Here is a 55,979-nt window from a genome sequence, read left to right as displayed (position 1 = left end):
TCATGACCACCGGCTACCACGCCAGCCAGGCCGCGCTGGCGCCCAAGGGCTACCTCACGGGCGCGGAGTGGAACTGGGCCACGCCCTACACCGAGATCGTCAAGGCCACGCTGGAGGGCAAGCCCATGATCAACTTCCTGCGCGGCGGCCTGAAGGATGACTTCGTCAAGATGTCGCCCTATGGCGCGGCCGTGAGTGCCCCGGCCAAGAAGAAGGCCGATGAGATCAAGGCCCAGATGCTGGCCGGCAAGTTCCAGATCTTCAAGGGACCGATCAAGGACAACAAGGGCAATACCGTGATCCCGGCCGGCACTACCCAGGTCCAGACCGACGTGGCGCTGGAGAAGATGAATTACCTGGTGGCCGGCGTGGTCGGCCAGGTCTGATCCCCACTTGCAGGACGGTGCCATGACTTCCATCACTGCTCCCGCCGAGGCAGGTCCGGCGCGCTGGACGCCCCGCAGGCTGCGCTCGGCCCTGTTCAACGGCGCCGCTCCGACGCTGCCGACCCTGTGCGCGCTGGCCGGCACGCTGCTGCTGTTCGTGCTGTTCCTGCTGGTGCAGGGCAAACCGGCGGGCGAGGCCTGCCTGCTGATCTTCCAGGGAGCCTTCGGCACCCTGTTCGCCTGGCAGAACACGCTGCAACGCGCCGCGCCCCTGTTGTTGACGGCGCTGTGCGTGGCGCTGCCGGCGCGGGTGGGCCTGATCGTCATCGGTGGCGAAGGCGCGCTGGCGCTGGGCGGGCTGGCCGCGGCGGTGATGCCGCAACTGCTGCCGGCCCTGCCCTCGATCCCGATGCTGGTGCTCATGGCACTGGCGGCGATGCTGGCCGGTGGCCTGTGGATCGCGCTGTGCGGCGCGCTGCGCCAGTGGCGCGGTGTCAACGAGACCATCTCCAGCCTCTTGCTGTCCTATCTGGCCGTGGCGCTGTTCAAGCATCTGGTGGAGGGGCCGCTGCGCGATCCGGCCAGCCTCAACAAACCCTCGACCCTGCCATTGCCCGATCCCTACCTGGTGGGTTCGCTGCCCGGCCTGGAAGTGCACTGGGGCCTGGCCTGGGGCGCCATCGCCTGCGTCGCGGCCTGGGTATTGCTGCGCCATAGCGTCACCGGCTTTGCCATGGGCGTGGTCGGCGGCAATGTCCGCACGGCGCGACTGGTCGGGCTGCCGGTCAATCGCCTGGTCCTGACGGCCTGCGCCCTCGGTGGCGCAGCCGCCGGGCTGGCGGGCCTCTTCGAGGTCAGTGCCGTGCAGGGCAGCGCCACCAGCGCGCTGCTGGCCGGCTACGGCTTCTCGGGCATCCTGGTGGCGTTCGCGGCGCGCCAGAACCCGCTGGCCATCATCGTCTGCGCGATCGTCATCGGCGGCGTCGAGGCCAGCGGCAGCCTGCTGCAGCGCCGGCTCGACCTGCCCGACGCCACCACCCTGGTGCTGCAGGGCCTGCTGTTCTGCAACCTGCTGACCTGGGAAGCGATCACCGGACGCCTGGCCGCGCTGAAGCTGCGCTGGCAGGCACAGGCGCAGGCCATCCCGGCCAAGGAGCTGCCCCATGCATGACATCGACTACGCAACCCTGTTGCTGGCCCTGTTTGCCGGCGCGATCCGGGTCGGCACGCCCTTCCTCTTCGTCAGCCTGGGAGAATGCCTGACCGAGAAAGGCGGCCGCGTGAACCTGGGCCTGGAAGGCATCCTGGTGGCCGGCGCCATGACCGGCTATGCCGCCTCCTTCTACACCGGATCAGCCTGGCTGGGCGTACTGGCGGCGGGCTGTTCGGGCCTGTTGCTGGGCACGCTGCACGGCGTGGTGTGCTCGCTGCCACGGGTCAATGACATCGCCTTCGGCATTGCGCTCATGCTGCTGGGGACCGGCCTGGCCTTCTTCCTGGGCAAGCCCTTCATCCAGCCCCAGGCAGCGATGCTGCCCTCGCTCGACCTGGGCGCCTGGAGCAGCAACGCGCGCCTGCACCACGCGCTGCAGATCAATGCCCTGTTCTTCGTCGGCGTGGTGCTGGCGCTGCTGCTGCAATGGGGCCTGTCAGCCACGCGCTGGGGACTGGCCTTGCGACTGGTCGGCGACCATGCCGAGACGGCCCGCGCGCTGGGCTATCGCATCGTCGGCACGCGTATCGCCGCCACCGCAGCCGGCGGCTTCCTGGCCGCCGTCGGTGGCGCCTACCTGTCGCTGTACTACCCCGGCAGCTGGAACGAGGGACTCTCCAGCGGCCAGGGCCTGATGGCCGTCGCCCTGGTGATCTTCGCGCGCTGGCAACCGTGGCGCTGCCTGCTGGCGGCGCTGCTGTTCGGCGCCGCCGGCGCGCTCGGCCCGGCGCTGCAGGCAGTGGGCGTGACCTCCGGTTACTACCTCTTCAATGCCGCGCCCTATGCGCTCACGCTCTTGATCATGATCCTCACCTGCCGCCCCGATCGCACGCTCTCCAGCGCCCCGGGCGAACTGAGCCTGACCCGATAATTCACCAAGGAGCCACCATGTCCGAACTCTTCATCCAGGCCGAACCCTATCCCTGGCCCTACGATGGCGCGCTCACCCCGGCCAATACCGCGCTGATCGTCATCGACATGCAAACCGACTTCTGCGGCATCGGCGGCTACGTCGACAAGATGGGTTATGACCTCTCGCTCACGCGCGCGCCCATCGCGCCGATCAAGCGCGTGCTGGCCGCCATGCGTGCCGGTGGCTACACCATCATCCACACGCGCGAAGGCCATCGCCCCGACCTCTCCGACCTGCCCGCCAACAAGCGCTGGCGCTCACGCCAGATCGGCAGCAACGGCGTGGGCATCGGCGACCCCGGTCCCTGTGGACGCATCCTGGTGCGCGGCGAACCGGGCTGGGAGATCATCCCGGAACTGGCCCCCATCGCGGGCGAAATCATCATCGACAAACCCGGCAAGGGTTCCTTCTGCGCCACCGACCTGGAGCTGGTCCTGCACACGCGCGGCATCCGCAACATCGTGCTGACCGGCATCACCACCGATGTCTGCGTGCATACCACCATGCGTGAAGCCAACGACCGTGGCTTCGAGTGCGTGATGCTGGCCGACTGCTGCGGCGCGACCGACCACGGCAACCACCTGGCGGCGCTGTCGATGATCAAAATGCAGGGTGGCGTGTTTGGCGCGGTGTCGAACTCGGCCGCGCTGATCGATGTGATCGGGCAGTGATCATGCACGCGCTTGAGCTGGAGATCCTCGGGGCCGGCAAGTCCTTCGGCGCGTTCCGGGCGCTGGACGAGGTGTCGCTGAAGATCCGCGCCGGCACCATCCATGCGCTGCTGGGCGAGAACGGCGCCGGCAAGAGCACCCTGGTCAAGGGACTGGTGGGCTATAGCCCGCTGGACCAGGGCAGCATCGTGGCCGATCGCCGCGAAGTCGAGATCCGTGGTCCACGGGTTCCCCATCAACTCGGCATCGGCATGGTCTACCAGCACTTCACGCTGGCGCCCAGCCTGACGGTGGCCGAAAACCTGCTGCTGGCGCGGGGCGACCTGCCTTGGCGCATCCGCTGGCGCGGCGAGCGCGCAGCGCTGGACGAATTCATGGCGGCCATGCCCTTCCGGCTGGCGCTGGATCGTGTGGTCAGCAGCCTGTCCGCCGGCGAGAAGCAGAAGCTGGAAATCCTCAAGCAACTCTACCTGCGCCGTCGCCTGCTGATCCTGGATGAACCGACCTCGGTCCTGACACCCCAGGAAGCCGATGAAGTGCTGGGCCTGATGCACGCACTGACGCGCCAGCAGGAACTGACGGTCCTGATGATCACGCACAAGTTCCATGAAGTCACCGCCTACGCCGACGATGTGACCGTGCTGCGCAAGGGGCGTCTGGTATCCAGTGCCAGCGTGGCCGAGACCAGTCCCGATGAACTGGCGCACTGGATGATGGGCCATGCGCGCGAAGAAAAGACGGCGGTGGCGCGCGCCCCCGTCCCCGGCGACGCCACCATCGGCCTGGCGGTCAGCCAGCTCACCGTGAACAATGATCGTGGCGTGGCGGCGGTCCGTGCGCTGTCGCTGCAGGCCCGGCGCGGCGAGATCGTCGGCCTGGCCGGCATCTCCGGCAATGGCCAGAAGGAACTGGTGGAAGCCCTGCTGGGCCAGCGTCGCTACCTGCAGGGTGAGATCCACATCGATGGCGCACCCTATGCCGCCACCCGCGGCGAGATGCGCCGCCTGCGCGTGTTCGCGCTACCCGAGGAACCGCTGCGCAATGCCTGCATCCCCGGCCTGAGCGTGGCCGAGAACATGGCCTTGCGCAATTTCGATGTCGCCCCCTTCAAGCGCGGGGGCTGGCGCATCGACCGTGGCGCCATGAAACGCCAGGCACAGTCGCTGATCGCCGCCTTCAACGTCAAGCCGCCGGTCCCGGAACGGGCCATCGGCACGCTCTCCGGGGGCAACGTGCAGCGCGCCGTGCTGGCCCGGGAACTGGGCGAGCATGCCGATGCGGGCGCGGCCAATGTATTGATCGTCGCCAATCCGGTCTTCGGGCTGGACTTCGCCTCGGTCGCCGACATCCACGCCCGCCTGCTGCAAGCCCGCGCGCGCGGCGCGGCGGTGCTGCTGGTGAGCGAGGACCTGGACGAATTGCTGGAATTGTCCGATCGCATCCTGGTGATGACCGAAGGGCGCATTGTCCACGAGGTGCGCGATGTCGCCACGCAAGGCGCCGACCGCGCCGCCCTGGGCCGCTGGATGGCCGGGCAGCATGAGCAACCTGAACACTGCGAGGCCGCATGATCCGTATCGACGCCATCCCCTATCCCTATCGTTTCCATCCCGGCAGCACGGCCCTGCTGGTGATCGACATGCAGCGCGACTTCGTCGAGGAAGGCGGTTTCGGCAGCGCCCTGGGCAATGACGTGCGTCCGCTGATGGCCATCGTGCCTGCCGTCGCGGCGCTGCTGCGACTGGCGCGTGAGGCCGGCATGCTGGTGGTGCACACGCGCGAATCGCACCTGCCCGATCTCTCCGATTGTCCGCGTGCCAAGCGCCTGCGCGGCAACCCCACGCTGGGCATCGGCGATGTCGGGCCGATGGGACGCATCCTGGTGCGCGGGGAGCCGGGCAACCAGATCCTGCCGCAACTGGCCCCCGTCGCCGGCGAGATCGTCATCGACAAGCCCGGCAAGGGCGCCTTCTACGCCACCGAGCTGCAGGCGCAATTGCAGCAACAGGGCATCACCCACCTGCTGGTGGCGGGCGTGACCACCGAGGTCTGCGTGCAGACCTCGATGCGTGAAGCCAATGACCGGGGCTACGAATGCCTGGTGATCGAGGATGCCTGCGCCAGCTACTTCCCCGCCTTCCATCAGGCCACGCTGGAGATGCTGACCGCCCAGGGCGGCATCGTCGGCTGGCGTGCCACGCTGGCGCAACTACAGGCGGCGGTCGCGGCCTATACCGGAGAACATCCATGATGCAAGTGAACCTGGCCCATGTGGTGGCCGAGGTCGAACAGGCCTTTGCCGACTACGAGTACGCCTTGCTGGTCAACGACATTGCCAGCCTGGACCGCTGGTTCTGGTATGCCCCGGCCACCGTCCGCTACGGTGTGGCCGAAGTGCTGCTGGGCGGCGAGGCCATCCGCCAGTACCGCAAGACCTGCACGCCCGTGCCGGCCTCGCGCAAGCTGCAGCGCACCGTTGTCACCACCTTCGGCACCGACTATGCTACGGTCTCCACCGAATTCACCGACCATACCTCCGACAGGATAGGCCGCCAGATGCAGACCTGGGTGCGCATGGACGAAGGCTGGCGCATCGTCGCCGCCCATGTCAGCCTGATGGCATGAGATCGCACTCCGAGAACACCAGAATGCCCGCACCATGACCGTCACCGTCGCCAACCCGCTCGCCGAACAGGTCTATCACCGGATCAAGGACGACATCTTCAGCTTCCGCCTGCTGCCGGGCGACAATTTCACCGAGACCGAGATGGCCGGCCGGCAAGGCGTCTCGCGCACGCCGCTGCGCGACGCGCTGTTCCGGTTGCAGCGCGAGGGCTACCTGGAGGTCGGCTTCCGGCGCGGCTGGAAGGTCTGCCCCATCGATTTCGACCGGCTCGACAATCTCTACGACCTGCGCATCGTGCTGGAGATGGCGGCGCTGGAAAAGCTGTGCAGCCTGCAGGAGCCTACCGCCGAGCTGGAGCAGCTCAATGCGATCTGGCTGGCCGCGCCCGAAGCCCGCGAATCCGACGCCGTCAGGGTGGCCGAACTGGACGAAGCCTTCCATACCAACCTGGTGGCCGCCGCCGGCAACCAGGAAATGACCCGGGTCCATACCGAGGTCACCGAAAAGATCCGCATCGTGCGCCGCCTGGACTTCCTCAAGAAGAAGCGCGTCGACGCTACCTACGAGGAACACGGCAAGATCCTGCAGCTGGTGGCCAAGCGGCGCGCCACCGAAGCCCAGATCCTGCTGCGCGCCCACATCACCCAGAGCAAGCTGGAAGTACGCAAGATCACCATCTGGATGCTGGCCGAAGCGCGCCAGCTACAGCAACCGGATAGCGCCGTGGCCCAGCGCTGAGCTCATTTATTGCAAAAATACAAATATTTCAGCTTGGAAATATGAAAACTGGCGCCTGATCCCGCGCCGGGCCGCTTGATGATGGCGATCCCGCCACCAATTAAAAGAAAGCCTCCGAAACCATTTATAATGGAAGGCTTTTGCAACAGCGCATCTTTCCAGCGGCTCAATGAAGGTATTTCGCGGACTTCCCACTGCCGAATCGCGCGCCCCGTGCGCGCTGACCATCGGCAACTTCGACGGCGTGCATCTCGGCCACCAGGCCTTGCTGGCGCGCGTGCGCGAGGCCGCCGGCAGCCTGGGCCTGGACGCGGCGGTGATGACCTTCGAGCCACATCCGCGTGAATTCTTTGCCCAGCTGGCCGGCACTCCCGAGCGCGCCCCGGCGCGTATCGCCAACCTGCGCGACAAGCTGCAGTCGCTGGCCGACTCCGGCATCGATCGCGTCGTGGTGGAACATTTCAGCAGCCATTTCGCGGCCCTCTCGCCGCAGGACTTCATCGAGAAGATCCTGGTGCAGGGCCTGCACGTGCGCTGGCTGATGGTGGGTGACGACTTCTGCTTTGGCGCCCGTCGCGCCGGCACGCTCGCCACCCTCATCGAAGCCGGCCGCCAGCATGGCTTTGAAGTGCATTCCCTGCCCACGGTGACCAATGCCGGTGTACGCATCTCTTCCTCGGCCGTGCGCGCGGCGCTGGCCGAAGGCGATTTCGATCTGTCGCGCCAGTTGCTGGGCCACGCCTACGCCATCAGCGGTCGCGTGGTGCACGGCAAGAAGCTGGGCCGCACCATCGGCTTCCCCACCCTGAACATGCGGGTCGGCCACAAGCGCCCCGCCCTCTCCGGCATCTTCGTGGTGCAGGTGCATGGCCTGGGTGAGCAGCCCTTGCCGGCCGTGGCCAGCCTGGGCGTGCGCCCGACCGTGGATGACAGCGGCCGCGTCCTGCTGGAAACCCATCTGCTGGACTTCCAGGGCGATTGCTACGGCAAGCTGGTGCGCGTGGAATTCCTCAAGAAGCTGCGCGACGAGGAAAAGTACGTGGACCTGCCCACGCTGACCGCCGCCATCGCCCGCGACGTCGACCACGCGCGTGCCTGGTTCCGCGAAAGCGCCGGCTTCGCCGTCTCGGCCACCGACCGAATTTGAACGCTGGGCGGCTGCCGGAGCCCTGCTCCCGCAGCTGTCCAGCCGCCCCATCCTTGCATCTTGCCGGCCCGCCTTGCGCTGTGCCTGGCGCCAGAATCAGCCAGAATCAACCAGCATCCAACGAAAGCTTTGTCATGTCCAATCAAGAATCTTCCGCCAAGCCCGGCAAACCGGAAAAAGCCGGCAAGGCGCCCTCCAAGTACCCGGTCAACATGACCGAGACCGCCTTCCCCATGCGCGGCGACCTGGCCAAGCGCGAGCCGCAATGGGTCAAGCAGTGGCAGGAGAAGAAGGTCTACGAGCGCATCCGCAAGGCTTCGGCCGGCCGCCCCAAGTTCATCCTGCATGACGGCCCGCCGTATGCCAACGGCGAGATCCACCTGGGCCACGCCGTCAACAAGATCTTGAAGGACATGATCGTCAAGGCCCGCAACATGGCCGGCTTCGACGCGCAATACGTGCCGGGCTGGGATTGCCACGGCATGCCCATCGAGATCCAGATCGAAAAGAAGTACGGCAAGAACCTGCCGGTGGCCGAAGTGCAAGCCAAGGCACGCGCCTATGCCAATGAACAGATCGCCTTGCAGAAGAAGGATTTCATCCGCCTGGGCGTGCTGGGTGAATGGGACAACCCCTACAAGACCATGAACTTCTCCAACGAAGCCGATGAGCTGCGCGCGCTCGGCACGATCCTGGAGAAGGGCTATGTCTACCGTGGCTTGAAGCCCGTGAACTGGTGCTTCGACTGCGGCTCGGCCCTGGCCGAAGCGGAAGTCGAATACCAGGACAAGCGCGACCCCGCCATCGACGTCGGCTTCCCCTTCGCCGAACACGACAAGCTGGCCACCGCCTTCGGCCTAGCCGAACTGCCCACCCGCAACGGCTACATCGTCATCTGGACCACCACGCCCTGGACCATCCCGTCCAACCAGGCACTGAACGTCCACCCCGAATTCGACTACGCACTGGTCGAGACCACCCGCAACGGCGAGCCGCTGCTGCTGATCCTGGCCAAGGATCTGGTCGAGTCCTGCCTGCAGCGCTTCGGCCTGGAAGGCAAGATCATCGCCACCACCACCGGCGAGAAACTCTCGCTGATCCGCTTCCATCACCCGCTGGCCAAGGCCGACGCCGGCTACGACCGTCTCTCGCCGATCTACCTGGGCGACTACGTGACCGCCGACAGCGGTACCGGCATCGTGCACTCGGCACCGGCCTACGGTATCGAAGACTTCGTCTCCTGCAAGGCGCACGGGATGAAGGATGACGACATCCTCAACCCGGTCATGGGCGATGGCCGCTATGCCTCCTGGCTGCCGCTGTTTGCCGGCCTGACCATCTGGGAAGCCTCCAAGCCCATCTGCGCCAAGCTGGAAGAAGTAGGTTCGCTGTTCAAGCTGGTCATGTTCGACCACAGCTACATGCACTGCTGGCGCCACAAGACCCCCATCGTCTACCGCGCCACCTCGCAGTGGTTCGCCAGCATGGACAACACGCCCAAGGATGGCGGCCCCAGCCTGCGCCAGACCGCGCTGCAAGGCATCGAGGACACCGCCTTCTTCCCCGGCTGGGGCAAGGCGCGCCTGCACGGCATGATCGCCAACCGTCCGGACTGGACGCTGTCGCGCCAGCGCCAGTGGGGCGTGCCGATGGCCTTCTTCGTGCACAAGGAAACCGGCCAGCTGCACCCGCGCACGCCCGAGCTGCTGGAACAGATCGCCCAGCGCATCGAGCAAGGCGGCATCGAAGCCTGGCAGGCACTCGACCCCAAGGAATTGCTGGGCGACGAGGCCGACCAGTACCAGAAGAACAAGGACACGCTGGACGTCTGGTTCGACTCCGGTTCGACCCATCAGACCGTGCTGCGCGGCTCGCACAAGCAGGAGTTGCAGTTCCCGGCCGATCTCTACCTGGAAGGCTCGGACCAGCACCGTGGCTGGTTCCACTCCTCGCTCTTGACCTCGGCGATGTTGAACGGCCGGGCGCCCTACAAGGCCCTGCTCACGCACGGCTTCGTGGTCGACGGCGAAGGCCGCAAGATGTCCAAGTCGCTCAAGAACGGCGTGGAACCGCAAAAGGTGGCCGACTCGCTGGGCGCGGAAATCCTGCGCCTGTGGGTCGCCTCCAGCGACTACTCCGGCGAGATCTCGATCTCGGACGAAATCCTGAAGCGCGTCACCGAGGCCTATCGCCGCATCCGCAACACCCTGCGCTTCCTGCTGGCCAACACCTCCGACTTCGACCCGGCGCAACACGCGGTGCCGATGGCCGAGCTGCTGGAGATCGACCGCTACGCCATCGCCAACATGGCGCGCCTGCAGGGCGAGGTGCTGGCGCACTTCGAGACCTACGAATTCCACCCGGTGGTGGCCAAGCTGCAGATGTACTGCTCGGAAGACCTGGGTGGCTTCTACCTGGACATCCTCAAGGACCGCCTCTACACCAGCGGTGTGGATTCGGCGGCCCGCCGTTCGGCACAGACCGCGATCTGGCATATCAGCCAGTCGCTGCTGCGCCTGATGGCGCCGATCCTGTCCTTCACCGCCGAGGAAGCCTGGAGCTTCTTCGCCGACCAGGAAGCCTTCGCCCAGAGCGGCGAGACCATCTTCTCGCAGACCTACTACGCCCTGCCCGAGGTGGGCGATGCCGAGGCCCTGCTGGCCAAGTTCGCCGTGCTGCACGAAGTGCGTGCGACTGTGACCAAGCAGCTGGAAGAAGTGCGTATTGCCGGCAGCATCGGCTCCTCCCTGCAAGCCGAGGTGGAACTGAAGGTGTCGGACGAAAAGGCTGCCCTGCTGGAAAGCCTGGGGGACGACCTGAAGTTCGTGCTCATCACCTCCGCCGCGCAAGTCACCCGCGTGGCGTCGGTGGAAGAAGAAGCCGTGGTCGTCACTCCGTCGACCCATCAGAAATGTGAACGTTGCTGGCACTATCGCGCCGATGTCGGGTCTCATGCCGAGCACCCCGGCCTGTGCGGTCGCTGCCACGCCAACCTGTTCGGCCAGGGCGAGCAGCGTCGCTTCGCCTGATCCGTCCGGTCTGGCCTGAAAGCCACCCGCAGCGCCAACGCGCCGCGGGCGGCCCACTCAAAGAACAACACCCATGGCAACCAAAAAGCGCTCCTCCTCTTCCAGTTCCGTGTCGTCCGCCCAGGGGCTCCTGCCCTGGCTGGGCATCGCCACCATCGTGCTGCTGCTGGACCAGCTCAGCAAGATCACCATCCTGAAACTGTTCCACTACGGCGAATCGCTGCCCGTGACGGGGTTCTTCAACCTCGTCCTGGTGTACAACAAGGGCGCAGCCTTCAGCTTCCTGGCGGCCAGCGGTGGCTGGCAACGCTATCTCTTCACCGCCATCGGCATCGGTGCGGCCGTGTTCATCATCCACCTGCTGCGCAAGCATCCCGGCCAGCGCATGTTCTGCTGGGCGCTGGCACTGATCCTGGGCGGCGCCATCGGCAACGTGATCGACCGCGTGGTCTATGGGCATGTGATCGATTTCCTCGACGTCTTTGTCGGCAACTGGCACTGGCCGGCCTTCAACCTGGCCGATAGTGCGATTTGCGTAGGTGCGGTATTGTTCGTGGTTGACGAACTGCGCCGGGTGTCAAAGAAGTAAGCAAGCAAGAAGTAAGAAGCCGTCGCAAGGCTGGGTGCACGCGGGCAAGTCGCCGCGGCGCCACATTCCGGGAGCAAGAGATGGATCTGGCTGGCAAGAAAATCGTACTGGGCCTCACCGGCGGCGTCGCCTGCTACAAGGCCGCCATGCTGGCGCGCGAACTCGGCCGCGCCGGCGCGTCGGTGCAGGTGGTGATGACCGAGGCGGCGACCCGCTTCATCACCGCCGTCACCATGCAGGCGCTGACCGGCAACACGGTCTACACAGACCAGTGGGATGCGCGCATGGACAACAACATGCCGCACATCAACCTCACCCGTGAGGCCGATGCGGTGGTGATCGTGCCCTGCTCCACCGACTTCATCTCCAAGCTGGCCCATGGCGCCTGCGACGACCTGCTCTCCACCCTCTGCGTGGCACGACCGGCGCATGTGCCGCTGATGGTGGCACCGGCCATGAACGTGGAGATGTGGCAGAACCCGGCCACGCAACGCAATGTGCGCCAGCTGCGGGCGGACGGCATCGTGCTGCTCGGCCCCGATGCCGGGGCGCAAGCCTGTGGCGAGGTCGGCGAAGGCCGCATGCTGGAACCGGCACAGCTGCTGGAAGACATCGTCGCCGCCTTCCAGCCCAAGCTGCTGGCGGGACGTCGCGTGCTGCTGACGGCCGGGCCGACCTTCGAACCCATCGACCCGGTGCGCGGCATCACCAACCTGTCCTCCGGCAAGATGGGCTATGCCATCGCCCGCGCGGCCCGCGAAGCCGGTGCCGAGGTGGTGCTGGTCTCCGGCCCGACGGCGCTGGAGTCACCCTATGGCGTGGCCCGCATCGACGTGCAGACGGCACAGCAGATGCACGACGCCGTCATGGCCAATGTCGCTGGCCAGGACCTGTTCGTGGCGGTGGCGGCAGTGGCCGACTGGCGCGTGGCCAATGCCAGCACGCAAAAGCTCAAGAAGCAGCACGAACACGACACTCCGCACCTGGAATTCATCCAGAACCCCGACATCCTGGCGGCGGTCGCCGCCCTGCCGCAACGCCCGTATTGCGTGGGCTTTGCTGCCGAATCGGAGAACCTGGAACAATACGGCGCGGCCAAGCGGATCAAGAAGAACATTCCGCTACTGGTGGGCAATATCGGCCACCAGACCTTTGGCCGCGACGACAACGCCCTGATGCTCTTCGACGCCCAGGGCCACAGCGCCCTGCCACGCGCCGACAAGCAGACCCTGGCACGCCAGCTGGTGCGCGAGATCGCGCGCCGCCTGGCCTCCTGAACCACCACGGCCCGCGCCTTGCGGGCCGTGTCTTTTGATCTCTACCACGCATCCATGAAGACTATCGATATCAAGATCCTCGACCCCCGCATGAAAGACCAGCTGCCGGCCTACGCCACTCCGGGCAGCGCCGGCCTGGACCTGCGCGCCTGCATCGATGCGCCACTGACCCTGGCCCCGGGTTCGACCCACCTGGTCCCGACGGGCCTGGCGATCCACCTGGCAGACCCGAACTACGCCGCCGTGATCCTGCCGCGCAGTGGCATGGGCCACAAGCATGGCATCGTGCTGGGCAATCTGGTGGGCCTGATCGATTCTGACTATCAGGGACAATTGATGATCTCCACATGGAACCGCGGCAGCACCGAGTTTGTCCTAAACCCCATGGAACGCCTGGCGCAGCTGGTGATCGTGCCGGTACTGCAGGTCGGCTTCAATGTGGTGGAAGAATTCGACAGCAGCGAACGCGGCGCCGGTGGTTTTGGCAGCACAGGCAAACACTGATGGAGAATCGCATGCTCGTATCCGCCCTGCCGGCATGGCAGAAGTTGAGGAATCTCGCCACCCTGGCGCCGCTGGCCATCCTGGCCGCCTGCGCCACCCAGGAACCGACGGTCAGCAGCCCGCCGTCGGCCACCTGGCCCTCCCCGGCCACGCAGGCCGCCGCACCGACGGCCCAGGCCACCAATCCGCTGCAAAAGCCCCTGCGTGATCTCATCTCGCAACAAGACCGCCTCTATCGCGTGGCCGCGCCCTTGCTGACCAGCAACGCCCAACTGTGCCGCGGCAATGCCCGCAACCTGCTGGGCTTCACGGCCAAGAACCGCTACTCCTTCCCCATCGAATACGTCGAGACCGCGCGCAGCCTGGGCTATGACGACCGCCTGCAAGTGACCGGCGTGCTGCCCGGCAGTGGCGCCGAACAGGCCGGCATCAAGCGTGGCGACCTGCTGGTCTCGGTGGCCGGCAAGCCCATGCCGCAAGGCACTGACGCCGAACGCCAGGCCGCCGTGCTGCTGAGCCCGCTGGTCATCAAGAAGGCCCCCATCGCACTGGGCGTGCAACGCGGCGGCCAGACCAGCACCGTCAACGTCCCGCTGACTTTCGCCTGTGCCTTCAGCATCGAGCTGGGCAATGCGGACAACGTCAACACCTATGCCGACGGCCGCCGCGTGCTCATCACCCGTGGCATGCTCAACTTCACACAATCGGACGATGAACTGGCCTACCTGATCGCCAAGGACATGGCCCACAACATCCTGGGCCACGCGATCCGCCAGCGCATGGTCTCCACCATCGCCGAAGTGATCGACAACCTGCTGCTGCCGCATCCGGACCCGACCACCACGGCCGGCACCGCTGGTATCCGCGTCTATCCGCAGGACCTCGATGCCGCCGCTGACACGCTCTCGCTGTACCTGCTGGCCCGCGCCGGCTACAACATCGACAACGTACCGGCCTTCTGGAAGCGCCTGGCGGACCAGTATCCGGCCAGCGTACCCAACGGCTACACGGCGCTGCATCCGGCCACCGCCTATCGCCTCTCGATGATCGACAAGGTCACGCAGATCGTGAAGGCCAAGCAGGAGGCGGGCAAGCCGCTGGTACCGTAAATGTGGTGAGATGAAGCAATTGATGTGAAGACGGCGCGGTGAAGACCGCGCCGTTTTTCTTTTATGGATCGTTTGCTTGGGCGCGCCTTCGATACGCCGCTGCGCGGCTACTCAGGTCGAACGGGAGTCAGTGTGCAATGCCAACGAATTTGCGGCCTAGTGACCGTTCGACCTGAGTAGCGGCAACGCCGCGTATCGAAGCCTGTCCTGAGCCCAGCCGAAGGGGCACTCTGAGCTGTCCAACAAAAAAGCCACGCCGGTTTCCCGACGTGGCCTTGTTGGTCTGGCTGATACGGCTTATTCGACTTCGAGCTTCTCTTGCGGCTCTTCCGGCGGGGACGAATCGTCGCCCTCGGGGAACTCCAGCTTGATCTGGTCCTTGTCGTCCATCTCCACCGTGACACGACCACCACTGACCAGCTTGCCGAACAGCAGCTCGTCGGCCAGCGCCTTGCGGATCAGGTCCTGGATCAGGCGCGACATCGGGCGTGCACCCATCAGTGGATCGAAGCCCTTCTTGCCCAGGAACTTGCGCAGGCTGTCAGTGAAGACGGCTTCCACCTTCTTCTCGTGCAGTTGCTCTTCCAGCTGCATGAGGAACTTGTCGACCACGCGCAGGATGATTTCTTCGTCCAGCGGGCGGAAGCTGATGATGGCATCCAGACGGTTGCGGAACTCCGGGGTGAACATGCGCTTGATGTCCGCCATCTCGTCGCCGGCTTCCTTCTTCTCGGTGAAGCCGATGGTGCGCTTCTGCAGGCTCTCGGCACCTGCATTGGTGGTCATGATGATGATCACGTTGCGGAAGTCGGTCTTGCGTCCGTTGTTGTCGGTCAGCGTGCCATGGTCCATCACCTGCAACAGGATGTTGAAGATGTCCGGATGCGCCTTCTCGATTTCATCAAGCAGCAGCACGGCGTGCGGCTTCTTGTTGATGGCCTCGGTCAAGAGACCACCCTGGTCGAAGCCGACATAGCCCGGCGGCGCGCCGATCAGGCGGCTCACTGCATGGCGTTCCATGTACTCGGACATGTCGAAGCGCACCAGCTCGATGCCCAGGATGAAGGCCAGCTGCTTGGCCACCTCGGTCTTGCCCACACCGGTCGGACCGGAGAACAGGAAGGAGCCGATCGGCTTGTCGGTCTTGCCCAGGCCGGCGCGGGCCATCTTGATGGCCGACGACAGTGCCTCGATGGCGGGATCCTGGCCGAACACGACATTCTTCAGGTCGCGGTCGATGGTCTGCAGCTTGGCGCGGTCGTCCTGGTTGACCGATTGCGGCGGGATGCGGGCGATCTTGGAAATGATTTCCTCGATTTCCGGCTTGCCGATGGTCTTCTTCTGCTTGGACTTGGGCAGGATGCGCTGGGCCGCACCGGCTTCGTCGATGACGTCGATCGCCTTGTCGGGCAGGTGACGGTCATTGATGAAGCGGGCCGCCAGTTCAGCCGCCGAGGTCAGCGCGGAAGCGGAATACTTCACGCCATGGTGTTCCTCGAACTTGGACTTCAGGCCACGCAGGATCTGCACGGTCTGTTCCACGGTCGGTTCGTTCACGTCGATCTTCTGGAAGCGACGCGACAGCGCGTGATCCTTCTCGAAGACGCCACGGAATTCGGTGTAGGTGGTCGCACCGATGCACTTCAGCTGGCCGCTGGAGAGCGCCGGCTTGAGCAGGTTGGACGCATCCAGGGTGCCACCCGAGGCCGAACCGGCACCGATGATGGTGTGAATTTCGTCGATGAAGAGGATGCCGTTGGGGCTGTCCTTCAGTTGCTTCAACACCGCCTTGAGACGTTGCTCGAAGTCACCGCGATACTTGGTGCCGGCCAGCAGCGCGCCCATGTCCAGCGAGTAGACGACGGCGTTCTTGAGGATCTCGGGCACGTCGCCTTGCGTGACGCGCCAGGCCAGGCCTTCGGCGATGGCAGTCTTGCCCACGCCGGCTTCGCCCACCAGCAGCGGGTTGTTCTTGCGGCGACGGCACAGGGTCTGGATCACGCGCTCGACCTCGGAGTCGCGGCCGATCAGCGGATCGATCTTGCCTTCGGCAGCGGCCTTGTTCAGGTTCTGGGTGAACTGGTCGAGCGGGCTTTCCTTCTGCTGACCTTCGGCCTGCACGTCCTCGGCACCTTCCGGCGCCTTCTGCGGATCGGCCTGCTGGTCCTTGCGCACGCCATGCGAGATGAAATTGACCACGTCCAGGCGCGTCACTCCCTGCTGGTGCAGGTAGTACACCGCGTGCGAATCCTTCTCGCCGAAGATGGCCACCAGCACGTTGGCGCCGGTGACTTCCTTCTTGCCATTGGACGCCGACTGCACGTGCATGATGGCGCGCTGGATGACACGCTGGAAGCCCAGCGTGGGCTGGGTATCCACCTCGTTGGTGCCGGGCACCGTGGGGGTATTGTCGGTGATGAAATTGGTCAGCGTCTTGCGCAAGTCGTCAATATTCACCGAGCAGGCACGCAGCACTTCGGCGGCCGACGGGTTGTCCAGCAACGCCAGCAGCAAGTGCTCCACGGTAATGAATTCATGACGCGATTGTCTGGCTTCGACAAAGGCCATATGCAAACTGACTTCAAGTTCCTGCGCAATCATGCTTCCTCCATCACGCATTGCAGGGGGTGCCCTGCTTTTCGAGCGTGGGTTAAAACGAGTTCAACTTTTGTGGATGCAATATCCTTGGGATATACACCGCACATTCCCTTCCCATCGCGGTGAACCTTGAGCATGATCTGCGTCGCGGTTTCACGGTCCTTGTTGAAATACTGCTGGATGACGGCGACGACGAATTCCATCGGCGTGTAGTCATCGTTCAACAATAGTACCTGGTACATCGGGGGAGGCTTGAGCTTGGACTCTTGCCGCTCCAACACTGTACCGCTGTCATTTTCGTGCTTGGTTGCCATGCGTTTATTCGACCATCAAAGCTGTGCAACGCACAATGATCACGTAACCTCTAGATGAGATAGATATTACGCGTTTTCCCGACCTTGCGCAGATGACGATGATTTATCCTAAATCAAGGGCTCACTGGCCCATCGTGCAAACAAGACCACAAACTCAAATCTAAAAACTGCTTGACTTTTCGATTTCCAGCGAGAAGAATGGAATTTCGTTGATTAGTAGTTACTAAATGTAACCGCTGATTGAGAGAAGGGGGCACGGTATAAGGGGGGCTGCGTGACGCGCGATGCTTCTTGCTTTGACGGCTCGTGTGATAGTTTTTATTTGAAAGATGCTTTTATGGCAACAGGTACTGTCAAGTGGTTCAATGATTCCAAAGGCTTTGGCTTTATCACTCCGGATGACGGCGGCGAAGATTTGTTCGCACACTTCTCCGCAATCCAGATGAACGGCTTCAAGACCCTGAAAGAAGGTCAAAAAGTCCAGTTTGACGTTACGCAAGGCCCCAAAGGCAAGCAGGCATCGAACATCCAGAACGCCGCCTAATCCCCGGCTTTCTCTGAAAAGCCCCGCTCTGCGGGGCTTTTTTCGTTTCTGCGCCCTGCACCGTCGGCGATGCTGCCCCAAAAAGCAGAACAGCCGGGTCACCCCGGCTGCTGTTGCCTGCTTGCCCTGGCAAATCGCCTGGACGTCACATGTTCTCGATCATGGCCTCGCCGAATCCCGAGCAGGACACCTGGGTCGCGCCCTCCAGCAGGCGCGCGAAGTCATAGGTGACGCGCTTGGAGGAGACCGATTTCTGCATCGCGGAAATGATCAGGTCAGCTGCTTCGAGCCAGCCCATGTGGCGCAGCATCATTTCGGCCGACAGGATGCTGGACCCCGGATTGACGTAGTCCTTGCCGGCATACTTGGGTGCGGTGCCGTGGGTGGCTTCGAACACCGCCACCGAATCCGACATGTTGGCGCCCGGCGCGATACCGATGCCGCCGACCTGGGCCGCCACCGCATCCGAGATGTAGTCACCGTTCAGGTTCATCGTCGCAATCACGCTGTATTCGGCCGGACGCATCAGCACCTGCTGGAAGAAGGCATCGGTGATGGCATCCTTGATCACGATCTGGCGACCGGTCCTGGGGTTCTTCAGACGCATCCACGGGCCGTCGTCGATCAGCTCGGCGCCGAATTCGCTACCCGCCAGGGCATAACCCCAGTCACGGAAGGCGCCTTCGGTGAACTTCATGATATTACCCTTGTGCACGAGCGTGACCGACGGCTTGTCGTGGTCGATGGCGTACTGGATGGCCTTGCGCACCAGACGCTCGGTACCCTCGCGCGACACCGGCTTGATGCCCAGCGCGGAGGTCTCGGGGAAGCGCAGCTTCTTGACGCCCATCTCGCGGGTCAGGAAGTCGATGACCTGCTTCACCTCTGGGGTGCCCGCCTGCCATTCGATACCGGCATAGATGTCCTCGGAGTTCTCGCGGAAGACCACCATGTCGGTCTTCTCCGGCTCGCGCAGCGGCGAGGGCACGCCCTTGAAGTAGCGCACCGGGCGCAGGCAGACATACAGGTCCAGCTGCTGGCGCATGGTGACGTTGAGCGAACGGATGCCGCCACCCACCGGCGTGGACAAGGGTCCCTTGATCGACACCAGGTAATCCTTGAGCACCGACAGCGTCTCTTCGGGCAGCCAGACATCCGGGCCATACAGCTTGGTGGACTTTTCACCGGCGTAGATTTCCATCCAGTGGATCTTGCGCGCACCGCCATAGGCCTTTTCCACGGCAGCGTTGACCACCTTGAGCATCACCGGCGTGACGTCCACGCCCACGCCATCGCCCACGATGTAGGGAATGATGGGATTGTTGGGCACATTGAGGGTGTCATCAGCGTTGGCCGTGATCTTGCTACCTTCGGCTGGCACTTGGATATGTTGGTACGACATCGAGTTCTCCGGCGGTTGAGGCGGTGGGGCAATGGAAAGCATCAGTGACAATCATGAGCAAGAGGCCACCATGGCGGGCTCTTGCATGAATTGCCATGCAAGCGGGGAATTTTAAGAGATTTCCGGCATTCCAGTCGGAAAATTCCCCGCAGCAGCATGAAAAGTCTTATATAAGACAGAGGACATACCAATCGATTATGCATCAGGATTTTACGCAAAGCCATGTTTTTGCGACACTAGCGTATGCCCCTGATCTTATTGAACAAACCCTTCCAGGTGATGAGCCAGTTCTCGGCTCATCCCGACCGCCAGACCCTGGCCGATTTCATCACCCTGCCCGACGTCTACCCGGCGGGTCGGCTCGATGCCGACAGCGAGGGCCTGCTGCTGCTCACCGACGATGGCAAGCTGCAGCACGCCATCAGCCACCCGCGCCGCAAGCAACCCAAGACCTACCTGGCCCAGGTCGAAGGCCTGGCCAGCCCGCAGGCGCTGGAACAGCTACGCAACCCGCTGGACCTGGGCGACTTCGTGACCCAGAAATCGGACGCCAAACTGATCCAGGAACCCGCCTGGCTGTGGCCACGCAATCCACCCATCCGCCAGCGCCTGAACCAGCCCACCAGCTGGATCGCCCTCACCATCAGCGAAGGCAAGAACCGCCAGGTGCGCCGGATGACGGCGGCGGTCGGTTTGCCGACCTTGCGCCTGGTACGCATTGCCATCGGGCCGTTTTCGCTGGCGACCCATCCGCTGCTGCCGGGCGAATGGAAAGAAGTGGATGCGCAGGCGCTGGACAACTAAGAGGGCGACAAGTTGTGAACTTTTGACAACATCTTGACCATTGAGATACCTGGTTCTTCTTAAATACTCATAAAAAAGATGAAAGTTAGTGTCAACCTTCGCACCGCCCCATCGTTATTGGCAGTGATTCGCACGAATCATCGTTTGCCTCACATCCCTAACATGTTGAATTGAAGGACGCAAAATGAAAAAACTGATCGCCGCTCTGATCGCTTCCCTGTTCGCTAGCGCCGCTTTCGCTCAAGCTGCTGCTCCGGCCGCTCCGGCTGCTGACGCTGCCAAGACCGAAGCTGCTGCTCCGAAGGCAAAGAAGGCAAAGAAGGCCAAGAAGTCGAAGAAGGCAAAGAAGGCCGCTCCGGCAGCTGACGCCGCCGCTAAGTAATTCGCGTTTGGCAATTCAAAAAGGCAGGCTAGTCCTGCCTTTTTTCATGCCCGCTCGCCGCGCAATACCCACCCCGGGACGATTCCCCTGGCGACGCCCTGCTGTTATCCTGCCTGTCCCTGTGCCTGCCCCAATACGATTATTGACCATGCGCCAAACCCGCCTGCCCCAGCTGTCCCGCTTCATCCTCCGCACCACTGCCGCCCTGCTCACCCTGGGCTGTATCGCCAGCGCCAGCGCCCAGACGCCTGCGGTGCGCAAATTTCCCACCACGCAACTCAATATCGGCATCCACCTGATCAAGGCAGAAGTTGCCCAGACCGAGGCCGAGCGCGAACAAGGCCTGATGTTCCGCGAAAAGATGGCGGACAACGAAGGCATGCTCTTCCTCTTCGGCGCGCCCGCCGGCGTCTGCATGTGGATGAAAAATACCCTGATCCCGCTGTCGGTGGCCTTCATGGATGAAAAAGGCGTCATCATCAACATCGAGGAAATGAAGGAACAGACCCTGGATTCGCACTGTGCCAAGCGCGGGGCGGTCTATGCGCTGGAAATGAACAAGGGCTGGTTCAAGCAGAAGAACATCAAGCCCGGCACCAAGATCGACGGCTTGCCGCAATAAGGCAACCGCCCGCGCATGGCGCTACGGCGCCATGCCTGCCGCGGCAACATCAGCAACATCAGCAACATCGGCAACAAAAGAAAGCGTCGCACAAATGCAAAAACCGCTTACGAATAAGCGGTTTTCTTGTACTGCGTGCCGAAGCGGGATGACCCGCATCAGCATCAAGCCAGGTGCAAATTAAGCAGCCAGGGCCTTCAGGGCAGCAGCCAGACGGCTCTTGTGGCGAGCAGCCTTGTTCTTGTGGATGATCTTCTTGTCGGCGATGCTGTCGATGGTCGACACGGAAGATTGGAACACGCTGGTTGCAGCAGCCTTGTCGCCGGCAGCGATTGCCTTGCGAACAGCCTTGATTGCGGTGCGCAGGGTCGAACGCTGGCTCGAGTTGTGAGCGTTTTGCTTGACTGCTTGACGAGCACGCTTACGTGCCTGTGCGGTATTTGCCATGAAATTATCCTAAATCGAGAGTCGTTTGCGCCGCAAACCCCTAGGACTCGCGATGCCAAATTCTGTAAAGCATCGGATTATAACCAGATTTCCCTGGCAAGGCAATCAAGTTGTCAGTATCTCCGGTAAACACGCGCCATCCGTTGCGAAGCGGCCCACAATGGCCGTCCTCGCCCTTCCACGGCAGATTGCCTGAAAGAAATTACCGACAGGCAGCGAACCAGCCGCCCCTGCCGCCACTCTACTGCGACCCGCCACCCTCAGGCGCCCCGCTATAATGCCGCTCCATGAACTTGCATAAAACGCTAGCCGCCATCTCCGGCATGACGATGCTCTCGCGCATCACCGGACTGGTCCGGGAAATCCTATTTGCCCGCGCCTTCGGCGCCTCCGCCTACACCGACGCCTTCAACATCGCCTTCCGCATCCCCAACCTGCTGCGCCGGTTGTTTGCCGAGGGCGCATTTTCGCAGGCCTTCGTCCCCATCCTGGCCGAATACAAGAACCAGCGCGGCGTGGAGGAAACCAAGCACCTGGTGGACCACGTCGCCACGGTGCTGATGTGGGTCATGCTGCTGACCTGCGTGGCCGGCATCATCGCCACGCCCTTCGTGGTCTACTTCATCGCCACCGGGCTGCAATACAACCAGGATGCCTTCCACGCCTCGGTGCTGATGACGCGCATCATGTTCCCCTACATCGGCTTCATGGCCTTCGTGGCGCTGGCCGGCGGCATCCTCAATACCTGGAAGGAATTCCGCATCCCGGCCTTCACTTCTGTCTTGCTCAACGTGGCCTTCATTGTCGCCTCGCTGTTCGTGGCGCCCTTCATGGCGCAGCCCATCTATGCGATGGCCTTCGCGGTGCTGGTGGGCGGCATCCTGCAGGTGGCCATCCAGGTGCCGGCACTGATGAAGATCGGCATGCTGCCGCACCTCTACCTCAATCCGCTGCTGGGCCTGCACGACAAGGGCGTCAAACGGGTGCTGCAAAAGATGGGGCCGGCCGTCTTTGCCGTCTCGGCCGCGCAGATCAGCCTGATGATCAATACCAACATCGCCTCGCGCCTGGAACATGGCAGTGTGTCCTGGCTGTCCTATGCGGACCGGCTCATGGAGTTTCCGACCGCCCTGCTGGGCGTGGCGCTGGGGACCATCCTGCTGCCCAGTCTCTCCAATGCCCACGCCGCCCAGGACAAGGAAGAATATTCCTCGCTGCTGGACTGGGGCCTGCGCATGACCTTCATGCTGGCCATGCCGGCCGCCGTGGCGCTGGCCACGCTGTCCGAGCCGCTGACGGCCACGCTGTTCCACTACGGCCGCTTCGACGCCCTCTCCGTGACCATGACCAGCCATGCACTGGTGGCCTATGGCGTCGGTCTGATCGGCCTGATCCTGGTGAAGATCCTGGCCCCCGGCTTCTACGCCAAGCAGGATATCCGCACCCCGGTGATGATCGCCGTAGGCGTACTCATCGCTACCCAGCTGATGAACAGCATCTTCGTGCCCATGTTCGCCCACGCCGGCCTGGCGCTGTCGATCGGCCTGGGCGCCTGCCTGAACGCCATCTGCCTCTTCATCGGCCTGCGCCGTCGCCAGATCTACGTACCGCGTCCGGGTTGGGGATTGTTCCTGGCACGCCTGACTGGCGCCCTGCTGGTACTGGCAGGCGTGGCATTGTGGATCGCCGGCCATTTCGACTGGATCGCCCTGCGCGCCCATCCGGTGGAGCGCATCGGCGCGCTGGCGCTGGTCATCGTGGTCTGCGGGGCGGCCTACTTCGGCCCCCTGTTCGCGATGGGATTCCGGCTGCGCGAATTCAAGCGCATCGCGCGCCGTTGAAGCCGGCCCTCAACCGCTCAGGATAAAGGTGGGGATGCATGCTTCAGCGCCAGTCGCCGCGGCTGAAACAAAAGAATTCGTTAGGCGCTGCACAGACCTGACACAGCGCGAAATATTTTGATAGGATGAACGTCATGACGCTCACCTCCCTCGATTATTTCGCTTCGCTGGTGCGCCAGGACGATTCGATCCCGTTGTTCGAATCCGCCCTGACGTTGGGACAGGACTTTTATCCCGAAATGGATTTCGCCGAGGAAGAGATGGCGCTCGACACGCTGGCCGCCAAGCTCAAGCAACGCCTGCCCTCGGACGCCTCGCAGATCCAGAAGCTGCGCATGCTGAACCATTTCTTCTTCCAGGAAATGGCCTTCGCCGGCAACGTCAACAACTATTACGATCCCGACAACAGCTACATCCACCGGGTCATCTCGACCCGGCGTGGCATTCCGATCTCGCTGGCGGTGGTCTATATCGAGCTGGCCCAGCATATCGGTCTGGATATGAAGGGTGTGTCATTCCCCGGTCATTTCCTGATGAAGCTGTCGGTGCAATCCGGCGAGATCGTGCTCGATCCCATGAATGGCTCCAGCCTCTCCCGGGAAGAGCTGGAAGAGCGCCTGGAACCCTTCCTGGCGCATCCCCCCGAAGACGATTTCGGCGACGAACTGCCGCTGGCCGCCTACCTGCGCGCGGCGCATCCGCGCGAGATCCTGGCGCGCATGTTGCGCAACCTCAAGGCCATCTTCATGGAGAGCCAGCGCTGGCAACAGGTGCTGGATGTGCAGGAGCGCCTGGTGATCCTGCTGCCCGAGGAAATCACCGAAAAGCGCGACCGCGGCCTGGCCTATGCCAACCTGGGCCTGGCCCAGGCGGCGCTGGAGGATCTGGAAGCCTACCTGGCCATGCGTCCCCATGCCGAGGACGCGCCCAACCTGCGCGAGATGCTGCCCGACCTGCGCGAAGCACTGCGCAAGCCGAACTGATCCCGCCACAGCGGCGGCTTACTTCTTCCCCTCGATCTCTTCCCAGCGTTCCAGGCTGACCAGCAGCTCTTCGTCGATCTCGGCGAAGCGCTGGTTCAGCTTGACGGCTTCATCGGCGCCCTTCTTGTACAGGTCAGGGTCGGCCAGCTTGGCGGACACTTCCTTCTGTTCCGCCTCCAGGGCAGCGATGCGCTGGGGCAGTTCTTCCAGCTCGCGCTGCTCCTTGTAGCTCAGCTTCTTCTTGGCCGGCTGGGGTGCCGATGCAGGCGCAGGCGCGGCCATGGTGGACTCGGCCTTCACTTCATTCTTGTCGGCAGCCTTGGCCGTACCCTTGGCGGGGGCTGCCTGGGCGGCCGGACGCTGACGCTCCCAGTCGGAATAACCACCCACGTATTCGCGCCACACGCCATTGCCCTCGGCGGCAATCACCTGGGTCACCACGTTGTCCAGGAACATGCGGTCGTGGCTGACCAGGAACACCGTGCCAGGATATTCTTCCAGCAGTTCTTCCAGCAGTTCCAGGGTATCGATGTCGAGGTCGTTGGTCGGTTCGTCCAGCACCAGCACGTTGGCCGGCTTGGCGAACAGGCGCGCCAGCAGCAGGCGGTTGCGCTCGCCACCGGAGAGCGTGCGCACCGGCGAACGGGCACGCTCGGGGGCAAACAGGAAGTCGCTCAGGTAGGTCATCACGTGCTTGCGCTGGCCGTTGATCTCGACCCAGTCGCTGCCCGGCGCGATGGTGTCGGCCAGCGAGGTTTCTTCGTTCAGTTGCGCGCGCATTTGGTCGAAGTACGCCACCTGCATCTTGGTACCCTGCTTGACGGTGCCGCTGTCGGGATTTTCCTCGCCCAGGATCAGCTTCAGCAAGGTGGTCTTGCCGGCACCGTTCTGGCCGATCAGGCCGACCTTGTCGCCACGCATGAGGATGGTGCTGAAGTCGCGCACGATGGTCTTGGGGCCGTAGGCCTTGCTGACGTTTTCCAGTTCCGCCACGATCTTGCCGGAGCGCTCGCCAGTGCCCACTTCCAGCTTGACCTGACCTTGCCGGTCGCGGCGCTCGCTGCGCTGCACCCGCAGCGCTTCCAGGCGGCGCACGCGGCCTTCGTCGCGGGTACGACGGGCTTGCACACCCTTGCGGATCCAGACTTCTTCCTGCGCCAGGAACTTGTCGAACTTCGCATTTTCCACTTCCTCGTTGGCCAGCAGCTCGGCCTTGCGGGCCTGGTAGGTGCTGAAGTTGCCGGGGAAGGACAGGATCTTGCCGCGATCGAGTTCGATGATGCGGGTCGAGACGTTATCCAGGAAGCTACGATCGTGGGTGATGAAGAGCAGGCTGCCCTTGAAGTCGCGCAGCAGGCCTTCCAGCCACAGGATGGAGCCGAAGTCGAGGTGGTTGGTCGGCTCATCCAGCAGCAGCACGTCGGGGTTGCCCACCAGGCCGCAGGCCAGCGCCACGCGCTTCTTCATGCCGCCGGAAAGCTCGCCGATACGGGCATCGCGGTTCAGGTTCAGCTTGTCCAGGGTGGTCTCGACCTTGTTGCCGATGGACCAGGCGTCAGCCGCATCGAGCACGGTCTGGATCTGGTGCATGCGCTCCAGCAGGGCGTCGTCGTTGTCGCCGCCGAACTGGCCGGTGATGGCTTCATATTCGGCCAGCAGGGCCGGCAGCTCACCGAGGCCGGAGGCCACGGCGTCGAAGACCGTCATCTCTTCCGGGAAATGCGGTTCCTGATCGACATAGGCGATCTTGAGGCCCTGCTGCATCACCAGGAGGCCATCATCCAGCTTGGAGCGGCCGGCGATGATCTTCAGCAGCGAGGACTTGCCGGTGCCGTTGCGGCCGATCAGGCCGATGCGTTCGCCGGTCTCCAGCGAGAATTCGGCGTGATCGAGAAGCGCGACGTGGCCGAAGGCCAGTTGTGCGTCGCTGAGGGAAATGACTGCCATAGCGTGCTCTGCGTGAAACTACGTGAATGCGACGGCCGCGGCCGCGCAGGAAGGATGCATCGATGCACCAGGGGCGCCTGAAAAAGACGCGAGAGCGGCATTGTACCGACTGCGCCAGGGAAATGCTCCCAAATGCTGCCGGAAACACGTGCCGCCGGCCCGGTTTGCCACATGACAATTGAAAAAATCACAAAACAGGCGAAAAAGACCGGAAAACCGCCGATTTGCCCCGTCAAACGGGAACGCTGTTACATCTGCTTAAGCATTGCCCACGCCCGCCGCGCCGGGCCCGGGGTCCGATGCTGTAAGATAGCGCATCCCGATTCCTGCACATCCCATGCCTCTTCCATCTTCTACGGCGTCGTTACGCCGCCAGCGCGGTTTCCTCAATCCCAACATCGCCAAGTTCATCGGACTGTCCATCGTCGGCCTGGGCATTGCCGGCGCCCTGCTGGTGGTCTATGCGCTGATCTTCATCAATCCGCGCCTGCCTTCGCTGGACCTGATCACCGACTACCGCCCCAAGGTGCCGCTGCGCATCTGGTCGCAGGACAAGGTGCTGCTGGGTGAATTCGGCGAGGAAAAGCGCAGCCTGGTCAAGCTCGACGATATCCCGGCCGACATGAAGAATGCCGTGCTGGCCATCGAAGACTACCGTTTCTATGAACACGGCGGCATCGACTGGATCGGCATCGCCCGCGCGCTGGCCACCGACGTACTGCGCGGCAAGGCCTCCCAGGGCGCCAGCACGATCACCATGCAGGTGGCGCGCAATGTCTTCCTGACCAAGGAAAAGACCTTCTCCCGCAAGCTCTATGAAGTACTGCTGGCCAACAAGATCGAGCAGACCCTGACCAAGGACCAGATCCTGGAGGTCTACATGAACCAGATCTACCTGGGCCAGCGCGCCTTCGGCTTCGCCGCCGCCGCCCGCACCTATTTCGGCAAGGACCTCAAGGATGTCACCCTGGCCGAAGCGGCCATGCTGGCCGGCCTGCCCAAGGCGCCCTCGGCCTACAACCCCATCGTCAATCCCAAGCGCGCCCACATCCGCCAGCAGTACATCCTGCAGCGCATGCTGGACGTGGGCTTCATCACCCAGGCCCAGTACGACAAGGCCGCCAAGGAAGAGCTGAAGGTCCGAGCCCCCGGCAGCCAGTACACGGTGCATGCCGAGTACGTCAATGAAATGGTGCGCCAGATGGTCTACGCCCAGTACAAGGAAGATACCTATACCCAGGGCTACAACGTCTACACCACCATCAATGCCGCCGACCAGCAGGCCGCCTACGTGGCCGTGCGCAAGGGCGTGATGGACTACGACCGCCGCCATGGCTATCGCGGCCCGGAAGAGACCATCGAGCTGCCCGCCAATGCCGACGATCGCGCCTCCGCCATCGACGACGTGATGGATGACCACCCCGACAACGACGACATCCTCGCCGCCGTGGTAGTGGCCGCCAGCCCCAAGCAGATCGATGCGGTGCTGCGCAGTGGCGACAAGATCAGCATCAAGGGCGATGCCCTGCGCTTCGTGGCCTCTGCCCTGTCGGACAAGGCGAAGAAGGAAGTGCGCATCGCCCCGGGCGCGCTGATCCGCGTGATGCAGGACGCCAAGCAGAACTGGCAGGTGGTGCAGTTGCCGCAGGTGGAAGCGGCGCTGGTGTCGGTGGTGCCGCAGGATGGCTCCATCCGTTCGCTGGTGGGCGGTTTCGACTTCACCCAGAACAACTTCAACCACGTGACCCAGGCCTGGCGCCAACCGGGCTCGACCTTCAAGCCCTTCATCTATTCGGCGGCGCTGGAGAAGGGTTATGCGCCCTCCTCCATCGTCAACGATGCGCCGGTATCGTATCCGGCCGGCCCTGGCCAGCCGAACTGGGAACCCAAGGATGACGAAACCCCGGCCGGCCCGATGACGGTGCGCACCGCCCTGCAGAAGTCGGTGAACCTGGTGGCCATCCGCACGCTGGACAACATCGGCGTGCCCTATGCCAAGGACTTCATCACCGGCACCTACGGCTTCGATCCGGACAAGGTCCCGCCCTACCTGCCCATGGCGCTGGGCGCGGGCCAGACCAATCCGCTGCAACTGTCGGCGGCCTATTCGGTGTTTGCCAACGGTGGCTACAAGATCCAGCCCTACCTGATCGCGCAGATCACCGATGCACGTGGCAAGGTGCTGTCCAAGGCCGAACCGCTGGTGGTGGGCGATGGCGCGCCGCGCGTGGTGGCCGAGCGCAACAGCTACATGATGACCAACCTGCTCAAGTCCGTGGCCCAGCGCGGCACCGGTGCGCGCAGCAACAGCATCGGTCGCGGTGACCTGGCCGGCAAGACCGGCACCACCAACGATGCCGTCGATGGCTGGTTCGCCGGCTACCAGCGCACGCTGGCCACTGTCGTGTGGATGGGTTACGACCAGCCCAAGAGCCTGGGCGGCATGGAATTCGGCGCCCAGCTGGCGCTGCCGATCTGGGTCGACTACATGAGCAAAGCCTTGAAGGGGGTGCCGGAGTTCGATCAGCCGGTACCGGATGGCATCCGCATCATCGATGGTGAACCCTACTACGACAACTTCACGCCCAATAACGGTCTAGTGACCAATGTGGGCGTGACGGTGGTGGATGCGATCTCCAACTTCTTCGGCTGGACACCCAGCCAGACGCCCGCCGCCTCCGGCAGCGGCAACCAGCCGGCGCCCAATGTGCCGGGTACGTCGCCGGCCAGCCCGGCAACGGCTCCGGCCACACCGGGGTCGCGCACCCAGAACGAGAATGCCAAGCGTTTCCTGGACAATACCAACCAGGGACATTGAAGCTGATCGAGGCAAGCCGGGGCAAGGTAGACCACATGGACCGGGCCCCAAAAAAGGAAAAAGCGCAGAAGTTACCTTCTGCGCTTTTTTTATGCTGGCGCCCCCGACACGGATCGAACGTGTGACCTATCCCTTCGTACCACTATGGCTTTCGCCACCAATTGCATGTTTGTGGTCTGGACTATACCTTGGCCATGGGCGGGTGCATGCACACTCGCCTTGAGGCCGGAGCCGTCTAGTCTCTACACCTTCCGTCCTGCACGCAGGAACCGGCTTGGCTCGGTATTGCCAGCAGCCGCAAGGTCACGGGGACGATGCGCTGTCAGGGTTCACCGACTTTGACTCCATTCACGCGGCGCCTTTCGGCATCCGGTGCCCAATACATTTAGGAGGGGATCGCTCTATCCACTGAGCTACGGGGGCAGCAAGGCCGCTATTGTATCCGCTGCGACAGGGCTTGCAAAGCCGCAAGCAATCGCCGCCATACACTACAATAGAAAAATGCGCTTGCTCACAACAAACATGAAGAGTATTGCTGCCACCGCGCTGGGGACGTGGTTTGCCTGCGGACTGGCCCTGGCCCAGCAACCCGCCACCACGGCCAATCCGCCCGGCATGGCCGATCGCGTGGCGGCCTGCATCGCCTGCCATGGCAAGGAGGGGCGCGCCACGGCCGATGGCTACTATCCGCGTATCGCGGGCAAGCCGGCGGGCTACCTGCTGAACCAGTTGCAGGGTTTCAGGGATGGCCACCGCCGCTATCCGATGATGAATTATCTGCTGGCCAATCTTTCCGACGACTACCTGCAGCAGATCGCGACCTTCTTCGCCGCCCAGCATCCGCCCTACCCGCCGCCAGTCGCCCCCGAGGCCAATGCGGCAGTGCTGGAACGCGGACGCCTCCTGGTCAGCGAGGGCGACCGGCAACGCCGCATTCCGGCCTGCATCGCCTGCCACGGCAAGCAGCTCGGTGGCGTGCAACCCGCCATTCCCGGCCTGCTGGGCCTGCCGCGTGACTACATCAACGCCCAGCTGGGCGCCTGGCGCAATGGCGAGCGCAGCGCCAGGGCCCCGGATTGCATGGGCGCCATCGCCCGCGAACTGACACCCGAGGACATCAACGCCGCCAGCAGCTGGCTCTCGGCGCAAGCCGTACCAGCCAGCTATGCCCCGGCCAGCACGCTGGCCGCACCGCTGCCGCGCCAGTGCGGCAGCCTGCCGCAGTCCGCCGGAGCGCATCCATGAGAATGCGCCTGCGCGGGGTCATCGGTATCCTGCTGGCCGCCGTGGTCGCCCTGCCGGCCGCCGCGATCGCGTGGCAGATGCTGCGCCACGAAGAGGCCGGCGTGGCCAATCCGGTCAGTGACCGCAGTGCGCAGCTTGTGCAGGGACGCTATCTGGCCCGTGCCGGCAATTGCATGGCCTGCCATACCGCGCGGGGCGGTGCCGAGTATGCGGGCGGGCGTCCCATCGCGACCGATTTCGGCACGCTCTACACCTCCAACATCACCCCTGACAAGACGACCGGTATCGGCCAGTGGAATGCGGACGATTTCTGGCGTGCCCTACACCATGGACGCGGACGCGATGGCCGCTTCCTCTATCCGGCCTTCCCCTATACCAGCTACACCCGCCTGAGCCGCGACGACAGCGACGCCCTCTTCGCCTATCTGCAGAGCCTGCCGCCGGTCGCGCGTGCCAACCAGCCGCATGCCCTGCGCTTCCCCTATGACCAGCGCATCCTGCTGGCGCTGTGGCGCACGCTGTATTTCTCGCCCGGCAGCTACCAGCCGGATACGACCCGCAGCGCCCAGTGGAATCGCGGCGCCTATCTGGTACAAGGTGCCGGCCATTGCAGCGCCTGCCATAGTGCGCGCAACGGCCTGGGCGCCAACGTGGCGCCACTGGCCCTGGCCGGCGGCGTGATCCCGGCGCTGGACTGGTATGCACCGGCGCTGCATGGCGGCGAGCAGGGACTGGGCAGCTGGCGCGACGAGGATCTGGCGGCCCTGCTCAAGACCGGGGTGTCGACACGCGGGGCCACGCTGGGGCCGATGTCGGAAATCGTCAGGCGCAGCCTGCAATATCTGGACGACGCCGATATCGCGGCGATGACGGTCTACCTGCGCTCGCTGCCGCCCGCCAGCGCCAGCAGCGTGGCGCAAACGGCGCAGCCGGAACCGGCCGAAGCCGAGCGCATCATGAAACTGGGCAAGCGCCTGTATGGCGACCATTGCGTCGATTGCCACGGCGGCCGTGGGCAAGGCAGCGCACCGGACTACCCGCCGCTGGCCGGCAACCATGCCATCGCCAGCGCACATCCCGTCAACGCCATCCGCGCCGTGCTCAATGGCGGCTTCCCGCCCTCCACCACCGGCAATCCCTATCCCTTCGGCATGCCGCCGTTCGGGCCGCAGCTGAGCGACCAGGAGGTGGCTGCCGTGGTCTCCTACCTGCGCAATAGCTGGGGCAACCAGGGCAGCTTCGTCTCGGCGGCCGAGGTCAACCGCTATCGCAGCGTGCCGCTGGATTGACGCCGGCACCATGAAAAAAGGCGATCCTCGGATCGCCTTTTTCAACTGCCTGAGCCTGCCAGCGCTACTGCTCGCTGCTGAGCTTGTAGCCCATGCCCCGCACCGTCTGCACGTAGTGCGCCAGATCGCCAAGCGACTTGCGCAGGCGCATGATGTGCACGTCCACCGTACGCTCCTCGATGAAGGTATGGTCGCCCCAGACCTTGTCGAGCAACTGCGCGCGCGAGAAGATGCGCTCGGGATGCGCCACCAGGTAGCGCAACAGCTTGAACTCGGCCTGGTCCAGCGCTACCTGGCGGTCGGCCAGCGAGACCTGGCGGCGCTCGACGTCGATGCTGATCTCACGGTACTTCAGGGCCTGGCTGCCGATCTCGGGCGCCTTGCGCCGCAGCAGCGCCTGCACCCGCGCCACCAGTTCCTTGGGCGAGAACGGCTTGGTGACGTAATCATCAGCGCCTTCGTTCAAGCCCTTGACCTTGTCTTCCTCCATGCCCTTGGCGGTCAGCATGATGACCGGCAGCGCCGCCGTGCGCGGTTCGCGTCGCAATTCGCTCAGCAAGGCAAGACCGGTGCTGTCGGGCAGCATCCAGTCCAGCAACACGATATGTGGCAGCGACTCGCCGATCAGCTGGCGCGCCTGCGCCACGTCGCTGGCGATGGTGGTGGCAAAGCCGGCCCCCTGCATCGTGAAGCGCAACAGCTCCGCGATGCTGGGTTCGTCCTCGACCATGAGAATGTGGGGTAACTCTTTTGACATCGTCCTTCTATCCGCAACAACCCTGACTCAAAGCACCTTGGCCGCGATACGCTGGGCCATGCTGCGCGCCAGGTCGGCCTGTTGGGCTTCGACCATCACACGGATCAGCGGTTCGGTGCCCGACGGACGCAACAGCACGCGGCCGCGCTCACCCAGTTCTTCTTCCACGGCGGCCTTCTCGGCCTGCAGCGCGGCATTGGACTTCCAGTCGTAACCTGCCGGGATCTTCACATTGACCAGCGACTGCGGATACATGGTGATATCGGCCGTCATCTCCGCCAGTGTCTGGCCGCTGCGCTTCAAGGCCGTCAGCACCTGCAGCGCCGAGACGATGCCGTCGCCGGTGGTGTGCTTGTCCAGCGCCAGCAGGTGGCCCGAACCTTCGCCGCCGAGCAGCCAGCCCTTTTCCTGCAGCACTTCCAGCACGTAGCGGTCGCCGACCTTGGCACGCTCGAAGCCTACGCCCATCTTCCGGAAGGCCACTTCCAGCGCCATGTTGGTCATCAGGGTACCGACCGCGCCCTCGACCGGGCCGGTGGCCAGGCGATCCTTGACCATCAGGTACAGCAATTCGTCGCCGTTGTAGATACGGCCCTCGCCATCGACCATGATCAGGCGATCGGCGTCGCCATCCAGGGCGATGCCCAGGTCGGCGCGGTATTCGCGGACCGAGGCGACCAGGGTCTTGGGCGCAGTGGCGCCACAGTCCTCGTTGATGTTCAGGCCATCGGGCTGGTTGCCGATGGTGATGACTTCGGCACCCAGTTCGTGGAACACGTGCGGCGCGATGTTGTAGGCCGCGCCGTGGGCGCAGTCGACCACCAGGCGCATGCCGCGCAGGTTCATGGCGCTGGGGAAGGTGCTCTTGCAGAATTCGATATAACGACCGGGCGCATCGGAGAGGCGACGGGCCTTGCCCAGCTTCTCGGAGGGCACGCAATCCATGGGTTGTTCCAGGGCGGCCTCGATGTCGGCCTCGACCGCGTCGGGCAGCTTATTGCCGCTGGCGGAAAAGAACTTGATGCCGTTGTCGTGATACGGGTTGTGCGAGGCCGAGATCACCACGCCGGCCGACAGGCGCAGCGCGCGGGTGAGATAGGCCACCGCCGGCGTAGGCACCGGACCGGGCAGCCAGACATCCACGCCGGCAGCGGCAAAACCGGCCTCCAGGGCGGCTTCCAGCATGTAGCCGGAGATCCGGGTGTCCTTGCCGATCAGCACCGTGGGCCGTGCCATGCCATCCTTGGCCTTGGCCAGCACCTTGCCGGCCGCATAGCCCAGGCGCATGACGAAATCAGGAGTAATGGGTGCAACGCCCACACGACCGCGCACGCCATCGGTGCCGAAATATTTTGCTGCCATATCAGGTTTGTCCTTTTCCTTGTGTGTCGCAGGCCTACGCCCCTTCGGCCTGTCTCCCTTGATGCGGCAGTGGCCCGCCGCATCCCCTCTTGGATCATTCAATATCGTTGCGTCCCGCCTGCCACATGGCCAGGGCATCGACGGTCTCGGCCACGTCATGCACGCGGATGATCATCGCGCCCTGCTGGGCAGCCGCCAGCGCCGCGCCAATGCTGCCCGCCATGCGCCGCTCCAGCGGCTTGCCAGTGACCGCGCCGACCATGGACTTGCGCGACATGCCCGCCAGCAGCGGCAGATCCAGCGCATCGATGAGGTGGCGGGTATTCTTCAGCAAAGCCAGATTATGCGCCACTGTCTTGCCAAAACCAAAACCGGGGTCGATACAGATACGTTCACGCGCCACCCCGGCCTGCTGCATCAGCGCGACCTGGTGGCGCAGGAAATCTTCCACCTCGACCACCACATCCTGGTAGTGCGGCTCCTGCTGCATGGTCTGCGGCTCGCCCTGCATGTGCATCACGCACAGGCCGGCCTCGCTATCACGGACCGCCTCGATCGCCCCTTCGGCACGAAAACCGTTGATGTCATTGATCATGTCCACCTCGGCCAGCAGCGCCTCGCGCATCACGGCCGGCTTGTAGGTGTCCAGCGAAAGCGGCTTGCCGCAATCACGCAGCGCATAGATGACCGGCATGACGCGTTCGAGCTCCTGCTCCAGCGACAGCGGCGCAATGCCTGGGCGGGTCGATTCGCCACCGATGTCGATGATGTCCACGCCATCGGCGATCATCTGCTCGGCATGCTCCAGCGCCAGCTCCAGCGACTGGTGGCGACCACCATCGGAGAAGGAATCCGGCGTCACGTTGAGAATGCCCATCACCAGGGGGCGGCGGCCTTGCTGCACCGGCAGGCGGAAGCGGCCGCATTTGAGGAATGCTTGCGTCATCTTGCTTGTCTTGTAGTACGTGTCTTGTATTGCTTGTGTTCGATTGCTACCCGTTGCTACCCCTTGCTACCGGTGTTTCCGTGAGAATTGCAGCCACGGCGCTGCATGATACACCGCCTGATCTTGTCTTTTTTACCAGACATGAAAAAGAAAAAAGGTGAGGATCGCTCCTCACCTTTCTGACTGCTGCAAGCTAACGGTACATCACCGGGCCATCAGGCCGGAGCCGTAGCGTTGGGAGTAACGTCGCCGGAACGGTTGTTGTCCGAGGACGACTTCTTGGCCGGAGCACCATTGCGCGGCGGACGCGGTTCGTCGCCATTCATGATGTCGTTGACCTGATCGGCGTCCAGGGTTTCCCATTCCAGCAGGGCCTTGGCCATGACGTCGACCTTCTCGCTGTTTTCTTCCAGCAGGCGGCGCGCCAGGGCATATTGCTCGTCCAGGATGCTGCGGATCTCGGCATCGACCTTTTGCTGGGTCGCCTCGGACACGGTCTTGGAGGACATGCGGCCGAAGTAGGCGTCCTGCTCGGAATCCTCGTAGACCATGGTACCCAGGGTCTCGGACATGCCGTAGCGTGTCACCATCGCACGGGCCAGCTTGGTGGCACGTTCGAAGTCGTTGGAAGCGCCGGTGGACATCTGGTGCATGAAGATCTCTTCGGCAATACGGCCACCGAACAGGATGGAGATTTCTTCCAGCATCTTGTCCTTGTACATGTTCACGCGGTCATGCTCAGGCAGCTGCCAGGTCAGGCCCAGCGCATAGCCACGCGGCATGATGGTGACCTTGTGGACCGGATCGGCCTTGGGCAGCAGCTTGGCGACCACGGCGTGGCCGGACTCGTGGTAGGCGGTGTTGCGGCGTTCTTCCTCGCGCATCACGGCCGACTTGCGTTCCGGACCCATGACGATCTTGTCCTTGGCGTCCTCGAAGTCCTGCATTTCCACCAGGCGCTTGTTGCGGCGGGCAGCAAACAGCGCTGCTTCGTTGACCAGGTTGGCCAGGTCGGCGCCGGAGAAGCCAGGGGTACCACGGGCCAGGATGTCGGCCTTGACGTCCGGGGCGATAGGCACCTTGCGCATGTGGACGTAGAGGATCTGTTCGCGGCCACGGATATCGGGCAGGCCGACCATCACCTGGCGGTCGAAACGGCCCGGACGCAGCAGCGCCTTGTCCAGCACGTCGGAACGGTTGGTGGCGGCGATCACGATGACGCCGGAGTTGGCTTCGAAGCCGTCCATCTCCACCAGCATCTGGTTCAGGGTCTGTTCGCGCTCGTCGTTACCACCGCCCATGCCGGCGCCACGATGGCGGCCAACGGCGTCGATTTCGTCGATGAAGATGATGCAGGGAGCGTGCTTCTTGGCGTTCTCGAACATGTCGCGCACACGGGAAGCACCCACGCCGACGAACATTTCAACGAAGTCCGAACCGGAGATGGTGAAGAACGGCACCTTGGCTTCGCCAGCGATGGCGCGGGCCAGCAGGGTCTTACCGGTACCCGGGGGGCCGACCATCAGCACACCGTGGGGAATGCGGCCACCCAGCTTCTGGAACTTGGTCGGGTCGCGCAGGAACTCGACCAGCTCCTGCACTTCTTCCTTGGCTTCGTCGCAACCGGCGACGTCGGCGAAGGTGACGGAGTTGCTATTCTCATCGAGCATGCGTGCCTTGGACTTGCCGAAGGAGAACGCGCCGCCCTTGCCACCGCCCTGCATCTGGCGCATGAAGAAGATCCAGACACCGATCAGCAACAGCATCGGGAACCACGAAATGAAGACTTGCGACAGGAAGGATTGCTCTTCCGGTTGCTTGACGTCGAACTTGACGCCGTTGTTGAGCAGGTCGCCCACCAGGCCGCGGTCCAGATAGGTCGCGGCGGTCTTGACCTTGGTGCCATCCTGGGTGGTGGCAACGATGGTGCGATCCTCGATGGTCGCATCCTTGATGTGGCCAGCCTTGACCTCGGAGATGAAGTCGGAATACGCGATCGCCTTGGCGTTGGTCGCCATGCTGAGGTTGTCGAACTGCTTGAACACCATAAACAGCACGAGCGCGATGACTACCCAGATGGCAGCCTTGGAAAACATATTGTTCACTGGAACTCCTCCGACGCCTGGGCGCCACGTTGCCTTTGTATGCTCCGATTTTACCCGGATTCAAACACCCTTACTAGAAAACCGCCGTCCGCGCGGCCCTGCCGTGCCGGTACGCAACGCACAAAATCCCGCACCGGTGCCGGCCAGAGCCACGTTGTCATCTCGCTATCGAGCGCCTTGCGAGCACCGATCGATACCCTCGAACGCTTCCTGCAAATCGATATGAGGCTGAAATCAGGCAAAACAAGACGGAAAAATGCCATAAATGGACAGAATTTCGGCAAATTTTGCGCCTTCGGACGGCCCCCGATGCCGCTATGCATCAACTGTAACCGATTTAGCTGCGAGGATTTTTCAGGATTTTCCCGAGCAGGAAGATTTCGGAGGACTTGTCGCGGCTGGCCTTGGGCTTTTTCGACATCACCGTCTTGAATTCAGCCCTGAACTTGTGCACCAGTTCGTTGTAACCGGTGCCGTTGAAGCACTTCACCAGCAGCGAACCGCCGGGTTTCATGTGCATCTGCGCAAATTCGATGGCCAGGTCGATCAGGTATTCCACCCGGGCGGCATCGGCAATGGCCACGCCCGACAGGTTGGGCGCCATGTCGGAGAGCACCAGGTCGACCTTGCGGCCGTCCAGCAAGGCTTCCAGCTGCTGCAGCGAGTCATCCTCGCGGAAGTCGCCCTGGATGAAGTGGACGTCGGCAATCGGGTCCATCGGCAGGATGTCCAGGCCGATGATGGTGCCATGGATGCCCCCGCCCTCGGCGCCGGCCAGCTTGTTGCGCACGTACTGGCACCAGCTGCCAGGGGTGCAACCCAGGTCGACGATGACCTGGCCTGACTTGATCAGGCGCTCTTCTTCGTCGATTTCCTTGAGCTTGTAGGCAGCACGCGCACGATAGCCTTCCTTTTGTGCAAGCTTCACATAAGGATCGTTGATATGGTCGTGCAGCCAGTTTTTGTTCAGTTTGTTCTTTGCCATTCGCGTAGAATACTGGTTTTATCTCATTGAGGGACAACTTGGCGCCGCCGAGTCACCGTCCCGACACGCTTTCCCATGTTGACACTTACTCCCGCCGAGCGCAGCGAACTGCGCGCCCAGGCCCATGCCTTGAACCCCGTCGTGATCGTTGGCGAAGGTGGCCTGTCCGAATCCGTCCTGAAGGAAATCGACAAGAGCCTCGACTCCCACGGCCTGATCAAGGTCCGCGTCTTCGGCGATGACCGCGAAGCCCGCATTGCCATCTACGAAGCCATCTGCGCCCAACTCAAGGCCGCGCCGGTGCAACACATCGGCAAGCTGCTGGTGCTGTATCGCCCCAAGAAGGACGAAGCCCGCAAGGCTGCCGCCGGTGCCAAGGGCGGCCTGCGCGAAGTGACCATCGTCAAGTCGCACGCCACCAAGCGTCCGTCGGTGAACAAGGTCATGCTCAAGGGCAATGAACGCGTCACCGCCGGTGGCCTGGTCAAGAAGGCCAAGCCGCGCCAGCGCAGCACCAAGAAGGCGATCGGCTGATCGGTATCAAGCCGGGCCGCCCACCCGGGTGGCCGCCAAAAACAGAATGCCCGCTGATGCGGGCATTTTCATTTCCGGCACGTCGGCGTTGCAGCAAGCCAGGCCGATGGGCCCGGCCTGCCGGTCGTGGCTGACGTCTTAGACGTAGCGCACTTCCAGGATCTCGTATTCCTTCACGCCCGACGGCGCTTCCACGGCCACCACGTCGCCGGCGCTCTTGCCGATCAGGGCACGGGCGATGGGCGAGGTCACGGAGACCTTGGCTTCCTTGATGTCGGCTTCGTCCAGGCCGACGATCTGGTAGGTCACCTTCTCGCCGCTGTCCAGGTTTTCCAGGTCCACGGTGGAGGCGAAGACCACGCGGCCTTCCGCGTTCAGCTCGGTCGGATCGACGATCTGGGCCGCGCCCAGCTTGCCTTCCAGGTCAGCGATACGGCCTTCGATGAAGGCCTGGCGCTCCTTGGCCGATTCATACTCGGCGTTTTCGGACAGGTCACCCTGCGCGCGCGCTTCGGCGATCGCACCGATGACTTCGGGACGATCTTTGGTTTTCAAACGGTGCAATTCTTCCTTCAGAAGTTCGGCGCCACGCTTGGTAAGGGGAACTGTGCTCATAAGTCTCTTGCTCAAGGTTAGGGTTACACGGAAGACGCATCCAAGGTCCGCCGGCCAGTGAACACGCAAAAGCGCAGCATCGCCGCCAACTTGGCGGACAAGCATCGTCTTTACGGGAACAGTCAGGCTGGTGAACGGACCGTTGCTGCAGGATTCCGTCAGCTCTTCAACAACACGCGCTCTGACCCAGAGCCGCTAAGGACATGACGCCACGCGCAAGCCGCGCAACGTGGCACGGCGGCGTCATGTCCTTAGCGTCCCCTGGACGGATCTGCCCTGCAACATTGAACATGTTGTGGCCGCAGGGTGTCGTCCAAAAGTCAGAGAGGGCATCGATTGCTCAGATGCCCTCTTAGCTTGTCAGCGTCAACTACAGCCGACAAAGTAACGTGTTGTGGGTTTAGTGTATAGCTTTATGGAGGCCTTGTAAATCGTAGACGTCCAGGGCATCCAGATGGCGCATACCCTCCACTGCCGCTTCGGCACCGGCGATGGTGGTGAAGGTGGTCACACGGGCAGCCAGGGCCGAGGTACGGATCGCTCCGGAGTCGGCAATGGCATTACGCTTTTCTTCAACGGTGTTCACCACCAGGGCGATCTCGTTGTTCTTGACCATGTCCACGATGTGCGGACGACCTTCGACCACCTTGTTGACGGTGGTCACCGGGATGCCGGCGGCGTTGATGGCCGCAGCCGTCCCCTTGGTGGCGACGATGGAGAAGCCCAGGCTGACCAGGTCACGCGCCACTTGCACGGCACGCGGCTTGTCGCTGTTCTTCACCGACAGGAACACCTTGCCCGAGGTCGGCAGCTTCACGCCCGCGCCCATCTGCGACTTCACGAAGGCTTCGCCGAAGGTCTTGCCCACGCCCATGACTTCGCCGGTGGACTTCATCTCGGGGCCGAGGATGGTATCCACGCCCGGGAACTTCACGAACGGGAACACGGCTTCCTTGACGCTGTAGTACGGCGGCACGACTTCGTTCTTGATGCCCTGGCTGTCCAGCGACTGGCCGACCATGCAGCGTGCGGCGATCTTGGCCAGTTGCAGGCCGGTGGCCTTGGAGACGAAGGGGACGGTACGCGAAGCGCGCGGATTCACTTCCAGCACGAAGACGGTATCGACGGTCTTGCCATCGACTTCGTTCTGCTGGATGGCGAACTGCACGTTCATCAGGCCGACCACGTTCAGGCCCTTGGCCATCAGTGCGGTCTGGCGCTTCAGTTCCTCGATGGTGTCCTTGGACAGCGAGTACGGCGGCAGCGAGCAGGCAGAGTCACCCGAGTGCACACCGGCTTGCTCGATGTGTTCCATCACGCCGCCGATGAAGGTGCGCTCGCCGTCGGAGAGGCAATCCACATCGACTTCGATGGCGTCATTCAGGAAGCGGTCCAGCAGCACCGGCGAATCATGCGAGACCTTGACGGCTTCGCGCATGTAGCGCTCCAGGTCGCGCTGCTCGTGGACGATTTCCATGGCGCGGCCACCCAGCACGTAGGACGGGCGGACCACCAGCGGATAGCCGATTTCCTGTGCCAGTTGCAGCGCGTCGGCTTCGGTACGGGCGGTACGATTGGGCGGCTGGCGCAGGCCCAGGTCCTGCAGCAGCTTCTGGAAACGCTCGCGGTCTTCGGCGGCGTCGATCATGTCGGGCGAAGTGCCGACGATGGGCACGCCATTGGCTTCCAGATCCAGCGCCAGCTTCAGCGGGGTCTGGCCGCCGTACTGGACGATCACGCCGACCGGCTTTTCCTTTTCGACGATTTCCAGCACGTCTTCCAGCGTCACCGGCTCGAAGTACAGGCGGTCGGAGGTGTCGTAGTCGGTCGAGACGGTTTCCGGGTTGCAGTTGACCATGATGGTTTCGTAACCATCGTCACGCATCGCCAGCGCGGCGTGCACGCAGCAGTAGTCGAACTCGATGCCCTGGCCGATACGGTTCGGGCCACCGCCCAGCACCATGATCTTCTTCTTGTCGGTCGGGTTGGATTCGCACTCTTCATCGTAGGTCGAATACATGTAGGCGGTATCGGTCGAGAACTCGCCCGCGCAGGTATCGACGCGCTTGAAGACCGGACGCACACCCAGCTTCTTGCGCTGTTCGCGCACGGCGGTGTCGGTGGTCTTCAAGAGCTTGGCCAGACGGCGATCCGAGAAGCCCTTCTGCTTCAACTGGAACAGGGTGGCCTTGTCCAGTGCTTCCAGGGAGGCATCCTTTTCCAGCCACAGTTCGATGTCGACGATCTCCTTGATCTGCGACAGGAACCACGGATCGATGTGGGTCAGGCCATGCACTTCTTCCAGCGAGAAGCCTTGCGCGAAGGCGTCGCCCACGTACCAGATACGGTCCGGGCCGGGTTCGCCCAGCTCTTCCTCGATGGTCTCGCGGTCGGTGGTCTTCTCGTTCATGCCGTCCACGCCGACTTCCAGGCCACGCAGGGCCTTCTGGAAGGATTCCTGGAAGGTACGGCCGATGGCCATCACTTCGCCCACCGACTTCATCTGGGTGGTCAGGTGCTTGTCGGCCTGCGGGAACTTCTCGAAGGTGAAGCGCGGGATCTTGGTCACGACGTAGTCGATGGACGGCTCGAAGGACGCCGGGGTGGCACCACCGGTGATCTCGTTGCGCAGTTCGTCGAGGGTAAAGCCCACGGCCAGCTTGGCGGCGATCTTGGCGATCGGGAAGCCGGTGGCCTTGGAGGCCAGCGCCGAGGAACGCGACACGCGCGGGTTCATCTCGATGACGATCATGCGGCCATCGGCCGGATTGACCGAGAACTGCACGTTGGAGCCGCCGGTATCCACACCGATTTCACGCAGCACCGCCAGCGAGGCGTTACGCATGATCTGGTATTCCTTGTCGGTCAGCGTCTGCGCCGGCGCCACGGTGATGGAGTCACCGGTGTGCACGCCCATCGGGTCGAGGTTTTCGATCGAGCAGACGATGATGCAGTTGTCCGCCTTGTCGCGGACCACTTCCATCTCGTATTCCTTCCAGCCGATCAGGGATTCCTCGATCAGCAGCTCAGACGTCGGCGAAGCCTCCAGGCCGCGCTTGCAGATGGTTTCGAATTCTTCGGCGTTGTAGGCGATACCGCCGCCGGTGCCGCCCATGGTGAAGGACGGACGGATGATGACCGGGAAGCCCAGGGTCTTCTGCACTGCCCAAGACTCTTCCATGGTGTGCGACACGCCAGAGCGGGCCGAACCCAGGCCGATCTTGGTCATGGCCTCCTTGAACTTGGAGCGGTCCTCGGCCTTGTCGATGGCTTCCGGGGTGGCGCCGATCAGTTCGACCTTGTACTTGTCCAGCACGCCGTGGCGATGCAGGTCCAGCGCGCAGTTCAGCGCGGTCTGGCCGCCCATGGTCGGCAGGATGGCGTCCGGCTTTTCCTTGGCGATGATGCGTTCCACCGCTTGCCAGGTGATCGGCTCGATGTAGGTGGCGTCGGCCATTTCCGGGTCGGTCATGATCGTGGCCGGGTTGCTGTTGACCAGGATGACCTTGAAACCTTCTTCGCGCAGGGCCTTGCAGGCCTGGGCGCCGGAATAGTCGAATTCGCAGGCCTGGCCGATGATGATCGGGCCAGCGCCAATGATCAGGATGCTTTTAATGTCAGTACGCTTAGGCATTTTGTTTCTTCTCCATCATCGCTACGAACTTGTCGAACAGGGGAGCGATGTCATGCGGTCCAGGGGATGCTTCGGGGTGGCCCTGGAAGCAGAAAGCAGGCTTGTCGGTACGCGCGAAACCTTGCAGCGAACCGTCGAACAGCGAGATGTGGGTAACGCGGCAGTTGGCCGGCAGGGTCGCCTGGTCCACGGCGAAACCGTGGTTCTGCGAGGTGATCATCACCTGCTTGGAATCCAGGTCCTGCACCGGGTGGTTGGCGCCGTGGTGGCCGAACTTCATCTTCAGCGTCTTCGCACCGGAAGCCAGCGCCATGATCTGGTGACCCAGGCAGATGCCGAAGGTCGGGATGCCGCGCTCGATCAGTTCCTTGGCGGCGGCGATGGCGTAATCACAGGGCTCCGGGTCGCCAGGACCGTTGGAGAGGAAGATGCCGTCCGGGTTCAGGGCCAGTGCCTCGGCGGCGGCGGCTTGCGCGGGCAGCACGGTGACCTTGCAGCCGCGCTCGGCCAGCATGCGCAGGATGTTGTACTTGACGCCGTAGTCGAAGGCGACCACGTGGAATTTCGGGGTGATCTGCTGGCCATAGCCGCGACCCAGACGCCATTCGGTCTCGGTCCAGTTGTAGGCCTTCTTGGTGGAGACCACCTTGGCCAGGTCCATGCCAGCCAGGCCGGGGAAGGCGCGCGCCAGTTCCAGTGCCTTGGCGGTCGCAACCGCGATGTCCGCTTCACCGGCCACGATGGCGCCGTTCTGGGCACCCTTCTCGCGCAGGATGCGGGTCAGCTTGCGGGTATCGATGCCGGCGATGGCGACGATGTTGCCTTCTTTCAGGTAATCCGACAGCGATTGCTGGCTACGGAAGTTCGACAGCAGGCGCGGCAGGTCCTTGATGATGAGACCGGCGGCGTGGATCTGCGAGGCTTCGACGTCTTCACGGTTCACGCCCGTGTTGCCGATGTGCGGATAGGTAAGGGTGACGATCTGGCGGCTGTAGCTGGGGTCGGTCAGGATTTCCTGGTAGCCGGTCATCGGGGTATTGAACACGACCTCACCGGTGGTGTTGCCTGCGGCGCCGATGGAAAAACCTTGGAAGACAGACCCGTCTGCGAGCGCGAGAATGGCCGGAATCGCGGGACCGGAAAGAAGAGGCAGCAAGGGTAACTCCTGAGATTGTTACCGCCGCGGCTGGATGACCGGAAGACCTTTGCGCGCCAAACCGACCTGCGCGAACACCCCGACTCATTCGGTACGGGTGCGTGGCTGGGCCTGTCAGGAACGAGGAAGAGGAATGGGTATGCGCTACGGCGGATAAAATTGGCTAAACCGCTCAATTATAGCGCAAGAGCCTCCCTCCGGCAAATCGAAGATCGCCGAAAGAAGCCGCAAGAAGCACCGAAATGTGTGCAAACAGCGGGAAGCGCCCACAGACGCGGCCGGCAGGCACATGGCCCGCCGGCGCAGGGGGAAAGGCTTACAGGCCCAGGGAGGCGATACCTGCCTTGGCGATCTGTACGTCTTCGGAGGACTTCACGCCGGAGACGCCGACAGCGCCCACGTAGTGACCGTCGACCACGACCGGCACGCCGCCTTCGAGCAGGCCGTCCAGGCCAGGGGCGCTCAGGAAGGAAACGCGACCGTTGTTGATCATGTCTTCATAGATCTTGCTTTCGCGGCGACCCAGCGCGGCGGTGCGGGCCTTGGCCGGGGCGATCTGCGAGGAGATCGGGGCAGCGCCGTCCATGCGCTGCAGCCACAGCAGGTGGCCGCCATCGTCGACCACGGAGATGGCCACGTTCCAGTTGTTGGTGCGGGCTTCGGCTTCGGCGCCAGCGGCGATCTTCTTCACGTCGTCCAGCGACAGAAACGGTTTGGTTTGCATGATTGCTCCGGTAGGCAAAAAAAATTGAACGCTGATTGTACGACCAGAAAGTCGTTTTGACATCACACCCGACCAAACTCATCGTTGAGAGTTTTTCAACGCACACCCTCCGGACACCCTCGCCCGCCCGGTGCGTAAATCATTTAGCAGAATTTTTTCTGCGCTCCCGTGTAGGAGAAACACTTACTGGGAGAAGCCGGCAACATGCCGCTATTTACCTTATAAATCATTTCAATTTGACAAGCTGGCACGAAATCAGCTTTTGACAAGGCGTAAGAATTCACTTACAGTCCCGCAATCCTACTCTTTAGAGGATCCCGATGACCCTACGCCGATCTGACCGAATCCGACGACAAACCGCTCGCGCGTGCGCGCTCGCAGCCGGTCTTTGGATCAGTGCATCGGCCTTCAGTGCTGACCTGTCCCTGGCAGCCCAGGATCTTCCGCCTCCTCAAGCCACTACCCCGCAAGCCCAGCAACTGATCAGCAAGACCAATCTTGCGATCGCCCGCCTGCAAGACATTACCAACCGCGCATCCGAACTGGCCACCCAGGCCCTGGCCATGCTGGGCATCAATTACCGCTACGGCGGCAATTCGCCCGACACCGGCCTGGACTGCAGCGGCCTGGTGCGTTACGTCTTCAAGGAAGCATGGGGCACCGACCTGCCGCGCACTGCGGTGGAAATCAGCCGTGTCGGCGAAAAGATCGGCAAGGATAATCTGCAACCCGGCGACCTGGTGTTCTATAACACCCTGCGTCGCGGCTTCTCGCACGTGGGCATCTACCTCGGCGACGGCAAGTTCATCCACTCCCCCTCGGCCGGCGGCCAGGTGCGTATCGAGAGCATGGATGAGTCCTACTGGAAGAAGCGCTTCAATGGTGCGCGTCGCATCATTGCCGGTGAAGAAGACGACAAGTAAGCACCACCCCGCACCATCACGGTGCGACGCCGACATAAAAAAAGCCGCTGGGATCAGCGGCTTTTTTGTTTCCCGAGTGACAACTCAGTTCCCGGTCGCCATCATCTTCAGCTTGCGCTTGATCTCCGGCATGGCTGCCGTGGCCGCCTGCTCGCCGGCCAGGATGGCCACGTTGCGGCTGGCGAAGTCACTGCCCTTCATGTTGCCCAGGCGCGGCTGCAGCACGATGTCGGCATTCTTGAGTTCATACTGGTTGATGGTCTGGCCCATGATGGCGAAGGTCTGCAGCAGCACATCGATGGAACTGCTGGAAGCCGCCTGCGCCTCGGGATTGGACGAGATGTTGACCGCAATCACGAAATCCGCCCCCATCTGGCGCGCAAAGCGCACCGGCACCGGCGACACCAGCCCGCCATCGACATAGGTGTGATCCCCCACCGTCACCGACTGGAACACCCCCGGCACCGCCGACGAGGCACGCACGGCCACGCCCGCATTGCCACGCTGGAACAGGATGGGCTGGCCGCTGCGCAAGTCGGTGGCGACCGCGCCAAAGGGAATCTTGAACTTCTCGATGGGCAGGTTGTGGACCGCCTTGTTCACGTAGTTCTGCACGCCCTCGCCCTTGAGCACGCCACTGACCTTGGCGAACAGGGGCACCGACCAGTCCGAGATGGAGGCTTCATCCATGGACATCGCCAGCTTCTGCAGGGCGAAGCCATCGTTGCCGGCCGCATAGAGCGCCCCCACCAGGCTGCCGGCACTGGTGCCGGCCACCACATCGACGGTGATGCCCTGCGCTTCCAGCGCCTTGATCACGCCGATATGGGCAAAGCCGCGCGCGGCACCGCCGCCCAGGGCCAGGCCGATGCGGATCTTGCGCGGCGCCACCGGCAGCGGCGTGACCGTGGAAGGGATGGTGCCGGAGCCCGCCGCGCCGGAACTGGAGGTATCCGGGGTGGTGGCCGTGCCGGTCTCGACCGGTTTGGAAGATGCGCTGCCGGGCATCCAGGAAGACGTGCCGCAGGCGCTCAGCAGGAGGCTGCTGGCGAGGATGGCCGAGGCCAGCCGGAAAGGAAGACGGAAGGACATGCGCATGGAAGCCGAGGATGGAACGAAGCCCTCTATTCTACTGCAAGCACCGGCCGCAACCGGAGCCCGCGGGTGACGGTGGTGTAGAATGCGGCCCCTGCCCCTGCTCCCTCCCGCACAGCATCGCACCATGAATATCGTCATCAACGAAGAACTGCAGAAGTACATCGATCCCCTCACTCCCAACGAGTACGCCGCGCTGGAACGCAGCCTGCTGGCCGAAGGCTGCCGCGATGCGCTGGTGCTGTGGGGCGAGGTGCTGATCGATGGTCACAACCGTTACGAGATCTGCAGCAAGTACGAGCTGCCCTACAAGACGGTGCAGAACGACAGCTTCAAGTCGCTCGACGACGTGCTGCTGTGGATGATCGATAACCAGCTGGGACGGCGCAGCGTGTCCGACTTCCAGCGCGGCATGCTGGCCCTGCGCAAGCGCGACATCATCGCCGCCCGCACCAAGGCGGAAGCCACGCCCGCCAAGACCGAGGCCAGCGAGGACGGTGCAGCCGCGCCCATCGAGACTGGAGACGACGCCACCCAGGCCGGCGATCCGCCCTGGCATGCCGACGACAGCACCGGCCGCATCAAGACCCGCGAAGACATGGCCCGCGCCGCTGGCGTGAGCAGTGCCACCATCGGCCAGATCGACCGCATCCGCAAGACCGCCGCCCCCGAGCTGGTACAGGCGGTGCGTGCCGGCACCATCTCCATCAATGCCGCAGCCGCGGTGGCCACCCTGCCCAGCGAGGACCAGGTCAGCGCCGTGGCCGGGGGCAAGAAGGAATTGCGCGAGGCCGCCAAGAAGGTGCGCGAGCAAAAGGCCGCCACCCGAACCCCGCGCGCAGCGCGCAGCGATGAAGGCACAGGCGCGACCGACATCCCGCTGGTCGAGGGACAGGAAAACGAACTGAGCGCCACCCTGCGCCGCGAGATCGCCGCGCTGCAAGGCCGCGTGACGCGCCTGTCCGAAGAGAACCAGGGCTTGCGCGCCGAACTGGCCCTGCTCAAGGGCAGCACCGCAGACCCGGCCTGAGCCGCCGCACACCCTACGCCATGGCCACCTACACCCTCGCCCAGCGCGCCGAGATCGAACTGGAGATTCGCAAGAGCCGCTTCATCGGCATCGTCATGCCGGTGACCGGACGCGAGGCCGCCATGCAGGAAATCGGCAGGATGCGCGAGGCCCATCGCAGTGCCACCCACGTCTGCTGGGCGCTGATGGCCGGTGGCCAGTCGGGCATGTCGGATGATGGCGAGCCCTCAGGTACGGCCGGTCGCCCCATGCTGGAAGTGCTGCGCCATCATGAACTCGATGGCGTGCTGGCCATGGTGGTGCGCTACTACGGTGGTGTCAAGCTGGGTGCCGGCGGCCTGGTGCGGGCCTATACCGATGCCATCGCCACCGCGCTGAAAAGCACCGAACGGACCGAACGCATCGCCCAGGCCGAGATCGAGATCGGCGTGGTCTATTCGGCCGAACCGCCATTGCGGCACTGGCTGGCGCAACAGAAATACGAACTGCTGGCCAGCCGTCACGACATCCTGGCCCACCTCCACCTGCGTCTGCCTGAAGCCGCACTGGCACAGGCCGAGGAAGCCATCCGCCGGCTCTCCCCGAACGCCGAGATCAAGCGCATCGCCTGATCCCGGCGTACAACGCCATCTCACTGGTCGGCATCACGCGCAGCAATCATGCGCACCAGGAAAGCCCCCAGCACCATGAAGGCCGCCACCGCATACAGGCCGATCTTGACGTTGCCGGTCGCATCGTTCAACCAGCCCACCATGTAGGGCGAGACAAACCCGGCCAAGTTGCCCACGCAATTGATCGCCGCAATCCCGGCGGCCGCCGAGGTCCCCGCCAGGAAGGCCGAGGGAATCCCCCAGAACAGCGACAGCGCCGCCAGCGTCCCGGCCGTCCCCACCGACAGGCCCAGCACTGCCAGCGCCGGATCGTGACCGATGTAGCCGCTGAAGGCCAGGCCGGCGGCGCCGATCACCAGCATCACCGAGAAGTGCATGCGGCGCGTGCGGTGACGGTCAGCCGATACGCCCGTCAGCAGGATGGCCGGGATCGCCACCAGGTAAGGGATCGCCGAGAGCCAGCCGATCATGGTGTTGTCGGCCACGCCGCTGTTCTTGATGATGGAAGGCAGCCAGAAACTCACGCCATACAGCCCGATGATCTGGCAGAAATACACCAGGCACAGCTTCCACAGCCGGCGATCCTTGAGGAAGGAGGCCGAACTCGCATGCTCGGTCTTGGCGCCGTCTTCCTGGCGGATCTCCTCCACCACCTGGCGCTTTTCATCGGCCGAGAGCCACTGCGCCTGCTCGGGCTTGTCCACCATCATGAACAGCACCGCGATACCCGCCACCAGCGAGGGAATCGCCTCGATCAGGAACAGCCACTGCCAGCCACGCATGACTTGCGACTGGCCGAAGGCATCCAGGATATAGCCCGACAGCGGCCCGCCCACCACACCCGCCAGCGGAATGGCGATGTAGTAAAAGCCCAGCGCGAAACCGCGCTTCCTGGCCGGGAACCAGTAGGTCAGGTAGAGCATGATACCCGGCGAGAAACCGGCCTCGGCCACGCCCAGCAGGAAGCGGGCGATATAGAACTGGGTCGGCGTCTGCACCAGCAGCGTGGCCGCCGAGATCAGTGCCCAGGTGATCATGATGCGGGCGATCCACACGCGCGCGCCGACCTTGTGCATGATCAGGTTGCTGGGCACTTCGAAGAGGAAGTAGCCGATGAAGAAGATACCCGCGCCCAGGCCGTAGACGGCGTCGCTCAGGTGCAGGTCGTTCATCATCTGCAGCTTGGCGAAACCGACGTTGACGCGGTCCAGGTAGGCGCACAGATAGCACAGCACGATGAACGGCATGATGCGCCAGGTGATCTTGCGATATACATCGAAAGCACCCGCATGCGCAGTGGGATGCGCCATGGTGTGTTGAGTCATGTCTCCTCCGATGCCCTTTTTTGATGGGCTTGTTCGAGGTTGGGGAAGGCAGGGGCGACGTCAGCGCCGCCCCCGTGGACGAGAAAAGCCAGCGCTCAGGCCGCTTGCTTGTGCTCGGTCGCGATGCCCAGTTCGCGCGCGAAGATGGCTTCCATCTCGCGACGCACCTGGACCGCCTGCTTGCCGGCATCGAACTGCACGTCGCTCCAGCGCACCGCCTGGCCGGCCGGGATATCGTTCTTGAGCACCATGTTGTGCGCCAGGCCAATGGGCAAGGCGCCCAGGCGCAGCGAGTCGGTCGCCGGCATGAGCTTGCCGTAGACGGTGAAGCCGCCCTCGCCGTCCAGTGTCTCGCCCGCCTTCAAGTCACGCTTGGCGGTGGCGGCGACGTCGCCGCTCCAGCTGGTGGTGGCACCGGTGGCTTCGCGGCGTACGGCGATGGACGCCACCGAAATGCCCAGCTCCAGGCCGATCAGGTGGTAAGGCTTGTAGGTGGCGGCAAAGCGGCCGCTGGCGTCGGTCTTGAGACCATACTGGGCGAAGCAGTCACGCACGTAGTCGCTGGGCGCCTCGAAGACCGCATACACGCCCCAGCGCAGATCGCGGAACACCGGGCGACCATCGCGCTCCAGCGACGACACCACCTCGACCGTCCCGCGCTGCTGCAGGATGCCGCCGTCGGCTTGCGCGCGCAGCAGGGTCGGCATGTCATCCACGCCGCAGGCCGGGAACATCAGGCCATCGCTGGGCGGCACCAGGTCGCAGCCATTGGAGACGGCCGCCATTTCCAGCGCCGACTTGGTGCCATCGAGGAAGGAGTTGAACATCTGCGCATTGAAGTCGCCACCGGCCACCTGCGCCTCCGAGAAACCGTAGTGCCCCCAGACCGTCTCCGGCGTGGACTGGTGATAGATCGGCAGGTACTTGGTGCCCTTGCCGGCGCAGATCACTTCCATGCCGATGGTCCGGGCCCAGTCCACCAGTTCGGCGATCAGGGCCGGCTGGTCGCCCGAGGCCATCGAATAGATGATGCCCGCCTCGGCCGCGCGGCGCGCCAGGTAGGGACCGGCCAGCACATCGGCCTCGACGTTGACCATGATGATGTGCTTCTTGTGCTCGCAGCACAGCAGCGCGTGACGGATACCGGCGGCCGGGCTGCCGGTGGCATCGATGACGATATCGACGGCATCGCTGGCGATCATGGCCGCCGCATCATCGGTGATGAAGGTGCCGCCGCTACGCACGGCCTCCTGCAGCGAGCGCGCCTGGTAGCGCGCCTCTTCCCAGCCCACCCGGGCCAGCGACGCCTGGGCGCGCGTGGGCGAGAGGTCGGCCACCGCGACCAGGTGGATGCCCGGCGTGCGCGGCGCCTGCGAAAGATACATCGAACCGAACTTGCCAGCGCCAATGACGCCGACGCGAACCGGTTTGCCATTGGCCGCGCGGGCCTTCAATTGCCTGATGAGCGACATGTGTGTTGTCTCCGTTGCCTTGTTGATAGATGCAGGTATCGGTCTGGGCCGTGCGCCCATGCCCTACCCTGGCAGGCAAGATAGCACTGTCATTTTCGCAATCCAATGTGCAAAATCGAAAGCATCTTGTGCAAGAATTCGAAGTACCTAGTCTCCCTGCCCGAAAGGAAGCACTCTTGAGCGACTTCAACTGGAACGACCTGCAAGCCTTTCTCACCATGGCCCGCGCCGGGCGCCTGATGGTGGCGGCCCAGCGCCTGGGCGTGGACCACTCCACCTTGAGTCGCCGCATCGCCGCGCTGGAAGCGGCGCTGGGCGTGCCGCTATTCGAACGGCGCGCGGTGGGCTTCGTGCTCACGCCCGAGGGCGAACGCCTCATCGGCGACGCCGAAGCCATCGAGACCCTGGCCCTGCGCATGCGCGCCAGCCTCGACGATGGCGCCGCCAGCCTCACCGGCACGGTGCGGCTAGGCACGCCGGAGGGTTTCGGCACCTACTTCCTGGCGCCGCGCATCGAGCGCCTGTGCGACGCCCAGCCGGGGCTGGAGATCGAACTGGTGGCCAATCCGCGCTCCTTCAGCCTGACCAAGCGCGAAGCCGACCTGGCGGTGAGCATGGCGCGGCCGGCCCAGGGCCGGGTCTATGCCAACAAGCTGGTCGACTATGCGCTGGGCCTGTACGCCGCGCCCGCCTACCTGTCCGGCCAGCGCCGCCTGCGCAAGCCCGCCGACCTGGCCGGGCTGCGCTGGATAGGCTATGTGGAAGACCTGATGTGGACCCCGGAGCTGGATTACCTGCCGCAGATCTCGCGCGAGATCCGGGCGCAATTGCGCGTCTCCAACGTGATCACGCAGATGACCGCGCTGGCCGGCGGCGCCGGCATCGGCGTGCTGCCGCACTTCATGGCGCGCCATGAGCCCGGGCTGGTGCGGGTGCTGCCCGAGCAGATCAGGCTGACCCGGTCCTACTGGCTGGTGACCCACGCCGACACCCGCGACCTGGCACGGGTGGAACGCGTGACCCGCTTCATCCGCGACGAACTGGAGGAGGCCGGGCCGGCATTCTGGATGGCCTGAGTAGATGGCCCGAGACAACCCGGCTGGTTCAGGCCGACGACAGCGGCGCATAGGCCGCCTCGAAGGCCTCTATCCGGCGCATCATCTGATCCATGCGCTCGCGCAGGGCCGCCTCCGGCCGGCGTGACCACAACAGGTCGAACTCGGCCACCAGCAGGTGGTACTCGATCTCGCTCAATTCCGGCGGCAAGTCCATGCGCCCTCCTCAACTGCGCCGCACCAGGCGCCGCGTCAACACGATGGCCGCCAGTGGCGCCAGCGCGAACACGCCCAGCAGCACCGCCGCCGCCTGGGCCGCCCCCGCCACACCACCAGGCTCGCCCAGTCCGGCCTGGTTGGCCACCAGGCCGGCCAGTGCCGCCCCGATGGCCATGGCATAGAGCTGCACGGTGGTGATGGCGGCCGAGGTCAGGTTCTCCTCCCCTGCGCGCGCCGCCTGCATGGCGCGGGCGATCAGGTGCGGCCAGCCCAGGCCGATGCCCAGCCCGGCCGCACCCAGCGCCAGCACGATCAGGGCATCCGAGAACCAGCCCGGGCTCAGCAGCTGCGCCGGCAACAGCAGCGCCAGTGCGACCAGGCCCAGCGCCATCAGCCAGGGGCCGGCGCAGATCATGCGCCGTGCCGCCGCGCCGCTGTGGCCGGAACCGCTCAGCGACCCCACGCTCCAGCCGGCCGCCATGGCCGCCGTGGCATAACCGGCCGCCAGCGGCGCATAGCCATGCAGGGTCTGCAGGAAGTAAGGCAGGAAGATCTCCACGCAACTGGCCATCACCAGCAAGGACACGCAGGCAAACACGCCTCCCATGACCGTGCGCAGGCTGTAGCCATCGCGCGGCAGCAGGCTCACACGGTGATGCAGATCGATACGCGCCACCAGCACGCCCAGCGCCGCGCCACCGATCACGCAAGCCGTCGCCACCCAGGCCTGACTGGTTTGCGCGGCCAGCGCCACCAGCAACACCGAAGCGGCCAGCAGCAGGATGCGCCCCAGCGGCATGGCCTGCTGTTGCCCCGCTACCCCGCGCACCGCCTCCGGCCCCAGTTGACGTGTCACCAGCGCAGCCTGCAACAGCAGCAGCGGCAACAAGGCGAAGAAGGCCAGACGCCATTGGCCACCGGCGGCGAACATGCCACCCACGGCCGGCCCCAGCAGGGTCGATATCCCCCACATGCCCGACACCAGCGCAATGGCGCGCGACCACAGGCGCTGCTCGAACACCAGCGGGATCAGCGCATAGCCCAGCGCCGCCAGCAAACCACCGCCGATGCCCTGCACCGCCCGCCCGGCCAGCATCCACGCCATGTCGCCGGCACTGGCGCACAGCATCGCGCCAACGCCGAACACCACCAGCGCCAGCAGATAGGCGCCACGCGCCCCCAGGCGACCCAGCAGCTTGCCCGTCAGGGTGGAGCCGATGATGGAGGTCACCACGAACAGGGTCACGTTCCAGGCGTAATAATCGATGCCACCAATATCACGCACCACCGATGGCAGGATGGTCGTGACGATGTGGACGTTGATGGCATGCATGGCCACGCCACCGGTCAGGGCTACCGCGCGCCAGCCATGGCGGCGGCCCAGCAACTCGCCCCAGGAGGCGGTGGCTGTGGCGGCGGTGGCCGCGGCGGGATGGGCGTCGGCGGAGGAAGAAGGAGAAGTCGTCATTGCGTATCCTTGGCTACAGGGCTAAAGAGGTGGGGATGCGGACACGGCTCCATATCGACATTTGATCGGACCCGGCATAATATACAAGCAAATACTTGGCTAATTCATCGCCATGGTAGAACCAGACGAACAATTAAACAAGTAAACACTTGGAAAATATACGATGAGCGAATCGATACAGGACGGCCCCAGCACTCCCGAGCGCATCCTGCTGCGCCTGAAGACCCGCGGCCCCGCCGCCACCGCCGAGCTGGCCCGCGAGCTGGGCATGAGCGCAGAGGCCGCGCGCCAGCAGTTACAGAAGCTGGCCGCCGACGGCCTCATCGCCGGCCGCCAGGCCGACACCGCAGCGCGCGCCGGCCGACCGCGCCAGGACTGGGAATTGAGCGCCGCCGGCCATGCGCGCTTCCCCGATACGCATGCGCAATTGACGGTGCAGCTGATAGGATCGATCCGGCAGCTGTTTGGCGAATCCGGCCTGGACAAGCTGATCCACCAGCGCGAATGCGAGATGCGCCGCGACTACCAGCGCCAGTGCGCCGGCATCAGCTCGCTGCAGAAGAGACTGGAAAAGCTGGCCGAACTGCGCAGCGCCGAAGGCTACATGGCCCGGGTGGAAAAGCAGGGGCGGGACTGGCTGCTGATCGAGGATCACTGTCCCATCTGTGCCGCCGCCAGCACCTGCCAGAACTTCTGCCGCTCGGAATTGCAGTTGTTCGGAGAGGTGATCGGCCCACAGGCCGAGGTCACCCGGGAAGAACATCTCCCGGCGGGGGGACGGCGCTGCGTCTATCGCGTGCGGCGCTTGCCACACGCCTGACCACCACGTTGTACTGCTTGCATCGCTCCTGGCCCAGCAGGGGTGCTTGCTTCTTGCGCGTTTACGTAATAATATTTGTTACATGAAACGACAAGACCGGCTCTCCATCGCCCTGCACGTGCTGCTCCATATGGGCCAGCGCCCCGAGCAGGCCATCACCTCCGAAGAGATTGCGGGATGGGTGGGCACCAACCCGGTAGTAATCCGACGTACCTTCGCCGGCTTGCGCGAGGCTGGCATTGTCAGTTCGGTCAAGGGACACGGTGGTGGGTGGTCGCTGACACGATCTCTGGATCAGATCAACCTGCATCAAGTGCAGCAAGCGCTGGGCGAACGGCTGGTGACACTGGGCGCCCGCGAGGAATCACCCGGTTGCCTCGTCGAGCTGGCAGTCCATCAAGCGCTGGACGACATGATGGAAGAAGCCAACCGTATCCTCGATGCCCGCCTGGCCGGTATTTCGCTGGCCAGGCTGGCCGCCGATGTCGGCCCTGGTTTCCACCAGTGGAAACCGCAGCAGCACTAGGCGTCCAGCTTTCTCCGACGGCCACATCCGGTCCGCCCCGCAAGATGCCACGCGCCTGCCCGCACGCAAGGCCGCTTGCGCCCCCACGTCTCAAAGGAGCATTCCATGCACTACGATGTCATCGTCGTCGGCGGCAGTTTCGCCGGCGCCTCTGCAGCCATGCAACTGGTACGCGCAAGACGTCAGGTACTGTTGATCGATGCCGGTCAGCCACGCAACCGCTTCGCCCGCGCATCGCATGGTTTCCTCGGCCAGGACGGCGTCGCGCCGCACGAGATCATGGCGCTGGCGCGCCAGCAATTACAGGCCTATCCGAGTTTCACTGCGCTTGACGCCTATGTCACGCAGGCCAGTGCCGATGCTGGCGGTGTTGCTATCACGCTGGAAGACGGCCGACATTTCCGGGCAAGACGACTGATCCTGGCAAGTGGCGTACGTGACGAACTCCCCGCCATTCCGGGTTTGCAGGAACGATGGGGCCAGAGCGTCATCCACTGTCCTTATTGCCATGGCTACGAGGTACGCGACCAGCGACTGGGCGTGATCGCCACCAATCCGTTATCGGCACACCAGGGATTGATGCTGCCCGACTGGGGGCCGACCACGTATTTCACGCAAGGGAAGTTCGAACCGGAGCAACAGGAGCTGGCGCAGATGCAAAAGCGCGGCGTCCACCTCGAGCGCACACCCGTGGTGGCCGTACTGGGTGCAGCCCCATCGATTCAGGCGGTAGCACTGGAAGATGGTCGTACGGTGGCACTGGACGCCCTCTTCGTCGGTCCGCGCGTCCACATGGCAAGTCCACTGGCCATGCAGTTGGGGTGTGCCTTTGGCGAAGGTCCGATGGGCCCCTATATCCTGACCGACGAGTTACGGCAGACCTCGATCGCGCACGTGTTCGCCGCCGGCGACGCGGCAGCGCCCTTCCACAACGGAACCATGGCCTCGGCGACAGGTGTGATGGCCGGCGTGAGCGTGCATCGCTCGCTGTTCATGGCTTGACACGGAACAAACATCTCGGCGGCTTGCGCGTGATACCCGCAACCCGCCGCAGGACTAAAGGAGGTATTTGATACCCACGCTGATGAACAGGCTGACCATGGAGAAGATCAGGACTTTCCTGACGAATTCAGTTCCGCTTCGCAAGACCATGTTGCTGCCAAGATGATTTCCGATGAT

At 63.7% G+C, this 55,979-nt stretch carries 52 protein-coding genes (2 of these 52 cut by a window edge); 31 read left to right on the top strand and 21 right to left on the bottom strand.

Going from position 1 to position 55,979, the window contains the following annotated elements; translation table 11 throughout:
• The 8 genes in view from ACIPHN_RS13390 to ACIPHN_RS13355 are tightly spaced (at most 34 nt apart) and all read left to right on the top strand, a layout consistent with a single transcriptional unit that may run on beyond the window.
• Nucleotides 1-386: the final stretch of a BMP family ABC transporter substrate-binding protein gene (locus ACIPHN_RS13390; protein WP_400436885.1), read on the top strand. It extends 712 nt beyond the left edge of the window; 386 of the gene's 1,098 nt are visible here — the last part of the coding sequence; its start codon lies off the left edge, out of view; the stop codon is at nucleotides 384-386.
• Nucleotides 387-408: 22 nt separating this feature from the next.
• Nucleotides 409-1,557: an ABC transporter permease gene (locus tag ACIPHN_RS13385; protein WP_400436884.1), complete on the top strand. Its 1,149-nt coding sequence runs from the start codon at nucleotides 409-411 to the stop codon at nucleotides 1,555-1,557.
• Entirely contained in the window at nucleotides 1,550-2,470 is a 921-nt protein-coding gene (locus ACIPHN_RS13380) for an ABC transporter permease (RefSeq protein ID WP_400436883.1), read from the top strand. Before ACIPHN_RS13385 ends, ACIPHN_RS13380 begins: the two co-directional genes overlap by 8 nt.
• 17 nt (nucleotides 2,471-2,487) lie before the next feature.
• On the top strand, nucleotides 2,488-3,183 hold the full coding sequence (locus tag ACIPHN_RS13375) for a cysteine hydrolase family protein (protein WP_400436881.1): 696 nt from the start codon (nucleotides 2,488-2,490) through the stop codon (nucleotides 3,181-3,183).
• A 2-nt stretch (nucleotides 3,184-3,185) separates the two neighbouring features.
• Entirely contained in the window at nucleotides 3,186-4,754 is a 1,569-nt protein-coding gene (locus ACIPHN_RS13370) for an ABC transporter ATP-binding protein (protein WP_400436879.1), read from the top strand.
• A complete protein-coding gene (locus ACIPHN_RS13365; protein ID WP_400436876.1) occupies nucleotides 4,751-5,434 on the top strand; it encodes a cysteine hydrolase family protein in 684 nt (227 codons plus the stop codon). The genes ACIPHN_RS13370 and ACIPHN_RS13365 overlap by 4 nt, the downstream gene beginning before the upstream one ends.
• Complete coding sequence (gene hpxZ, locus ACIPHN_RS13360; protein ID WP_400436873.1) at nucleotides 5,431-5,808, top strand: oxalurate catabolism protein HpxZ; 378 nt, start codon at nucleotides 5,431-5,433, stop codon at nucleotides 5,806-5,808. The genes ACIPHN_RS13365 and hpxZ overlap by 4 nt, the downstream gene beginning before the upstream one ends.
• Nucleotides 5,809-5,842: 34 nt before the next feature.
• Nucleotides 5,843-6,547 carry a GntR family transcriptional regulator gene (locus ACIPHN_RS13355; protein ID WP_400436871.1) on the top strand — a complete coding sequence of 235 codons (705 nt, stop codon included), beginning with the start codon at nucleotides 5,843-5,845 and terminating at the stop codon, nucleotides 6,545-6,547.
• 2 nt (nucleotides 6,548-6,549) lie between these two features.
• Here ACIPHN_RS13355 and ACIPHN_RS13350 read toward each other — a convergent pair whose 3' ends face one another.
• A complete protein-coding gene (locus ACIPHN_RS13350; RefSeq protein ID WP_400436868.1) occupies nucleotides 6,550-6,717 on the bottom strand; it encodes a hypothetical protein in 168 nt (55 codons plus the stop codon).
• Here ACIPHN_RS13350 and ACIPHN_RS13345 point away from each other — a divergent pair.
• From ACIPHN_RS13345 to ACIPHN_RS13320, 6 genes are all read left to right on the top strand, one after another.
• The gene (locus tag ACIPHN_RS13345; protein ID WP_400436867.1) at nucleotides 6,717-7,694 is read left to right on the top strand and encodes a bifunctional riboflavin kinase/FAD synthetase; all 978 of its coding nucleotides are present in this window, start codon (nucleotides 6,717-6,719) and stop codon (nucleotides 7,692-7,694) included. The genes ACIPHN_RS13350 and ACIPHN_RS13345 overlap by 1 nt on opposite strands.
• A 134-nt stretch (nucleotides 7,695-7,828) precedes the next feature.
• Entirely contained in the window at nucleotides 7,829-10,723 is a 2,895-nt protein-coding gene (gene ileS, locus ACIPHN_RS13340) for an isoleucine--tRNA ligase (protein ID WP_400436865.1), read from the top strand.
• Between the two features lie 73 nt (nucleotides 10,724-10,796).
• Complete coding sequence (gene lspA, locus ACIPHN_RS13335; protein WP_400436863.1) at nucleotides 10,797-11,312, top strand: signal peptidase II; 516 nt, start codon at nucleotides 10,797-10,799, stop codon at nucleotides 11,310-11,312.
• Between the two features lie 80 nt (nucleotides 11,313-11,392).
• Nucleotides 11,393-12,589 (top strand): bifunctional phosphopantothenoylcysteine decarboxylase/phosphopantothenate--cysteine ligase CoaBC, encoded by a 1,197-nt coding sequence (coaBC, locus tag ACIPHN_RS13330; RefSeq protein ID WP_400436861.1) that lies wholly within the window; start codon nucleotides 11,393-11,395, stop codon nucleotides 12,587-12,589.
• A gap of 54 nt (nucleotides 12,590-12,643) precedes the next feature.
• Entirely contained in the window at nucleotides 12,644-13,093 is a 450-nt protein-coding gene (gene dut, locus ACIPHN_RS13325) for a dUTP diphosphatase (protein WP_400436858.1), read from the top strand.
• An 11-nt stretch (nucleotides 13,094-13,104) separates the two neighbouring features.
• Nucleotides 13,105-14,202 carry a M48 family metalloprotease gene (locus tag ACIPHN_RS13320; protein WP_400436856.1) on the top strand — a complete coding sequence of 366 codons (1,098 nt, stop codon included), beginning with the start codon at nucleotides 13,105-13,107 and terminating at the stop codon, nucleotides 14,200-14,202.
• Nucleotides 14,203-14,499: 297 nt separating this feature from the next.
• Here ACIPHN_RS13320 and clpA read toward each other — a convergent pair whose 3' ends face one another.
• Nucleotides 14,500-16,803 (bottom strand): ATP-dependent Clp protease ATP-binding subunit ClpA, encoded by a 2,304-nt coding sequence (clpA, locus tag ACIPHN_RS13315; protein WP_400436854.1) that lies wholly within the window; start codon nucleotides 16,801-16,803, stop codon nucleotides 14,500-14,502.
• Nucleotides 16,800-17,114 carry an ATP-dependent Clp protease adapter ClpS gene (gene clpS / locus ACIPHN_RS13310; protein ID WP_198984766.1) on the bottom strand — a complete coding sequence of 105 codons (315 nt, stop codon included), beginning with the start codon at nucleotides 17,112-17,114 and terminating at the stop codon, nucleotides 16,800-16,802. Before clpS ends, clpA begins: the two co-directional genes overlap by 4 nt.
• Nucleotides 17,115-17,451: 337 nt before the next feature.
• Here clpS and ACIPHN_RS13305 point away from each other — a divergent pair, with 337 nt between their 5' ends.
• Complete coding sequence (locus tag ACIPHN_RS13305; protein WP_006463169.1) at nucleotides 17,452-17,658, top strand: cold-shock protein; 207 nt, start codon at nucleotides 17,452-17,454, stop codon at nucleotides 17,656-17,658.
• Between the two features lie 145 nt (nucleotides 17,659-17,803).
• Here ACIPHN_RS13305 and icd read toward each other — a convergent pair whose 3' ends face one another.
• On the bottom strand, nucleotides 17,804-19,060 hold the full coding sequence (gene icd, locus ACIPHN_RS13300) for an NADP-dependent isocitrate dehydrogenase (RefSeq protein WP_400436851.1): 1,257 nt from the start codon (nucleotides 19,058-19,060) through the stop codon (nucleotides 17,804-17,806).
• Nucleotides 19,061-19,303: 243 nt separating this feature from the next.
• On the opposite strand from icd, the gene ACIPHN_RS13295 reads away from it, so the two are divergent.
• The 3 genes from ACIPHN_RS13295 (at nucleotide 19,304) to ACIPHN_RS13285 (ending at nucleotide 20,868) form a co-directional block, all read left to right on the top strand.
• Nucleotides 19,304-19,864 (top strand): pseudouridine synthase, encoded by a 561-nt coding sequence (locus ACIPHN_RS13295; RefSeq protein ID WP_400436848.1) that lies wholly within the window; start codon nucleotides 19,304-19,306, stop codon nucleotides 19,862-19,864.
• A gap of 184 nt (nucleotides 19,865-20,048) precedes the next feature.
• A complete protein-coding gene (locus ACIPHN_RS13290) occupies nucleotides 20,049-20,246 on the top strand; it encodes a hypothetical protein (protein WP_198984763.1) in 198 nt (65 codons plus the stop codon).
• Between the two features lie 148 nt (nucleotides 20,247-20,394).
• Nucleotides 20,395-20,868 carry a DUF192 domain-containing protein gene (locus tag ACIPHN_RS13285; RefSeq protein ID WP_400436846.1) on the top strand — a complete coding sequence of 158 codons (474 nt, stop codon included), beginning with the start codon at nucleotides 20,395-20,397 and terminating at the stop codon, nucleotides 20,866-20,868.
• A gap of 180 nt (nucleotides 20,869-21,048) precedes the next feature.
• Here ACIPHN_RS13285 and rpsT read toward each other — a convergent pair whose 3' ends face one another.
• Nucleotides 21,049-21,315 (bottom strand): 30S ribosomal protein S20, encoded by a 267-nt coding sequence (gene rpsT, locus ACIPHN_RS13280; RefSeq protein ID WP_006463174.1) that lies wholly within the window; start codon nucleotides 21,313-21,315, stop codon nucleotides 21,049-21,051.
• 287 nt (nucleotides 21,316-21,602) lie between these two features.
• Here rpsT and murJ point away from each other — a divergent pair, with 287 nt between their 5' ends.
• Both murJ and ACIPHN_RS13270 read left to right on the top strand, forming a co-directional pair.
• Entirely contained in the window at nucleotides 21,603-23,156 is a 1,554-nt protein-coding gene (gene murJ / locus ACIPHN_RS13275) for a murein biosynthesis integral membrane protein MurJ (RefSeq protein ID WP_400436843.1), read from the top strand.
• 134 nt (nucleotides 23,157-23,290) lie between these two features.
• A complete protein-coding gene (locus tag ACIPHN_RS13270) occupies nucleotides 23,291-24,139 on the top strand; it encodes a SirB1 family protein (protein ID WP_400436841.1) in 849 nt (282 codons plus the stop codon).
• 18 nt (nucleotides 24,140-24,157) lie between these two features.
• On the opposite strand, the gene ACIPHN_RS13265 is transcribed toward ACIPHN_RS13270, so the two are convergent.
• Nucleotides 24,158-26,086, bottom strand: coding sequence for an ATP-binding cassette domain-containing protein (locus ACIPHN_RS13265; protein ID WP_400436839.1), 1,929 nt, complete (start codon nucleotides 26,084-26,086; stop codon nucleotides 24,158-24,160).
• Between the two features lie 337 nt (nucleotides 26,087-26,423).
• On the opposite strand from ACIPHN_RS13265, the gene ACIPHN_RS13260 reads away from it, so the two are divergent.
• The 3 genes from ACIPHN_RS13260 to ACIPHN_RS13250 all read left to right on the top strand — a co-directional run bounded on the left by ACIPHN_RS13260 (nucleotide 26,424) and on the right by ACIPHN_RS13250 (nucleotide 31,438).
• A complete protein-coding gene (locus ACIPHN_RS13260) occupies nucleotides 26,424-28,904 on the top strand; it encodes a penicillin-binding protein 1A (protein WP_400436837.1) in 2,481 nt (826 codons plus the stop codon).
• 522 nt (nucleotides 28,905-29,426) lie between these two features.
• Nucleotides 29,427-30,149, top strand: a complete 723-nt coding sequence (locus ACIPHN_RS13255; protein ID WP_400436835.1) for a c-type cytochrome — start codon at nucleotides 29,427-29,429, stop codon at nucleotides 30,147-30,149.
• Complete coding sequence (locus tag ACIPHN_RS13250) at nucleotides 30,146-31,438, top strand: c-type cytochrome (protein ID WP_400436833.1); 1,293 nt, start codon at nucleotides 30,146-30,148, stop codon at nucleotides 31,436-31,438. Before ACIPHN_RS13255 ends, ACIPHN_RS13250 begins: the two co-directional genes overlap by 4 nt.
• A 64-nt stretch (nucleotides 31,439-31,502) precedes the next feature.
• Here ACIPHN_RS13250 and ACIPHN_RS13245 read toward each other — a convergent pair whose 3' ends face one another.
• From ACIPHN_RS13245 to ACIPHN_RS13225, 5 genes are all read right to left on the bottom strand, one after another.
• Complete coding sequence (locus tag ACIPHN_RS13245) at nucleotides 31,503-32,195, bottom strand: response regulator (RefSeq protein ID WP_400436830.1); 693 nt, start codon at nucleotides 32,193-32,195, stop codon at nucleotides 31,503-31,505.
• A 27-nt stretch (nucleotides 32,196-32,222) separates the two neighbouring features.
• Complete coding sequence (gene glmM / locus ACIPHN_RS13240; RefSeq protein WP_400436828.1) at nucleotides 32,223-33,557, bottom strand: phosphoglucosamine mutase; 1,335 nt, start codon at nucleotides 33,555-33,557, stop codon at nucleotides 32,223-32,225.
• A 94-nt stretch (nucleotides 33,558-33,651) separates the two neighbouring features.
• The gene (gene folP / locus ACIPHN_RS13235) at nucleotides 33,652-34,503 is read right to left on the bottom strand and encodes a dihydropteroate synthase (RefSeq protein ID WP_400436826.1); all 852 of its coding nucleotides are present in this window, start codon (nucleotides 34,501-34,503) and stop codon (nucleotides 33,652-33,654) included.
• A 215-nt stretch (nucleotides 34,504-34,718) separates the two neighbouring features.
• The gene (gene ftsH, locus ACIPHN_RS13230) at nucleotides 34,719-36,608 is read right to left on the bottom strand and encodes an ATP-dependent zinc metalloprotease FtsH (protein WP_400436824.1); all 1,890 of its coding nucleotides are present in this window, start codon (nucleotides 36,606-36,608) and stop codon (nucleotides 34,719-34,721) included.
• 337 nt (nucleotides 36,609-36,945) lie between these two features.
• Nucleotides 36,946-37,593 carry an RlmE family RNA methyltransferase gene (locus ACIPHN_RS13225; RefSeq protein ID WP_400436822.1) on the bottom strand — a complete coding sequence of 216 codons (648 nt, stop codon included), beginning with the start codon at nucleotides 37,591-37,593 and terminating at the stop codon, nucleotides 36,946-36,948.
• 75 nt (nucleotides 37,594-37,668) lie between these two features.
• On the opposite strand from ACIPHN_RS13225, the gene yhbY reads away from it, so the two are divergent.
• Nucleotides 37,669-38,127 (top strand): ribosome assembly RNA-binding protein YhbY, encoded by a 459-nt coding sequence (gene yhbY, locus ACIPHN_RS13220; protein WP_400436819.1) that lies wholly within the window; start codon nucleotides 37,669-37,671, stop codon nucleotides 38,125-38,127.
• A 138-nt stretch (nucleotides 38,128-38,265) separates the two neighbouring features.
• Here the strand turns inward: yhbY and greA are convergent, their stop codons facing one another.
• From greA to ACIPHN_RS13200, 4 genes are all read right to left on the bottom strand, one after another.
• Nucleotides 38,266-38,742: a transcription elongation factor GreA gene (greA, locus tag ACIPHN_RS13215; RefSeq protein ID WP_400436816.1), complete on the bottom strand. Its 477-nt coding sequence runs from the start codon at nucleotides 38,740-38,742 to the stop codon at nucleotides 38,266-38,268.
• Between the two features lie 400 nt (nucleotides 38,743-39,142).
• Entirely contained in the window at nucleotides 39,143-42,376 is a 3,234-nt protein-coding gene (gene carB, locus ACIPHN_RS13210) for a carbamoyl-phosphate synthase large subunit (RefSeq protein ID WP_400436814.1), read from the bottom strand.
• The gene (gene carA / locus ACIPHN_RS13205; RefSeq protein WP_400436812.1) at nucleotides 42,369-43,532 is read right to left on the bottom strand and encodes a glutamine-hydrolyzing carbamoyl-phosphate synthase small subunit; all 1,164 of its coding nucleotides are present in this window, start codon (nucleotides 43,530-43,532) and stop codon (nucleotides 42,369-42,371) included. The genes carB and carA overlap by 8 nt, the downstream gene beginning before the upstream one ends.
• Nucleotides 43,533-43,848: 316 nt before the next feature.
• On the bottom strand, nucleotides 43,849-44,256 hold the full coding sequence (locus ACIPHN_RS13200) for a heme-binding protein (protein WP_400436809.1): 408 nt from the start codon (nucleotides 44,254-44,256) through the stop codon (nucleotides 43,849-43,851).
• A 320-nt stretch (nucleotides 44,257-44,576) separates the two neighbouring features.
• On the opposite strand from ACIPHN_RS13200, the gene ACIPHN_RS13195 reads away from it, so the two are divergent.
• A complete protein-coding gene (locus ACIPHN_RS13195; RefSeq protein ID WP_400436807.1) occupies nucleotides 44,577-45,179 on the top strand; it encodes a C40 family peptidase in 603 nt (200 codons plus the stop codon).
• 84 nt (nucleotides 45,180-45,263) lie between these two features.
• Here ACIPHN_RS13195 and ACIPHN_RS13190 read toward each other — a convergent pair whose 3' ends face one another.
• Nucleotides 45,264-46,271, bottom strand: coding sequence for a patatin-like phospholipase family protein (locus tag ACIPHN_RS13190; protein ID WP_400436804.1), 1,008 nt, complete (start codon nucleotides 46,269-46,271; stop codon nucleotides 45,264-45,266).
• Between the two features lie 130 nt (nucleotides 46,272-46,401).
• On the opposite strand from ACIPHN_RS13190, the gene ACIPHN_RS13185 reads away from it, so the two are divergent.
• A complete protein-coding gene (locus tag ACIPHN_RS13185) occupies nucleotides 46,402-47,304 on the top strand; it encodes a hypothetical protein (RefSeq protein WP_400436801.1) in 903 nt (300 codons plus the stop codon).
• 20 nt (nucleotides 47,305-47,324) lie between these two features.
• Nucleotides 47,325-47,915, top strand: a complete 591-nt coding sequence (locus ACIPHN_RS13180; protein ID WP_400436799.1) for an IMPACT family protein — start codon at nucleotides 47,325-47,327, stop codon at nucleotides 47,913-47,915.
• A gap of 20 nt (nucleotides 47,916-47,935) precedes the next feature.
• On the opposite strand, the gene ACIPHN_RS13175 is transcribed toward ACIPHN_RS13180, so the two are convergent.
• Both ACIPHN_RS13175 and ACIPHN_RS13170 read right to left on the bottom strand, forming a co-directional pair.
• A complete protein-coding gene (locus tag ACIPHN_RS13175) occupies nucleotides 47,936-49,240 on the bottom strand; it encodes an MFS transporter (protein ID WP_400436797.1) in 1,305 nt (434 codons plus the stop codon).
• 95 nt (nucleotides 49,241-49,335) lie between these two features.
• The gene (locus tag ACIPHN_RS13170; RefSeq protein ID WP_400436795.1) at nucleotides 49,336-50,712 is read right to left on the bottom strand and encodes an NAD(P)H-dependent oxidoreductase; all 1,377 of its coding nucleotides are present in this window, start codon (nucleotides 50,710-50,712) and stop codon (nucleotides 49,336-49,338) included.
• A 176-nt stretch (nucleotides 50,713-50,888) separates the two neighbouring features.
• Here ACIPHN_RS13170 and ACIPHN_RS13165 point away from each other — a divergent pair, with 176 nt between their 5' ends.
• Entirely contained in the window at nucleotides 50,889-51,788 is a 900-nt protein-coding gene (locus tag ACIPHN_RS13165) for a LysR family transcriptional regulator (protein WP_400436794.1), read from the top strand.
• Nucleotides 51,789-51,816: 28 nt separating this feature from the next.
• Here ACIPHN_RS13165 and ACIPHN_RS13160 read toward each other — a convergent pair whose 3' ends face one another.
• A complete protein-coding gene (locus ACIPHN_RS13160) occupies nucleotides 51,817-51,984 on the bottom strand; it encodes a hypothetical protein (RefSeq protein ID WP_400436791.1) in 168 nt (55 codons plus the stop codon).
• A 9-nt stretch (nucleotides 51,985-51,993) separates the two neighbouring features.
• A complete protein-coding gene (locus tag ACIPHN_RS13155) occupies nucleotides 51,994-53,454 on the bottom strand; it encodes an MFS transporter (protein WP_400436789.1) in 1,461 nt (486 codons plus the stop codon).
• Between the two features lie 163 nt (nucleotides 53,455-53,617).
• On the opposite strand from ACIPHN_RS13155, the gene ACIPHN_RS13150 reads away from it, so the two are divergent.
• The 3 genes from ACIPHN_RS13150 to ACIPHN_RS13140 all read left to right on the top strand — a co-directional run bounded on the left by ACIPHN_RS13150 (nucleotide 53,618) and on the right by ACIPHN_RS13140 (nucleotide 55,802).
• Nucleotides 53,618-54,274 (top strand): helix-turn-helix transcriptional regulator, encoded by a 657-nt coding sequence (locus ACIPHN_RS13150; RefSeq protein ID WP_400436787.1) that lies wholly within the window; start codon nucleotides 53,618-53,620, stop codon nucleotides 54,272-54,274.
• Nucleotides 54,275-54,356: 82 nt separating this feature from the next.
• Complete coding sequence (locus tag ACIPHN_RS13145; RefSeq protein ID WP_400436784.1) at nucleotides 54,357-54,800, top strand: Rrf2 family transcriptional regulator; 444 nt, start codon at nucleotides 54,357-54,359, stop codon at nucleotides 54,798-54,800.
• Nucleotides 54,801-54,905: 105 nt separating this feature from the next.
• Complete coding sequence (locus tag ACIPHN_RS13140) at nucleotides 54,906-55,802, top strand: NAD(P)/FAD-dependent oxidoreductase (protein ID WP_400436781.1); 897 nt, start codon at nucleotides 54,906-54,908, stop codon at nucleotides 55,800-55,802.
• 54 nt (nucleotides 55,803-55,856) lie between these two features.
• On the opposite strand, the gene ACIPHN_RS13135 is transcribed toward ACIPHN_RS13140, so the two are convergent.
• Nucleotides 55,857-55,979 carry the final stretch of a TSUP family transporter gene (locus tag ACIPHN_RS13135; protein ID WP_400436779.1) on the bottom strand. 669 nt of this gene lie beyond the right edge of the window, so the window shows 123 of its 792 coding nt (coding positions 670-792); its start codon lies beyond the right edge, outside the window; the stop codon is at nucleotides 55,857-55,859.

It is taken from the genome of Herbaspirillum sp. NPDC087042 (assembly GCF_044745245.1).
Lineage (GTDB): Bacteria > Pseudomonadota > Gammaproteobacteria > Burkholderiales > Burkholderiaceae_D > Herbaspirillum.
Note: the sequence above shows the minus strand (reverse complement) of the source record. Positions and strands in the feature narration are given on the sequence as shown.

What these genes read in the sequence shown, in the direction of transcription:
- ACIPHN_RS13225 (WP_400436822.1), bottom strand. Translation starts at nt 37,593, where the DNA reads ATGGCAAAGAACAAACTGAACAAAAACTGGCTGCACGACCATATCAAC.
- ACIPHN_RS13290 (WP_198984763.1), top strand. Translation starts at nt 20,049, where the DNA reads ATGAAAAAACTGATCGCCGCTCTGATCGCTTCCCTGTTCGCTAGCGCC.
- ACIPHN_RS13145 (WP_400436784.1), top strand. Translation starts at nt 54,357, where the DNA reads ATGAAACGACAAGACCGGCTCTCCATCGCCCTGCACGTGCTGCTCCAT.
- lspA (WP_400436863.1), top strand. Translation starts at nt 10,797, where the DNA reads ATGGCAACCAAAAAGCGCTCCTCCTCTTCCAGTTCCGTGTCGTCCGCC.
- rpsT (WP_006463174.1), bottom strand. Translation starts at nt 21,315, where the DNA reads ATGGCAAATACCGCACAGGCACGTAAGCGTGCTCGTCAAGCAGTCAAG.
- ACIPHN_RS13185 (WP_400436801.1), top strand. Translation starts at nt 46,402, where the DNA reads ATGAATATCGTCATCAACGAAGAACTGCAGAAGTACATCGATCCCCTC.
- ACIPHN_RS13245 (WP_400436830.1), bottom strand. Translation starts at nt 32,195, where the DNA reads ATGTCAAAAGAGTTACCCCACATTCTCATGGTCGAGGACGAACCCAGC.
- ACIPHN_RS13190 (WP_400436804.1), bottom strand. Translation starts at nt 46,271, where the DNA reads ATGTCCTTCCGTCTTCCTTTCCGGCTGGCCTCGGCCATCCTCGCCAGC.
- ACIPHN_RS13200 (WP_400436809.1), bottom strand. Translation starts at nt 44,256, where the DNA reads ATGCAAACCAAACCGTTTCTGTCGCTGGACGACGTGAAGAAGATCGCC.
- ACIPHN_RS13255 (WP_400436835.1), top strand. Translation starts at nt 29,427, where the DNA reads ATGAAGAGTATTGCTGCCACCGCGCTGGGGACGTGGTTTGCCTGCGGA.
- dut (WP_400436858.1), top strand. Translation starts at nt 12,644, where the DNA reads ATGAAGACTATCGATATCAAGATCCTCGACCCCCGCATGAAAGACCAG.
- clpS (WP_198984766.1), bottom strand. Translation starts at nt 17,114, where the DNA reads ATGGCAACCAAGCACGAAAATGACAGCGGTACAGTGTTGGAGCGGCAA.
- ACIPHN_RS13380 (WP_400436883.1), top strand. Translation starts at nt 1,550, where the DNA reads ATGCATGACATCGACTACGCAACCCTGTTGCTGGCCCTGTTTGCCGGC.
- glmM (WP_400436828.1), bottom strand. Translation starts at nt 33,557, where the DNA reads ATGGCAGCAAAATATTTCGGCACCGATGGCGTGCGCGGTCGTGTGGGC.
- ACIPHN_RS13160 (WP_400436791.1), bottom strand. Translation starts at nt 51,984, where the DNA reads ATGGACTTGCCGCCGGAATTGAGCGAGATCGAGTACCACCTGCTGGTG.
- ACIPHN_RS13375 (WP_400436881.1), top strand. Translation starts at nt 2,488, where the DNA reads ATGTCCGAACTCTTCATCCAGGCCGAACCCTATCCCTGGCCCTACGAT.
- ACIPHN_RS13175 (WP_400436797.1), bottom strand. Translation starts at nt 49,240, where the DNA reads ATGACTCAACACACCATGGCGCATCCCACTGCGCATGCGGGTGCTTTC.
- ACIPHN_RS13180 (WP_400436799.1), top strand. Translation starts at nt 47,325, where the DNA reads ATGGCCACCTACACCCTCGCCCAGCGCGCCGAGATCGAACTGGAGATT.
- ACIPHN_RS13170 (WP_400436795.1), bottom strand. Translation starts at nt 50,712, where the DNA reads ATGTCGCTCATCAGGCAATTGAAGGCCCGCGCGGCCAATGGCAAACCG.
- ACIPHN_RS13285 (WP_400436846.1), top strand. Translation starts at nt 20,395, where the DNA reads ATGCGCCAAACCCGCCTGCCCCAGCTGTCCCGCTTCATCCTCCGCACC.
- folP (WP_400436826.1), bottom strand. Translation starts at nt 34,503, where the DNA reads ATGACGCAAGCATTCCTCAAATGCGGCCGCTTCCGCCTGCCGGTGCAG.
- ACIPHN_RS13150 (WP_400436787.1), top strand. Translation starts at nt 53,618, where the DNA reads ATGAGCGAATCGATACAGGACGGCCCCAGCACTCCCGAGCGCATCCTG.
- ACIPHN_RS13250 (WP_400436833.1), top strand. Translation starts at nt 30,146, where the DNA reads ATGAGAATGCGCCTGCGCGGGGTCATCGGTATCCTGCTGGCCGCCGTG.
- ACIPHN_RS13265 (WP_400436839.1), bottom strand. Translation starts at nt 26,086, where the DNA reads ATGGCAGTCATTTCCCTCAGCGACGCACAACTGGCCTTCGGCCACGTC.
- ACIPHN_RS13155 (WP_400436789.1), bottom strand. Translation starts at nt 53,454, where the DNA reads ATGACGACTTCTCCTTCTTCCTCCGCCGACGCCCATCCCGCCGCGGCC.
- ACIPHN_RS13260 (WP_400436837.1), top strand. Translation starts at nt 26,424, where the DNA reads ATGCCTCTTCCATCTTCTACGGCGTCGTTACGCCGCCAGCGCGGTTTC.
- ACIPHN_RS13355 (WP_400436871.1), top strand. Translation starts at nt 5,843, where the DNA reads ATGACCGTCACCGTCGCCAACCCGCTCGCCGAACAGGTCTATCACCGG.
- greA (WP_400436816.1), bottom strand. Translation starts at nt 38,742, where the DNA reads ATGAGCACAGTTCCCCTTACCAAGCGTGGCGCCGAACTTCTGAAGGAA.
- ACIPHN_RS13385 (WP_400436884.1), top strand. Translation starts at nt 409, where the DNA reads ATGACTTCCATCACTGCTCCCGCCGAGGCAGGTCCGGCGCGCTGGACG.
- coaBC (WP_400436861.1), top strand. Translation starts at nt 11,393, where the DNA reads ATGGATCTGGCTGGCAAGAAAATCGTACTGGGCCTCACCGGCGGCGTC.
- ACIPHN_RS13140 (WP_400436781.1), top strand. Translation starts at nt 54,906, where the DNA reads ATGCACTACGATGTCATCGTCGTCGGCGGCAGTTTCGCCGGCGCCTCT.
- ACIPHN_RS13320 (WP_400436856.1), top strand. Translation starts at nt 13,105, where the DNA reads ATGCTCGTATCCGCCCTGCCGGCATGGCAGAAGTTGAGGAATCTCGCC.
- ACIPHN_RS13365 (WP_400436876.1), top strand. Translation starts at nt 4,751, where the DNA reads ATGATCCGTATCGACGCCATCCCCTATCCCTATCGTTTCCATCCCGGC.
- yhbY (WP_400436819.1), top strand. Translation starts at nt 37,669, where the DNA reads ATGTTGACACTTACTCCCGCCGAGCGCAGCGAACTGCGCGCCCAGGCC.
- clpA (WP_400436854.1), bottom strand. Translation starts at nt 16,803, where the DNA reads ATGATTGCGCAGGAACTTGAAGTCAGTTTGCATATGGCCTTTGTCGAA.
- ACIPHN_RS13195 (WP_400436807.1), top strand. Translation starts at nt 44,577, where the DNA reads ATGACCCTACGCCGATCTGACCGAATCCGACGACAAACCGCTCGCGCG.
- carB (WP_400436814.1), bottom strand. Translation starts at nt 42,376, where the DNA reads ATGCCTAAGCGTACTGACATTAAAAGCATCCTGATCATTGGCGCTGGC.
- ACIPHN_RS13270 (WP_400436841.1), top strand. Translation starts at nt 23,291, where the DNA reads ATGACGCTCACCTCCCTCGATTATTTCGCTTCGCTGGTGCGCCAGGAC.
- icd (WP_400436851.1), bottom strand. Translation starts at nt 19,060, where the DNA reads ATGTCGTACCAACATATCCAAGTGCCAGCCGAAGGTAGCAAGATCACG.
- ACIPHN_RS13370 (WP_400436879.1), top strand. Translation starts at nt 3,186, where the DNA reads ATGCACGCGCTTGAGCTGGAGATCCTCGGGGCCGGCAAGTCCTTCGGC.
- ACIPHN_RS13295 (WP_400436848.1), top strand. Translation starts at nt 19,304, where the DNA reads ATGCCCCTGATCTTATTGAACAAACCCTTCCAGGTGATGAGCCAGTTC.
- murJ (WP_400436843.1), top strand. Translation starts at nt 21,603, where the DNA reads ATGAACTTGCATAAAACGCTAGCCGCCATCTCCGGCATGACGATGCTC.
- hpxZ (WP_400436873.1), top strand. Translation starts at nt 5,431, where the DNA reads ATGATGCAAGTGAACCTGGCCCATGTGGTGGCCGAGGTCGAACAGGCC.
- ileS (WP_400436865.1), top strand. Translation starts at nt 7,829, where the DNA reads ATGTCCAATCAAGAATCTTCCGCCAAGCCCGGCAAACCGGAAAAAGCC.
- ACIPHN_RS13345 (WP_400436867.1), top strand. Translation starts at nt 6,717, where the DNA reads ATGAAGGTATTTCGCGGACTTCCCACTGCCGAATCGCGCGCCCCGTGC.
- ACIPHN_RS13305 (WP_006463169.1), top strand. Translation starts at nt 17,452, where the DNA reads ATGGCAACAGGTACTGTCAAGTGGTTCAATGATTCCAAAGGCTTTGGC.